The organism is Thioclava sp. L04-15, from assembly GCF_002020275.1.
In the GTDB taxonomy this organism is placed as follows: Bacteria; Pseudomonadota; Alphaproteobacteria; order Rhodobacterales; family Rhodobacteraceae; genus Thioclava; species Thioclava marina.
The window spans coordinates 282,294-339,964 of record NZ_MPZW01000004.1 but is presented as its reverse complement, the minus strand read 5'-3'; the positions used below and the strand labels follow the sequence as shown (position 1 = coordinate 339,964).

Below are 57,671 nucleotides of genomic sequence, written 5' to 3'. Positions count from 1 at the left end.
GCAACTCCAACGCGGGCACCGCAACGCGCGTCGCAGCCCCCATCATATCCATCAGCAACCAGACACGCTGGTCCGGATCGATGCGTTCGATTTTCGCAACAAAATCGACAAATGGGCCAGAAGCGACACGCACCTCCTCGCCTTCAAGAAACTCTCGTTGTGCCTGAAGACAGTGCGCGGCATCGCATCGATCGGCGATTTGAGCGATGACTTCGGAAGGCACAGGTCGCGGCACACCACCGAAGCTCACGAGGCGCGTGATCCCGCGGGTGGCATTTATCTTGCGCCAAAGCCCTTTGCCGGGATCGAAGGAGACAAAGAGATACCCGGGAAACAGAGGGCAAAGCCGAGTATCGAAGCGCCCAGCCCGACGGCTCGTGCGCATTTCGGTGGGAAGGAAACTCGCAATGCTTTGACGCTCGAGATGGGCCTGCGCAATCGCCGCGCTGTTGGGCTTGAGCTGCGCCAGGAACCAAGCTGCTTCGGAATTCAGTGAAACCATATCGCCATCCGTTCAAATATGAACAAGCTCACCACGAATGTGGCAGGGCATTCAACCTCAAACGCGCGGGCTCGGATCAGCATCGATTGCCCTAACTGTTTTCCTGGCCCCGCGATTTGGATCGGATCCCCTCTTGGTCGGTGCGCGCAGACATATTGTGAGGCCTGATCGCGAGATTCGACATCGGCAACCTACAACTCCTGAATCTGAACCTGTCGCTGGTCGGCACCTGGGCGCCAAAGCTGCACGCGCCGTTGCGCTGGCTGAAGCTCCAGAGCCTCTCGGAGCGTGGTTAACGACAAGTCAATTTTTTCGGGCAGAGTGAGCGGCCCCCGCGAGTGACATAGCGGGGGCCGCGAGACCGTTCTGACAGGGATCATGCCTGGGGGGCGGCCAGAACGATCTTTCCCGGTCTAAGGGCCTCTTGCGCCCTGGACTAGGAAATCTTTTGGTAAATTAGCTACATTGGGACGCGCCCACTGCTTCGGCAAAGCCTGTCCGTTAAGCCACATCGCTCGACATAGTCGAGCGGAATTGCTTCCGCCGTGACAGCTTGCGTCAGGTGTCTCAAATCCGTCTCCTCTTCGGCCATGAGGCTGCCTTGCCGGATTGATAATAGAATAAAGATTTAGGGGGCGGTCACAACCGGCGGCAGCATCGGCCCGATGGAACCGACACCGGTTGCATACAGGCGATGCTAAGAGCTTTGGGCCTCGGTGCCGAGTTGGGTGACCCTCCAATGCCCCGTATACCCTTTCTTCAAATGCGCCGCGACGATCTGAAAGCCGCTCTGTGGCCAGCTCTTCGGTGTGTCGACGAAGAGCAATTCCGCAATTCCGAATCCGGCTGCGTCAATATCTCGCAACCGCGCCTTCGTCGTCAGGTTCGTAAGCGGCGCAAGCCAGACGATATTTTCCGAGACGCGCATTGCGTGCTGTGTGAACGCCCTCAGCTCTGACCAGGGCGGATTGGTGACGACCCACTCCACCCGATCGCCCCATGCCAGAAAGTCGCGTCCCTCGCTGATCTCGCACCAATGGCGCTCCACGTGATCCGGATAGTGGTTATAGAACGCCCCCTCCCCGCGCGACGGATCGAGGACACGTCCGGCCATTGCATGCGAAAAATGTTCGATGATCGCCTCGGCGAGGTTAGGCGGCGTCATGACCCGGTCCTGTGCCGCGTCATTCTTAGGCGGCACCAGCCCCCGCCCCTTCGCCAGCTCGCTCTGCTCCAGAGGATTGCGGATGCGGAACAGCCGCAATGCTGCGGAAAGTGTCACTACACGCCCGGAAAACTCCGCCTCCAAGGCAATGACCGTGACGCGGCTGCAGCCGATCTTGCGGGCGAGAGCCTGCTGCGAAAAACCGCGCGCACGCCGTCGCTCCGCGAGCACATGTCCTATATGTTCACCGGCCTTTGCGATACGCCAGCGCAAGCCGAGAATCGGCAAGATGGCCTCGAGCGAAAGGAGCGTGCCCGCCCCGCTCTCCAGGGCGCGCACCGTGGGGATGCTGATACTGGCGCGGGACGCGAGTTCAGCCTGTGTGAGCCCGCGCGCCACCCGTTCGGCTCTCAGGATCTCGGAAAAGGCCATGTGCGAAAATCTTTCCATAGGAAGCTCACAGATAGAAAGAAAAAGCGACAAAGCGCAACCGCTAGCGCTAGCGCTGCGCCATCGGTGCGCGCGAAAATTAACGGCAATCGGCTCCTGCGAAATTTTCTCTGCCTCGCAAAGAATCGAAAACCCGTTTTTTCAACTCCGGCACCTAGACTGAATGCATCGCCAGATCCGCTCCGGATCGCCCGACCCGTCCCCGCCGAGCCTCGCTCGCGCGGTCTCAGGAGATGCATGCCATGGCCCAGCGTCCTTTTGCGCCGAATATGCGAAAATCTCATCGCGCAACTGGGTTCACCAAATCCGATGAAGAGCTTCACGCGCAGCTCGTGAAAGCCCGGCTGCAGGTCGCCAAGCTGATGCTCGAAAAACTAGTCTACGCACCGATTTTCGAGAGACCGGAACAAGAGATCGCGGCCGTCGAGGCGCGCCGGATCGAGGATCCACTGGCCCGCGCAAGGGCGATGCTGCGTGGACAGCCGAGTGACGCGAGCTCCCTGTCAGACGATCAAGACGACATGCCAGAACCTTGGTAAGTCTGACTGGCTCACCTGTCGATGGGGTAAGAATCTCGAATGCATCGGGCAGCTCAGCCGTGATGCGAAAAACGAAAGGAAAAAATCAAAAAAGCTCTCTAGCTTGAGAACACGAAGCCAAAATGCGTGAGACCCCAAGTATCCCGAACAAGCTTCGCCTGATGACGCTGCGGCAGCGGCAAGCATGCAGAAAATCGGGACCTCCCGCGAACGCGTGCGAAAAAGGTTTGCGAAGGCAACTTTGCAATGTTCTCGACGGAATGGGACCGGCGCCCCCAGAAACCATGCGAGCCTTCGATAGCCGCAAGCGATCGCCTCCAAGCGACGAAAGGTGCAGCGAGGCTCGGCCGCTCCGCGGACGCAAATATCGAAGCTGGGCAGCAGCCTATCGACGTCGACAGGCTGTTCAGCCGCTCGAAGTTCACGCCCCCCGGTCCGCGAAAAAGCCTGGCCATGATGCTCATGCGAAAAACGAACGATTAATGGACACTCGCCCCCTTGCGAGCTTTCTTTCTCGCCCTCGCCGCCGCCACAGCTTCCTATCACTCTCCCCGTTGGCACGGTTCAGGCCCCGTGCCGAGCGCCTTGGGACGTCGCAAGGCGTAAGGACGGGCGAGGGCCGGGCAGTCTAAGGGGGATCGATCGGTAGCATCGTAAGCTCAGCCAGGCTTTTCAGCAGCCAGCCAAGCGGACGGGTCCTATCGATGGACCTCGGTGGCAACGCGGCCGCCTGCCGTGATGCGGACCGCCCCGATGCGAAAAACAATCGCAACTACATCGCCGAGACCGATAGCCGCCAGGTGCGCGCCTAAGCACGCCAAAGCATTCCTCCTTGGGTGCGCTTTCCTCTCGCGAGGGATCTCCGTCAGAGCCATGTGCCGCTGCCGTCTCATCCAACCGAGTGGTTTCTACGCGTGGCTGAAGACGCCGCTGAGCAAGCGGGCTCGAGAAGACGAGCGACAGATTGCGCCGCTGAAGGAGGCATGGGTGGAAAGTGGCAAGGTCTACGGTCACCGCAAACTGCATGACGACCTTCTCGGGCAAGGCGAAAGCGTCTGCCTGAACCGTGTTGCCCGCCTGACCAAGCTGGCCGGCATCAAGGTGCAGATCGGCTACAAGCGTCAACCGGGGAAGTATTGCGGCAAGCCCTCGATGCTCGCCGACAACACACTGGACCGGCGGTTTGACCTAGCGAAACGGAATGCTGTCGCCCGTCAACTTCAAGCGGCAGCAGAAACTGAGACAAGAAGGCATCGAAGAAACGCGGGGCTATTCATGTTGCGACGATTCCCCTCTGTACAACTGTCACCCAACCCAGTACTTGGGCCTGTCGACAGCCGAATTAACCGAGCCGCTTGAGCGGCAGTCATTTCCCTTCGGGGATGTGCAAACCTGACACTGAACAAGCCCACCCGATATCCGGGTCGACACTCCGTCGGCCTGCGCCTTTCGTCATGCCCAGCCATAACACTTTCTGGAGGCGGCCCGCCAAGGCCGGATCCTAATTCAGGATGCAACCTAGCTGTAACGGAATCGGTATTCCGGGCGCCAAAGAATGTCAACAACACAAGGACGCCTTGCCCATGAAAGAGGCCAAACGAGCACTTCAGCCCTACTTTGAGATCATTTCTGGACTCCCCGACGTCAACCTTCCCGGGATGCTCGATCTCGGCGGCACCCAGCAGCGCATTCAAGAACATCCGGCGCTTGCTCCGCTCCTGCAGACCTATCTCGCAGATCGCGCCCTCGGCGGACAAGGCGGATCGAGCGCGGACGGAACCTTCGACGCCACGCTCTTCATAAAATGGGTCCTAGTGCTCAGCAACCAGGCTCCCGCAATCGGGGATCGCGTAGCGACCGGGGAGCTATCAGCCGCGCCTCTCCTAGACTCGTGGTGCGCTATAGTCGAAGACGCCGTGCCACTACTCGTCGGGCGAGTCTCCGGCCACCCGCATCTGCGTGAGGGTGCGCGGGTTCGAACTTCGCCTCTCATGAACCTCCGACCGTCTCAGGGCTGGGCGCGGAGCTGCAACCGCTTCTATCGCTTGGGCTCATACGATCCAAGTTTTCTGACAACTCTGCAAGAAGACGGACGCCTTTCTACGTGCGCAAAGCTCCTGCGCGCCGATCGGAGCTCCTGATCATGTCCAACGTGGTTATCTTGGCAGACCTGCATCTCGATCGCCGTATGCAAAAAACCGCAATCCACTCGACGGGCTTGAGCTGGATACCGCCCCCTCTTGGAGCCCCGTTTCCTAGCACGCCTACCTTCGGGTCAATCGTGACCCACTCGGGTGCGGTCTGTCGCGCCCGCTTATACAGCACATTTTCACGGAGGGCTCTTTCATGACCCACACTTCGACGACCACCATGACCATCCGCGGCGAAACTCACCCGATCTGGCCCGGTCCAATCCATCGGCGATGGCACGCCGCCGCTGCTGAAAAGGGCTACCATGTGCTCGCTCGCGTGAAGAACAAGGACAACCTTGCCCTCGAATGCAAGGAGTGTCGGGGATCCTTCGTCTGCCGTCACAGCGTCCTAATGGCGTTCCAACCGCAATGCCCCAACTGCAAAGAAGAACGTTGGCGCGAAACCGGGAGACGAGCAGGGCTTGAAATGCTCCGCCGAGACCCCGACCACCGGAAATACGCTTTCTACCGCTTGACTTGCGGTCACGAAGTTCGCCGCCAGTTCGAATTCGTAGAACGTATGGCGCGCGGAGAAACAAACGTGCGCTGCGGAATCTGCCTCCATGCACGAGAACAAGCGGAAGCCGCGTTGGCGGGCTGGGAGTTAATCGGCCCCGATCCCAATGGCAACGATGACTATCGCCTTTATCGACATGCGGAAGGCTGCGGCGAGACGTGCCGTGTCTCGGTCGGCAACATGAAAACTCAGCGTTTCCAATGTCCGAGCTGCGACACTGGCTGGGCGAATGAACCGAGTTCGATCTATTTCGCGGAAATCGATCTTGGCAAAAAAACCGTCCTCAAGCTCGGCTTCTCCAACAACACTTACTCGCGCTTCGAGTATCAGCTCTTCGTGCGGAAGGTGCTGCCATATCGGATCCTCACCGAAATCCATTTCCCCACCGGGCGCGCAGCACTGCAGGCGGAAAAGAAGGTTCATAAACGCCTCATCGAGAGGTTCCCGGAAGGGGTGGTGCCGCACGCGGTATATCGTAGGCACCTCAAGGTGAAATCGGAAATCTACCGGCCCGAGTTGCGCGATGCCATCTTCGCCGAACTGGCCGAGGTCGAAGAGCGCGTAAGCGCCTAACCGATCCGAGGGCTCGTTCTGGGCATTCGCCCCACGCGCCCTGCCTCCGGAATCTTCCCTTCCTCACATGAACAAAACGGTCCCGCGCCTCGCGGGACCGTCCTCCTGCGAGGCCGATTGGACCATGTGATAATCTTGGGGGCTACAATAGCCACATGGGATTTCCCTCGCAGATCGTTGACGACCCACTCCTGACGCTCGTCTCCTCTGAGGCAGAGCCATTCGAAAATGCCGAGGAGCGCCGCGTGATGTATGTCGCGATTGACACGCACACGCAACACGGTGACCATTCTCGCCTCGGAAGCGCGGCCATCGATCTTCGTCCGCGAATTGATCGACCACCCGCGATACGAAATCGAGCCCCCCTCAGGGGGTCTCGGAGCAACAGCATATCTGTAGCCAATGCGGCGGACGATTGATTTACATGCCCGCTAAAGGCGGTTCGGGCTGGTATCGCTGCGAACACGCAAAGCTGTGCGGCAATCACATGCCCGCCTTCCCGCAATGCGGCGCGGGATTGCTGGTTCCCGATGCGAAAACTGGAGAGATGACCTGTCCTGCTTGCAGCGCGGATCACCAGCCTGTCTCCCAATTGAAGGGAAGGCTGGCTTACCGAACCCAGGGGCCGTTACGGTGTTTTCCTTGGCTGCGTGGGTTTTCCGAACTGTCGAGGCAAGGCGAAAATGCCCCCCTCGCGAGAGTAGACGCGAAGGGTGTCTCGAGCGCGAAAACACGCCGGTCTTCGAAGGAGCGGGACAGGCGCCTTGGTGCTCGATAAACGACACATGACACCCGAAATGCATATTATCGAGCAGGCAAACCACAGCGCGTGCAGGTGCTCGATAATATGCATAGGGGTGCGCGGTTCGCGCTGTGGCATACCATTTATCGAGCACCTTCACCCCGCCGTAAGTCATTGATATGCTTTGAAAGCGGGGTTTATGAATACAGCAAAACGAGCACCCCCTGTTTGAACGACTGTCCTTGGGAGGCTCGCAACCACGGTGGACATCGCGCCACCCTGCGCGCGGAGCTGTTTTTCCTACCCGCACGATATCCAAGCGGCGGCTTTGGCCCTAGGGGCGGCCCGATTACAATGCGCATTTTCGGTGCCTGAACTGAACGCAGACTGCAGGCCTTTTTAGCTGGACTGCTGGTGCCACGCGATGGCATCGTCGAGCCGATCGTGTCCCCAGAAAATCTCTTTCCTACGACGAAGTTGGGGGCGCCGAAGAGACCCAGCGAGAACGCCTCGTCGGTGTCGCGTTCCAAAGCTTCAGCTATCTCTGCGGCATCGGCGCGGGCGAGCGCCTCTTTCGGGGTCTGACCCGCCTCCCGCAGGCTTTCCGAAAAGTTGGGTTCAGCGCCGGCATCCTGGCCCTCGGCGAACCAGCGCCGATAGCTGGCACGAATATAAGCCTTGCCCCAGCCCTCCTTCAGGCCGAGGAGCGCGATGCGGTTAGCGCGCACGAGGTCGTCAATCATGTAAGGAGGAGGCATGGAGACCGTGAGCCCGAAACCCTTGGCGCGGCGTTCGATGTCGCGCCACATGTAGGCGAGTTTCGCGGGCTTGTCAGCATAGGGGACGCTGTTCATCGAGACCAGCACCCGTCGCAAGTTGAATGGACGCCAATTGAAGCGGATACCGGTTTGAGCTTCGACAGTGTCGAGGCGCATAACCGGGAAATAGGTGTAGGTGCTGCCAATCGCGAACCAGAAATCGATGGCCATGCCTTTCTCCCATTTCTCCGCCGGATAGCTTCATCGCAAAATAGTATCACGATCGCGCCGTTCTGCCTAACAGGTGACCTGTCACTGGCCGCCCTCGACGGATCAGAATGAGGCAGTTCGAGGCGCTGCCGCCTAGTCGCAGCGATCGACCCACATGACAATTGGTATCTCAAGCGACCGCGACCCTCTGTCCGGCTTCGGCACCGAAGCCATGCAGGCTCTCCGTCGCGTAGCTCAGCGAAATCGGCGCCAGCCGCCAGACGGAGAAGGGAGACGGCGAGCGCGCCGGTGAAGTGCTCTCGAGCGCCCGCGCCGCGGGCCATGACGCGGTCATGATCCGCGGCATTCGGGACACGTAGAACGGCATAGGGCTTCCCGCTCTCCATATCGTCCCCGTCGATGCTGAGAAAATGGAAATCGTGGCTCGCCATACACTGGATCCGGAGCCGGAACATGTTGTCAACGGCGGAGCAAAAACCGGCCACGGGGCGGAGCAAAAGTCTGCCACCAGAGAGGGCATGGGATTGAAGCGGAGGGAACGCTTCGCGCCCCGGCAGCTGCATGACATCCTGGCCGAACTGAAGCCCGTGAGCGCTGAGGTCGCCGTGAGTCTGGGCGAGCTATTCGGAAACGCGCCGCTGATCTGGAGCAGGATGCAGGGCGCCCATGATGCCGGGCACGCATCCCGCGAGGTGGATGTGTCGGCCATTCCGACGCTCTGTCCGGCGGAATGAACGCCTGTCTCGCGCTTCCGTGACCTTCGATGCTTTCATGCGGTTGCGCTCCTCTCCCAGCCAGGAAAACTTCTTTGAAAACTCCAGTTTCAAACGGTCCAGTTTTCAGGGGATCAGATCACGGTCAAGACGAGCACCAACTATGAGTGACAGACCTGTGGGGCGCGGTGGAATTCGACCGCGTCCCATTGCCACTCGTTGAGCTTCAGCGCAGCGCCGCCTCGATATTGCCTCCGTCGACCGTCAGCACATGGGCGGTCGTGCGCTCGGACGCCGCGAGCATGACGAACCCCTCGGCCACATGACGCGTCTCGACCTCGCGGCGCAGCAGGTTGCCGCCCATATAGCTCGCCTCGTCGATCTGCCGGGCCGAGGCGCGCGCCGCGATCATCTCGGGCGTAAGCAGGCCCGAGCGGATCCGGTCGGCATTGATGCCGTTGACCCGGATTCCTTCCGCTCCGAGTTCCAGCGCAAGCTGGCGTAGCAAGAAGAAGCTCGTGGCCTTCGGCAGCCCATAGGCGCCGAACCCCTTGCCCGGATTGACCGCCTGTTTGGAGACGTTGAAGAGGATCTGCCCGCCGCGTCCCTGCGCACGGAAGACCGCCGTTGCGGCCTGTGCGAAGGCCAGATGCGAGAAGAAATTCAGCTCGAACGAGGCCCGCAGCGTTTCGTCGGGCAGGGTCGCGATATCGCCCACCATCGCAGCACCCGCGTTCGAGACGAGGATATCGAGCCCACCAAAGCGCGCAACGCAGGCCATCACGGCCTCGGCGGGCGCACCCGGTTGCGTGATGTCGCAGGCAAACCCGCCGTGATCGCCACCGACCGTGCCGAGCGCGGTCTTGAGCGCCGCCGCATCGCGATCCACGAGGAAAATCGTCGCGCCCTGCGCCTTGAAGGCCTGCGCAGTGGCAAGGCCGATAGCCCCCGCCCCGCCGGTCACGAGCACGATGCGCCCTTGGAACGCGGGCGCCTTTCCCTTGCCAAGCTTCGCCTGCTCCAGCGACCAGTATTCCATGTCGAAGAGATCCGGCTCGCCGATCGGGTGGAAGCCGCCCGCCGCCTCGCCATCGCGCATCACGCGCTGTGACTGTTCTCCGATATCGGCGGCGATACGCGCGGCCTTGGCATCCGCGCCGATCCCGACGAGCCCGACCCCCACGATCCAGGCGAGGTTCGGCAGCGGCGAGAGCATCCGCTTCGTGCCACCGAAGCGCGGGGCCTGACGCTCGAAATAGGCGATGTAGTCGGCCACGAAACGGTCCACGGCGGCAGCAATCGCCTCTGCGCCGCCGGCGACGCTCGCCGCATCGAGAACCAGCGGGTGGCCCTTGGTGCGGATCACATGATCGGGCGTCGCAACCCCGCGCGTCGCGAGCGTATCGAGATCGTCGCGCGCGAGGAACGCGTCGACCACGTCATTGCTGCGCAGATCGAAGACCGGCATCGCGGCCCCCTCGGGCAGATGCGCCCCGATCGCGCCGCGCAGCGCCGAGAGCGTCCCGGCCCGATCCGCCTGCGACATCGCCGCCACCGGGCGCAGCGGCTCGGGGCGGCGATCGGCCAGCCAGGCCTCGACCATGTTGGTGTGCTCGATGATCTTGTCATAGGAGGATTTCGCATCCGGTCCCCAGGCAAAATGCCCGTGATTGACCAGCAAGAGTCCCTCGCAACCGGGATGCGCCTCGAAGGTCTCGGCGGCGAGCTTGGCCAGCGCGAAACCGGGCATCACATAGGGCACCAACGCCAGCTTGTCGCCGAAGATCTCGCGCGTGGCTTCGGCGACCTCGGGCAGGTTGGCCAGCGCGAGCATCGCCGTCGCATGGGTGTGATCGACATATTTATACGGCAGGTAGGCGTGCAGCAGCGTCTCGACCGAAGGGTTGGGCGCGGTGCTGTCGAGCAGGTTCGAGCGCTGGACGTTCACCATCTCTTCATCCGAGAGCGCCGCCAGATCGCGCAGCCGCATCAGGGGCGCCATCCGCACCGCCGGCAGCCCCTGCGCCTCGATCGTGCCCAGATCCCAACCCGAGCCCTTGATATGGATGACATCGACCTCATCGCCGAACACGTCCCGCGCGCGCAGCTTGACCGAGGTGTTCCCGCCGCCATGCATCACCAGATCCGGGTTTTGACCGATCAGCCGCGAGGTGTAGATACGCAGCGCGAGTTCTCTGGCCATCGGGTCCGATCCGGCAGCCTCCTGCATTGCGCGGGCTTCGGCATCTTGCCAACGGTTGGTGATCATCTCAATAACTCCTGCTAGGCTCGGGGCGTGTCGGGACCGGTCGGGGCCCCGGCTTGATCTTTCGCGGCTTTTATACAAAAGTCAAATATAGTTGTCATAGATAAAATGGTGCGCGGAGTGGCAGGGACGAAACGCAGGACGACGGGGCAGATCAGCGGCGAGAATGTCGTGATCGAAGTCGCGTGGATGTATTATCAGGAAAGCCTGAACCAGAAGGAGATCGCCGACCGGCTGGGGATCTCGCGCGCGACCGTCGTGAACTACCTCCAGGAAGCGCGCGAGCAGGGGCTCGTGCGGATCTCGCTGCGCGCCGAGGCCTTCACCCGCCACCGCGCCGCGGTGGAGCTGTGCGAGCGCTTCGGGCTGAGCACGGCCTATGTCGTGCCCGACGAGGGCGCGGATATGGAGACCACCTTCCACCGGGTCGTGCAGGGCGCGGCCGACTGGCTGCCCGATCTGCTGGAGCCGGGCGACCGGCTGGGCCTTGCCTGGGGCCGCACGATCTATGACCTGGCCGCGGCCACCGAGCGCACCCGGATCGAGGATCTCTCGGTGCTGCAACTCGTGGGCTCCATGTCGACGCCCTATGGCTTCACCGCCGAGGCCTGCTCGACCCGGCTCGCGCAGCGCCTGGGGGCACGGTGCTTCAACCTTCACGCCCCGGCGGTGCTCTCGAGCGGCGAATTAGCGGCAGCCCTGCGCGCCGAGCCGATCATCCACGATCAGCTCGCCCGGCTCGAGACCTGCAACAAGTTCCTGTTCTCGGTCGGCACCTGCCTGCCCGACAGCCACGTCGTGGGCTCGGGCGTCGCGACCCAGGCCGATCTCGGCTGGTATATCGCGCATGGGGCGAAGGGCGTCCTGTGCGGGCGCTTCATCGACGGGGAGGGCAAGGGCATCGACGGGCCGCTCGAGCCGCGCATGATCGGCATCCCGCTCGAGAAGCTGGTGGGGCTGGATATGGGCATCCTCGTGACCCCCGGCCTCGACAAGGTCGTGGCCTCGCGCGCGGCGATCCGGGGCGGCTATGTCTCGCATCTCGTCACCAGTCTGGGCGTGGCCGAGGCCCTGCTCTCCGAAGACTGAGACCCGTTACAGACAGACAAAGGGGGCCGCGCGGGCCCCCTTCTTCGGTTCCGGGCAATGCGCCCCCTCACCCCTTGGCAAGATCGGGGAACATCGCCGCCATCGCCGCCGCATCGGCCTTGCAGACGCCGCGCTCGGTAATGAGACCGGTCACCAGCTCTGCCGGGGTCACGTCGAAGGCCGGGTTGCGCGCGGGCGTCCCGTCGGGCGAGATCTGCACCGAGATGATCTTGCCTTCGGCATCGCGCCCCTGAACATGGGTCACCTCTTCGCCGCCGCGCTCCTCGATCGGGATCTCCCGGACCCCGTCGCGGACGGTCCAGTCGATCGTGGGCGAGGGCAGCGCGACGTAGAAGGGCACCCCGTTCGCCTTCGCCGCCAGCGCCTTCAGATAGGTGCCGATCTTGTTGCAGACATCGCCGCGCGCGGTCGTGCGGTCGGTGCCGACGATGACCAGATCGACCTCGCCATGCTGCATCAGGTGCCCGCCCGCATTGTCCACGATCAGGTCATGGCTGACGCCGTGGCTGTTGAGCTCCCAACTCGTCAGCTGCGCACCCTGATTGCGCGGGCGGGTCTCGTCGACGAAGACGTGCACGTCGATCCCGTCTTCGACCGCGTGATAGATCGGCGAGGTGGCCGTGCCCCAATCGACGGTCGCGGGCCAGCCCGCGTTGCAATGGGTCAGCACGTTGACGCGCCCCCCGCCCTTCTTCTTCGCGATCTCGCGAATGATCTCGAGCCCGTGCAGACCGATCTGGCGGTTGATCTCGACATCCTCGTCGCTGATCTCGGCGGCGCGCCGGAAGGCGGCCTCGGCCCGCGCTTCGGGGGCGAGCGGCGCGAGCACGCGCGTCATCTCGTCGAGCGCCCATTTGAGGTTGATCGCGGTCGGGCGGGTCTCGTGCAGCACGTCCCAGGTTTCGCGCAGCGAGGCGTCCGAGGGATCTTCCGCCATCTGCACCGCCACCCCGTAAGCCGCCGTGGCCCCGATCAGGGGCGCGCCGCGCACCCACATGTCGCGGATCGCATCGGCGAAATCCTGACGGTTGGCGAGCGTCACGATGCGCAGCTCATGCGGCAGCCAGCGCTGGTCGATGATGCGCACCTCGCCCGAGGGCTCGCGCCAGATGGAGCGGTAGGGCTTGCCGTCGATCTTCATAGAATGGTCTCCTGATTGATATGGCGGGCGAGGTCGAGCACCTCATCCATGCTGGTGATCGTGGCGCGGCGCACCGCGAGCGCACGGCCAAGGCGCAGACCGCGCGCCTCGCATTGCGCGCGCAGCGCCTCGTCGGCGATCTGGTCATATTCCGCGATATGGGCGAGCCCGAGCGTGCGGCGATGCATCTCGATGCCGCAGAACCCGAGCGTGTCGCGCCAGATCGCGGCGAGCCGGTCGAGCCGCGCCTGTTCGGCGCCCAGATCGTGCCCCTGATCCTCGAAAAGCGCGCGCTCATAGAGGATGCCGTGGCGCTCTTCGCGCCAGAGTCGGGTGAATTCGGTGGAGAATTCCGACCAGATTTCGTCCACGACCGAAAGTATCCAGTCCTGATAGTCGGCCCGGCTGCCCTCGGTCTCGGCATGGCCGGGCTGGGCGAAATAGGCCATCAGGAAATTCGCGATCAGCATCCCGATATCGAAGCCCATCGGGCCATAGGTCGCGAATTCCGGGTCGATCACCCGCGTCTCGCTGTCCGACACCATCACCGAACCGGTGTGCAGATCGCCATGCAGCATCGCCTCGGCATTGGTGGCGAAGGCCGATTTCATGTGCTGAGCGGCGATCTTGAGGTCGATATCGGCACGCAGCTCGGCCACGATCGGATCGAGCTGCGGGGTGTGGCGGTTCATCTCGGCCTCGAAATAGGGATCGGAGAAGACGAGATTCTCGGTGATGTCGCACAGCTCCACATTGCCCGCGAACAGCGCCAGATCGGCCTTGCGATCGGCGGTCTTCATAGACAGGTCCGAGCCCCGGAACAGCGTGCGCGCACAGAAGCGGCCCAGCACGCCGCCGAGACCCGCGTGGCGTTTGCCCGCCATCAGCGAATGGCGCAGGATCACATGGGGCGACAGAAATTCCATCACCACCAGCGCCTGCTCCTCGTCGAAATGGAACACCTCCGGCACCGAGCCGGGATCGCGCGCCTCCTGCCGGATCAGCGCGTTATACTCGAAGAAGGCGCGCTTGAGTGGCAGCGGCCAGCCCTCCCCCACGAGGCGCACATAAGGCAGCGCCTGCTTGGCGATGACGCTGCCACCCGGCCCGTCGATGATGAAGACGAGGTTGAGATTGCCATCGCCCACCTCGCGCACGGACCATGCGGCGGGATCGCCCGCGCGGGCGCGGATCGCGTCGATCGCCCCCAGCCGTTCGGCGACGGTCTCTGGCGACAAGGGCTCATATTTGCGGGTCGTCACGGGTCTCCTCCCCCTTGTTGATCTTGGCCCCGACGGTCGTCCGGGGCTGCCTGACCAATGCAGGATTTCCAGTTTTCGAGCATTTGTCAAATTGTATTGACATTTGAAAGCTAAACGATCAGCCTCCTGCTGAGTGGAGGAGAATACAGCTTTGAAAGACCCGGCAATCCGTCTGTCCGGCCTGCGCAAGGCGTTTGGCCGGAACCAGGTTCTGCGTGGAATCGACCTGAGCATTCCAGAGGGACAAGTGACCGTCCTGATGGGCGCGAATGGCGCGGGAAAATCCACGCTCGTCAAAGTGTTATGCGGCGTTCATGCGGCCGATGAGGGTCAGGTGACGCTCGACGGGAAGCCCTTCGCGCCCGGCTCGCCCTCCGAGGCTTTGCGCGCGGGCGTCGTGACGGTTCACCAGAACATCAATGACGGAGTCGTGCCCGATCTCGACGTGGCCTCGAATCTACTTCTCGACGCGCTGGCCGATGGCGCGGGCACCTTTCTCAACCGTCGCAAGATGCGGGCACGGGCACGCGAGATCGCCGCGGCGGTGGGGCTCGAGATCGAGGTGACGCGGCAGGTGGCCGATCTGTCGCTGGCCGATCGCCAGCTCGTCGCGATCGCCCGCGCGATGGCGCATGATCCGCGGCTGATGATCCTCGACGAGCCGACCTCATCGCTCTCCGCAGTCGAGGCGGAGCGCCTGTTCGACCTGATCGAGAGCCTGCGCGATCGGGGCGTGGCGATCCTCTACATCTCGCACCGGATGTCCGATATCCGCCGCCTCGCCGACCGGATCGTGTCGATGCGCGACGGCCAGATCTCGGGCCTCTTCGAAGATCAGCCGCTCGATTATTCCGGCTCGGTGCGCGCGATGCTCGGCCATGAGATGACCGAGGCCGACATCACCATCCCCGCCCCCGGCCGCACCGTGCTCGAGGTCACCGACCTCGTGCTGCGCCCCGGCGCCGAGCCCTTCAGCATGATCGCGCGCGAGAATGAGGTGATCGCGATTACCGGCCTCGTGGGCTCGGGCAAATCCGATTTCGCGGGCGCGCTTTTCGGGCTCGAGCCGCCGCTGGCGGGCTCCATGCAGCTTGACGGCCGGCCTCACCGGCCCGCCAGTTCGCGCGCTGCGATCGGCGCGGGCGTCTACATGTGCCCCAAGGACCGGCTGGTGACGGCGGTGGTCGCCGATTTCGACATCACCCGCAACATCACGATCCCCTTCCTGCCGCGCCACAGCCGCGCCAGCTTCCTGTCGCGCCGCTCCGAGAAACGCACCGCCGAGCGGATGATCGGAGAGATGGGCGTCGTCTGCCAGAGCCCGCTCGACGGCATCCTGACGCTCTCGGGCGGCAACCAGCAGAAAGTCATGGTCGCGCGCTGGATGGCCGAGGCCTCGCGCCTCCTGATCCTCGACGAGCCGTTCCAGGGCGTCGACATCCAGGCCCGACGCGACATCGGCCACAAGATCCGCGCCACCGCCGACACCCGCGCCACGATCGTCTTCGTGGCCGAGCTCGACGAGGCGCTCGAGATTGCCGACCGGATTCTCGTGATGAGCGAGCATTCCATCGTCGGCGAACACAGAAACGAAAATATCGACGTGTCCGCGATCATGGCCGAAGTGGTCGAAGCCGTGCCGACACGCGCAGCAGGGAAACAAGATGCATAACCGCACGAGCTTCATCGACCTCGCGATCCGCTATGGTTTTCTGGTCCTGATGGCGGCGCTGATCGCCTTTTTCGGGATCATGGCGCAAGGCTTCCTGACCCCGTTCTCGGCGGTCTTCATCCTGCAATCTGTCGCGATCACCGGGATTCTCGCGCTTGGCGTGACCGCGACGCTGGTGGTGGGCGGGTTCGACCTGTCGATCGGGGCGGTCGCGACCTCGGCGCTGATGCTGTCCTCCTATGTGATGGTGGTCTGGGACATGAGCGCGCTCTCGGCGGTGCTGATCTGCCTTGCGATGGGCGCACTCGTGGGGCTCATCAACGGGCTTCTCGTGGTGAAGATGCGCGTGCCCGACCTGCTCGCGACGCTCGGCATGATGTTCCTTCTGGTCGGCGCGCAGCGCATCCCGACCGAGGGCCGCTCGATCTCGACAGGCATGAGCCTGCCCGACGGTTCGGTCGCGACCGGCAAATTCTCCGAAGCCTTCCTCGCGCTCGGCCGTCACCGCATCGACTTCATCGCGCCGAACCTCGTGCCGCTGTCGGTGATCTTCCTGATCGTGATCGCGATCGGCGTCTGGGTGTTTCTCGAGACGACGCGCCACGGCCGGCTGATGTATGCGATCGGCTCGAACCAGCAGGCCGCGAGCCTCGCGGGCGCGAATGTCAATCGCTACAAGATCGTCGCCTACATGATCTCGGGCGTGCTGGCCTCGGTGGGCGGCATCCTTCTGGCGGCGCGTCTGGGGCGGGGCGACGTGGCCTCGGGCAACAACCTGCTGCTCGATTCGGTCGCGGCCGCGCTGATCGGCTTTGCCGTGCTGGGCGCGTCGAAACCCAACGCCTTCGGCACCGCGATCGGCGCGCTTTTCGTGGGCATCCTGCTGCAGGGCCTGACGATGATGAACGCGCCCTATTACACGCAGGATTTCGTCAAGGGAGCGGTGCTCGTCATCGCGCTCGTCTTCACTTTCGCGCTGTCCGGCAGAGGAGGCCGGGCGCGCGGCTGAGTGCCAACCAAAAATGGGAAAAACCGGGAGGATTACCATGATTACCAGACGCCTTTTCACCGGCCTGATCGGCGCCATCGCGATGGCACCGGGTCTTGCCTTCGCCACCGACATGCCCGCGCCCTTCAACGAGCCTGGCAAGACCAAGATCGCGCTGGTGCGCTATCTTTCGACGGGTGACTTCTTCCAGGCCTATCTGTCGGGCGTGCAGAAACAGGCCGATGCGCTTGGCGTGGACCTGCGCGTGCTCGACAGCCGCCAGGACGCGGCGCTGCAATCGGACATGGTCGATCAGGCGATCGCGCTTGGCGTCGACGGGATCATCATCCAGCACGGGCTGACCGAGTCGATGAAGGATGCAGCCCAGCGTGCGGTCGATGCCGGCATCAAGGTCGTGGCCTTCGACGTGAACGTGGACAATGCCGCGATCCCGCAGATCGAGCAATCCGACCGCGACCTCGCCCGTCTCGCGCTCGAGCAGGCGCTCAAGGATAACGGCACGAGCTTCAAGGCGGGCTATGTCTATGTGCCGGGCATCGCCCCGCTCGATCGCCGCGACGAGACCTGGCAGAAGGTGAAAGCCGACAATCCCGGCATCGAGCAGGTCGCCGAGTTCGGCACGCTCGACAACCCGATCGCGAATTCGGTCGCGAACCAGGCGCGCTCGGTTCTCTCGGCCCATCCCGACATCACCGTGATGTTCGCCCCCTATGACGAATTCGCCAAGGGCGTGAAGATCGCCGTCGACGAGGCGGAGATGTCGGACAAGGTCTCGATCTACTCGGCCGATGTCTCGACCTCCGACATCGCGGCGATGCGCGAGCAGGGATCGGCCTGGAAAGCGACGGCTGCGACCAACCCGGCCGTGGTCGGCGAGGTTTCGGTGCGCGCGCTGGCGATGATGCTCGCGGGCGAGGACCCGGGCCACAATGTCGTGGTGCCGCCGACGCTGATTACCCAGTCGATGCTCAACGATCTCGACATCAAGAACATGGAAGAGCTGAGCGCCAAGGTGCCCGCTTTCGCCCATGCGGATGTCGCGGTTCCCGCCTGGATGCCGCTTCCGGCGCGCTGATCGGACGGAAATCGACAGGTGACTGGCCGGGGCTGCGCGAGCGCGTGCCCCAGTTTTTTTTGATGGAGGTGACAATGCTCAAGGGGATCGACCCGCGCATGTCCGCGGATCTTCTGGACCTGCTGATGCGGATGGGCCATGGCGACGAGCTTGCCGTGGTCGATTGCAACTTTCCCGCCCATGCGACGGCGGCCGAGACGGTGAGCGGCCAGCTGATCGAACTGCCCGGTTTCAGCGCCCCGCAAGCGATCGCGATGATCTGCGCGCTGCTGCCGCTCGATCCCTTCGTGCCTGCGGGCGCGTTCTGGATGGAGGAGGACGGCAAGGGTGCGGCACCCGGCGCGGTCCATTCCGAGGCGCTGGCGATACTCGAGGCCGAGATGCCCGAGGGCGGCGCAGTCGGCTCGCTCGAACGCCAGGCATTCTACGCGCGCGCGAAAGCGGCATTCGGCGTGGTGCGCTGCACCGAGACCCGGGCCTTCGGCTGCTTCATCCTGCGCAAGGGCGTGCTCTTCTGACAAAGGATCGGGCCGCTCCCGGCAAGGAAGCGGCCCGCAATCGCCGGACAGACGGAAGGAAATGGCCCTAGCCTTCCGCCCGGTCCAGCGCATCGCGCATCGCGGCGATCCCCTCGCCGATCCGCTCGCCCAGACGCAGGAGCGAGCCGCCCAGCAGATAGACCACGTCCGAGCCATACATCGCCGCCATGTCGCCCGCACGCTCGACGCTCATGCCGCCGCCGGGGCTGGGCAGCATCGCGCGGCCGGGCCCCTGCGGATTGCGGCAGGCCTCCGCGATCTGGCCGCACTCGGCCGCGGTGAAGCCGAACCGGCCGCCCACATTCGGAAAGACCGAGATATCCGCACCCGCGAGCCGTTGCAGCGTGCCGAACATCACCCCGTGATCGAAGCCCGTATCGGGCGAGAGCACATAGGGCCCGAGGAAGGAGGGATGCGTCATCACCGGCATATCGAGCGCCGCGTCCCGCGCGATCCGGGCCACGACCCCGAAGCCCAGAAGCCCCGGCATGACCAGCAACCCATCCGCGCCCGCCGCCTTGGCGAAACGGATATTCGCCTCGATCTCGTCCGGCGCGCCCGCGAGCGAGGGGAAATAGAGCGACCGCCCCCCGGTCTCGGCATTGGCGCGCGCAACCGCGGCGGCGGTCTTCTCGACGCGCTCGCGGAAAGGCGCCATCGGCTGATCCATGATCCCGTGATCTTCCTTGACCACATCGGCGCCGGCCTTCGCACAGAGATAGCCGACCCGCGCCAGCGCATCCGCGTCAAGGCCTTGCGGCTTGAGCACCGGCGCGATCATCCCGCCGCTGGCGCGTCCACAGAGCGCCCGGATGCCCGCGATCCCGAAGCGCGGACCGGGATGGCGGCGCGCCATCTCCGCGCCCGGGTCGATCCCGATCACCCGCAACCCGCGCTGGATCGAGGAATTGCCGAAGATCACGTTGAAGAACTGCGCAAGCTCCATCCCCGCGCTGTCGGGCGAATAGCTGATCGTGGCGCGGAACCGCCCCTCGCCTTCCGCGCCGATCTCTTCGATCCGGCCGAGGATCTCCTCCTCGATATAGCCCGCAGGCACCACGTCGCGCGGGATCTCGACCGTCTGCTCCAAGGCGATCGCCTCGGCGCGCGCCCGCGCCTCGGCAAGATCCGAGGCGAAGATCCGGTAGGTGACAGCGAAGCGCATCACAGCGCCTCTGCCTTGACCGCCGAATGGACCTCCTCGACGCGCACCGCGCCAAGCGCCGCCTCGTCGATGCCGGTCTGCTGCCCGCTCAGCCGCTCGATCGCGCGCACCAGCGCCAGCGCATCGAGCCCGTAATAGCGCATCAGATAGGGGCGCGAGCCGCCATGCGCATAGGTATCCTGAAGCCCGAGCCGGATCAGCCGCTTGCCCATGCCCGCCTCCGCCATCGCCTCGGCCACCATCGAGCCGATCCCGCCCGCGACGAGGTGGTTCTCGAGCGTGATGACGCCGTGGCGCACCGAGGCCGCATGTTCGAGAATCTGCGCTGCGTCGAACGGCTTGAGCGTGCTCAGATGCAGATGGCGCACCGAGACCCCGGCCGCATCGAGCGCACCGCGCGCCCGGATCGCCTCTTCGGTGGTGATCCCGGCGGTGACGACCAGCACATCGCTGCCCTCCGAGAGCACCCGCATCTCGCCCAGCCTGAAAGGCGTGTCGAACAGCCGCGGGATCGAGCCCCGCAGCACCCGGCAATAGACCGGGCCGTCGATGCTGTCGGCGGCTTCGACGATGCCCTCGACCTCGGTTGCGTCGCCAGTTTCCAGCACCGTCATGTTCGGGATCGTGCGCATGATCGAGATATCCTCGATCGCCTGATGGGTCATGCCGCCGGGCGTGGTGATGCCGGGCAGGAAGCCCATCAGCCGCACCTTGCGCCGCGGATAAGCGATCGAGGCCATCAGCTGGTCATAGGGCCTGCGATAGAGAAACACCCCGAAGGTGTGGATGAACGGGCGATACCCCGCAAGCCCGAGCCCGCCCGCGAAGGACAGCATGTTCTGCTCGGCCATCCCCATCGAGAGAAACTGCTCGGGGTGGCGATCTCGAAACCCGTCGATCTCGCAGCTCGAGGTGAGATCGGCGGAGAGGCAGAGCACGTCGGGATTGCGCGTGGCATAATCCTCGAAGGCGCGCGCATAGGGGCGGTTGACCATTTCGACCATCGTCTGTCTCCTCAATGGCTGTAGGCGATCGGGTCGATGCCCAGTTCGGCGGAAATCTCGCGGTTCATCGCGGCGCGTTCTTCCTCGGTCTTGAAGCGCACATAATGCAGCCGCGGGAAGCGCTGGCGCAGGAAGCTCATGCCCTGCGTCGGCGAGGTATTCGCGAGGATAATCAGCGGGCGACCCTCATGGGGCTCGGCCTTCGCCTGACGCATCGCATTCAGGTCATGGCCATCGATCTCGCAGACCACGGCGCCGAAATTGCGCAGCTTGGTGGCGATGTCGCCCACCTCCATCACGCTGTCCATCGCCCCGTCGCATTGCTGCGCGTTCACATCCATGATCGCCCAGAGATTGTCGATGCCGTGGAACGCCGCCGCCTGAACCGCCTCCCAGGTCTGGCCTTCCTGCACCTCGCCATCGGACATGAACACGCAGACCTCGCCGCTTTCGCCGCGCCGCTTGCGCCCCCAGGCGAGCCCCGCCCCGGTCGAGAGCCCAATCCCGAGCGTGCCGTTATGCACCTCCATGCCGGGCGAATGTTCCGCCCCGATCATCTCGACCGACGAGCCGTCCTTGTTGAACATCTCGAGCCCCTCGGGCGCCATCCGCCCGGTCTCGATGAGCGTCGCATAGGCAACGAGCGCGTAATGCGCCGGCGCGATGAAGAGACGGTCGTAATGCGGCTCGAACGGGCCGTTATAGCCCGCCCCGGTGACGTAATCGGCATTGCCCGCCGAAGGGACGCCCTTGAAGGGCTCGGGGATCATCGGCAGCACCGGCTGCCCGAGATTGAGCGCCTCGTTATAGAGAAAGGCGAGCTGCTCGGCCGCCGAACAGGCCTGGCTCAGATAGCCGCCATTATTGCGCATCGTATGTTCGAAGACGCGGCGGCGAATGCCCAGCGCGACCTCTTCCGTCGTCTTTTCGTTCTGCAACTTCGGACCTCGATTCTGGACCTGTCGGGGTTTCAATTGCCACGAATATACATTTGACAGAAGTATCTGACAATTGTATTTTTTCGCCTGCAACAGGACGTTGTTGCACAAAGCGGTGAGGAGGATTCACTGCGCGAATCCAGTGCGTTAGATCGGCGGCATGCCGAAGCCCTCTCCCACCCGCTATCGCACGACGAACTGGTCCGAATATAACGCGGCGCTGCGCCAGAGGGGCTCGCTCTCGGTCTGGTTTGATCCCGACATGGTCTGGCACGCTGGAAAGACCAGCAAGCGGGGGCGCCCGGAGACGTTCTCGGATGCGGCGGTCCAGGTCTGCCTCACGCTGAAAGTGCTCTTCGGCCTTCCGCTTCGGCAAACGGTCGGGCTGGTCGAGAGCCTGATCCGAATGGCTGGGCTCGACTGGCCGGTGCCGGACTATTCGACGCTGTGCCGACGCCAGGCGCGGATCGGTGTGCAGATCCCCTATCGCCGTTCGGAGAAGCCGTTGAGCCTGCTGATCGACAGCACCGGCATCAAGTTCCGCGGGGATGGCGAATGGTTGGCGCGCAAACACGGGCCGTCGCGGCGCAGGCAATGGCGCAAGGTTCACATTGCCATGGACACGGAGACCGGCGACATACGCGCAGTCGAATTCACCTCGAGCCGCCAGGGGGACAGCCCTCTACTGCCGGAGTTGCTGGCGCAAATTCCCGAGGAAGAAGAGATCACCACCGTCACCGCCGACGGCGCCTATGACACGCGACGATGCCACACCGCCATCATCGAGCACGGCGCCGATGCCGTCATACCGATCCGCCGCAACGGGCGCGCCTGGAAAAATGACTGCCCAGCCGCAGTTGCGCGAAACGAGATCCTGCGCGTAACTCGGCACCTCGGTAGGACTCTCTGGAAGAAGTGGGCGGGCTACCATGTCCGAAGTCGGGTCGAGGCCCAGATGAACCGCCTGAAGCTCTTCGGTGAGCGGATCAGGTCCCGAGACCCCGACCGCCAGACCGCCGAAATCCAGATCCGTATCGCCATCATGAACCGCTTCTCGGCCCTTGGCAGGGCCGAGATCGGGGCCATCGCCTGAAAGGCCACGGGAAAGGGGACCGTCAGCTTGAACGCCGATTTGCGCAACAACGCCGTCAGGCTTGCTCCTGACGCCCATTTCGTTGGGTCGGGCTTCGGGCGGGAAAGTCCCTCTAAGAAGAAATGCGAGGAGCATCCGGCGCGGACCAACTGGATCTGCACTAAGCCCGCCGACGCACGCCATGGCCTGCGCGAGAAGCGGGTATTCGTCTGACAATCAGGCGCGATGAGTGAACTGTCCAATGAGCGCACGACGCAGGCGGCTCAAGAGCGCGACTCGGCGATAGATCAGCAGGTATATCAGAAAGACCACGCCGACCCCGCAGCCAAGCACCACTGGATCGCCGGGCGCGATGACCGTGATCGTGCAGGCGATCAACGAGAGCGGCCAGAGAAGAATACTCGTAATCGGATTGCGCATCCGAGGCATACCGATCGCCTCCGCGATGCGCTTGGCACGGCTGCGATAGACAAGGCTGTGCAAATGAAGACGATCCGCTTCTCCGGGGGTCGTCCCGTCGCGTTTCGCGCGCCGACGGATCGACACCAGCGTCTCGATCCAGGGATAGGACAAGGCCAGAACAGCGATTATCGGCGAATATTCCGGATTGCGCACCGGCAGGATGATCCCGATCACTGCGAGCACGAACCCCGTCGTATAGGCGCCAGCATCACCGAAAAAGAGCTTTCCAGCGGGGAAGTTCAGCACGAAGAAACCCGCGATTGCGCCGATCATCAGAAGGCAAATTGCAAGAAGCGCTACGTCGTCCGATCGCGCCGCAAGGATCGCAAAACAGCTCAGAACAATGATCGCGGAGCCCGAAGCGAGCCCGTTTACCCCATCGATGATGTTCAGCGAATTGGCGATGCCGCCGATCGCCAAAACGCTCAGCGCGATCCCGACGGCCGGATAGCCAAGCAGGAAATCGAGCCCCGGGATATCCGCCCGCTCGATATGATAGCCAGACACCAAACAGAAGATCAGCCCGGCGAGAACCGTGGCCACCAGACGCCATTTCGCGGAGACTCTCTTGGTGACGTCCTCGATCACGCCGGAGAGAAACGCGGGCAGCGCACAGAGACAAATCATCCACCAAAGTCTGCGCGCCTCAGCGGGCAGCATGATCGCAGCGATACAGGCCCCCAACAACACCGCGAGCCCTCCAATCCGCGGCGTTGGAGCGTCATGGATCTTCTGCACGCCATCGCTGCCGTCATGCGTCAGCCTGCCGTGAAATTTCTGAGAGACGACGATGAGGCCGGAAAGAAGGAAGGAGGAGGCAAAGGCAGCATCCAAATAAATATGCACCTGATCAGATCCTTCGATTTCTGCGTCACGACGTGTCGTGCGAGCCAACTTGCGATCGGAAAATTCCACCGTTTAACGTAACGACACCTACCCTTTTCAGGGCCTGCATCCAAGTCAAAACGGCCAATCCGCCAAGGTCGGCGAAATATTTCATCGATGTGTCATGTCGCGCATTTAATCCAGCCAACAATGGCGATTGCAGACCAGCACGGAAGCACCGACAAGAGCCCCATGGATACGCTTGTCTTCGTCGCCTCCAAGCTCATAGCTCTCCTGCTACGCGCAGAAACCTGGGAAGCGCTTTTACTCACAGGCGCGCTGATCGCGCTCGTGAGCGGGCGCCTGCGCGCGGCACGCAGGATGCTTTCCGTAGCGCTGGCGAGCCTCCTCGCTCTGGGGATATTTCCCCTTGGCGATCTCCTCATCGCGCCCCTGGAGCGGACCTATCCAGCCAACCCGCAGCTCTCCCAAGTCGATGGGATCATCATCCTAGGCGGCGCCGAAGACGGGGTCGGCACGGCCCGCCACCATCAGGTTCAGCTCAACGCCGCCGCGGAGCGCGTCACTGCCGGGCTCGCCCTGGCGCATCGCTTTCCAGATGCCAGGATCCTGCTCTCTGGCGGTAGCGGCGCTTTGCGCGACCTTGCCCGAGGAACTATGCCTGGCGCCGAAGTCATGGCCGCGGCGTTTCGTGAAACAGGTATCCCTCAAGCCCGCCTGCTTCTCGAGACCCACTCACGCAACACCACCGAGAACGCACGTTTCAGCTACAACCTCGCCCACCCCACACCGGGTGAGACATGGGTGCTCGTCACCAGCGCCTTCCACATGAGACGCGCGATGGCGAGCTTTGAGCGCGCCGGATGGGAGGAGGTAGTCCCCTACCCTGTCGATTATCGCGCAGAGGGATTTCTCGATGGCATTGGCTGGGATCTCGCAGGCCATCTCGACACGCTGGATCTCGCGCTCAAGGAATGGGTCGGGATTTGGGCTTATGCGGCGAGCGGGAGATAGCGCCGCCACGACCCGCAGCAGGCAGAGCCCAGTTTCATCCCGCGCAGAGAGCGCCTATAGACAGATCAAACTATTTTTCCTTGCCGCCATTTCTCATGAAGATCACCGTCATCACCGCCGTCTACAATTCTCAAGCCACCGTCGGCGAGGCGATCGAGAGCGTCGGGCGGCAGACCCATCCCGAGCTCGAGCATCTCATCATCGAGGGGAAATCGAAGGACGGCTCGCTCGCCGCGATCGAGCGCGCAGCTCATGACCGGATGACCCTCGTGAGCGAGCCCGACAAGGGGATCTACGATGCGCTCAACAAGGGTGTGGCGAAGGCCTCCGGCGATGTCCTGGGCTTCGTTCACAGCGACGACTTCCTCGCCCATGACGAGGTCCTCGCGCGCATCGCCACCGCGTTTGAGGGTCCCCAGGTCGAGGCGGTCTTCTCCAATCTCGATTATGTCTCGCAGGCCGACACGAGGAAGGTCGTCCGGCATTGGGCGACGGGTCCCTTCAGTGCCGCGAAGCTCAGACGCGGCTGGATGCCTGCCCACCCGACCCTCTATCTCCGGCGCTCGGTCTACGAGCGCCTCGGCGGCTTCGACACCGGCTTCCGGATCGCAGCCGATTACGACTTCATCTTGCGCTATTTCTCGCAAGCGACCGGTCGCTCGATCTACATCCCCGAAGTGCTCTACAAGATGCGCCTGGGCGGTGTGAGCAATCGCGACCTTGCGCGCATTCGCGAGAAGATGGGCGAGGATTGGCGCGCGATCCGACGCAACAAGGTCGGCGGTGTGATGACGCTGGCGAGCAAGAACTTCTCGAAGATCGGACAGTTCGTCGAGCGGCAGAAAAGCTGACGCGTCAGCGATGCTTCATACTGACGCCTAGGTGCTATCGCTTACCTTGCGTCAGACGACCAACTCACAACCTAGGGTTATTTTTCTATTTACTTCAAAATATTGCGCGCATAGTATCCGCGAGTGATCCGGTTGGTGTTCTCTCTTCGGAAGGATCTTTGTATCCTTCCGAAAGGAGGATCGGCAACATCGTCTGCAACTCGTTCCCTCGCAAGGGGGGATCGAAAACACTAGCTGCAACGATGGCGCTCCGAGCAGTTTGAAGGTCTCTCGACTGGGAGATTAGCGAGCCGCAAGGTGCAAGACCGGATCGCGCCTTATCCCCCTAAGAACGGCGGCCATTTCAATGTTCGGCAGCCGTTGCGCGAAGACTTCGATCAATTTGCGCAGAAAAGCCTCCCGGCGATCCCGCCCGGAAGGTCGATCTTGATCTCATTCATCGCACCCTCCTTCATTGTCATCGGTCCTTGAAAAAAGCAGCGCTTGGCGTCTGCCGCGATGCGGCTCTGCGATGGACCCGAGCCGCCCCGTTTGCGGGATGCTGACGTGCGACGCTGCATCATCGCATCCGTGACAGCCGCACATTGGAACGTTTCTGCCAAATAGACTCAGAAAGCGAACTCAGCGTCCCCGATCAAACGAGACAAAGCACGCGCTTTCAGGCTATAAGTAGGCTTCACGGAGGACCGCGCATGGAAGATCTTTACAGGAAACGGCAAGAGGAAAAGGCACGAAGCCGCGCGAAGGATGAAGAACGTCTGGCTAGGGGCGAGGTCACTCCCAGCGAGCTGCAACGGCAGAATATGGTCTTCAAGAACGTGCGTGCAGACCGGGTTGGCTTCGTAAAGAGCCGCGAACCGAAATCCGTCAAGTTCCTCAGCCTTTGAGGCTGCGATGTCTATCGATCAGGAACTGGCTCGAGCGAGAACTCAACGCCCGAGACTCCTCGGCGCGTTGGAGACATTGCTTCGAGCGCGCAATCCGGACCTCGATCTCTTCGTGTCGGCCCTCGCCCATTATGGCGAGCCCGGATTGGCACATCTCCATCTCTATGGCGTCGCGGAAGACCACGAACGCAGATCGCGGCTGATGGAATTTGCGACAGCCTGGCTCCTGGAGCGCGGCATCTCGATCGAGCTTCAGGAGGGACGAGACGTCTATGACATTCGTCCATGGCGCGAGGCCGATGGGGGCACGGCTCAAGATATGGGATCTCTGGACGTGCTGGACGAGATCTGAAAGCGCTCGAACCTAGGTCGGCAGAAGAGAAATTACGGGTGACACCAGGAGACTTGTGCGCCCTCTCCCTCTCGAAGCTGAGTGACCTTCCAATGACCCGCGTAGCCTTTTTTCAAATGCGCCGCGACGATCTGAAATCCGCTTTGCGGCAAGCCCTTTGGCGTATCGACGAACAGCAACTCCGCGATTCCGAATCCGGTCTCTTCGAGATCCCGCAACCGCGCCTTCGTCGTCAGGTTCGTGAGTGGCGCAAGCCAGACGATATTTTCGGAGACCTGCATCGCGTGCCGCGTGAACGTCCGCAGCTCTGACCAGGGCGGATTTGTGACGACCCAATCTACCCGATCGGCCCAAGACAGAAAGTCGCGTCCCTCGCTGATCTCGCACCAGTGGCGCTCCAGGTGATCCGGGAAATGATCAAAGAACGCCCCTTCCCCGCGCGACGGGTCGAGAACGCGACCCGCCATCGCATGCGAAAAATGTTCGATGATCGCCTTGGCGAGGTCAGGCGGCGTCATGACACGGTCCTGTTCCATTCCGTTCTTCGGTGGCACCAACCCTTGCCGCTTCGCTAGATCGCTTCGTTCCAGGGGGTTGCGAAGGCGAAGTAGCCGCAACGCCGCGGCAAGCGTCGCAACCCGTCCGGAAAACTCCGCTTCCAAGGCAATGACCGTCACGCGGTTGCAGCCGATCTTGCGGGCGAGAATCTCCTGCGAAAAACCGCACGCACGCCGCCGCTCCGCGAGCACGCGGCCCATATGTTTCCCGGGCGTTGTGACACGCCAGCGCAGGCAAAGGACCGGTAAGACGGCCTCGAGCGAAAGGATCGTGCCTGCCCCGCGCTCCAGAGCGCGCACGGTGGGGATGCTGATCTTGGCGCGGGATGCGAGTTCGGCCTGCGTGAACCCGCGCCCCACGCGTTCGGCTCTGAGGATCTCGAAAAATGACATGTGCGAAAATCTTTCCATCGAATGCTCACAGATAGAAAGAAAATGCGACAGAGCGCAACCGCTAGCGCCAGGCGCTCCCGAAAACGAGCGGCAACCAACTCGAGAGAATTTTCCGTGCCACGAAAAATCGGAAACACGTTTTTTCGCCCCCGGCACCTAGACTGGACGCATCACCGAGATCCGCACCGGATCGTCCCACTTTCCACCGCCGAGCCTCGCTCGCGCGGTCTCAGGAGATGCACGCCATGGCCCAGCGCCCCTTCACGCCGAATATGCGAAAATCGCATCGCGCAACCAACTTCACTCAGGCCGATGCAGCCCTTCTGGAGCGGCTCGTGAACGCGCGGCTGCACGTCGCCGAGCTGATGCTGGAAAAACCAACCTATGCCCCGATTTTCGAAAGACTGGAACGTGAAGTCGCGGCCGTCGAGGCGCGCCGGATCGAGGATCCCCTGGCGCGCGCGAGGGCGATCCTGCGTGGGCAGCCGAGCGATGCGGCCGCCCCGTCAGACGATCGAGACGATACGCCTGAGCCTTGGTAGGCTGATTTGGCAGTCCACCCCCAAGCTTTAGGAGGTCGGCGGCTCGCCTATCTCCTTATGCACACTGCACCGGCTGAAGCCTGCCCCCTTCTGAAGGAAGCCCCATTCCATCGATTCCGATTCGCAAGTCCAGGAGGAAACCCACCCTTCCAGCCAATATGGAGCTAATATGGAGCCAGCTCTTGCCCGTGCGAAAAAACGCGGATTTCCGGCACGTCAGAAAGCAAGATCAAGGCATTAACCCCCCAAAAGCCCGTGCGAAAAATCGTTTATTATCAGATAATTGAGGCGTTTACTCGAGGGCGAAGCCGCCCTACAATGGCTGCGTTCGATAGCCCCGAAGAGGATAGCCCCACGATGGAGACTTAGCTTTTTTGTTTAAGTGAACTGCCCGCACTTGGACGCACACGGCACTGACACTTACTCCACAACACACCCACCCATCACCCGGTTCGACATGCTGTCGGCCTGCGCCTTTCGCCATGGCTGATAACCTGGACGCAGCACAGTCCTGGGCCGGTCGGCTCATGCCGAAAACCTAAATCCGCGCGCGCCCCACCAGTAGCGACATTGCTACTCAGGGCGCCATAAAATGTCAATGAGTGAAGGACGGCCCTGCCCATGACAGAGACCAAACTGCCCCTTCAGCCCTACCTAGAGATCATTGCTGGACTCCCAAACGCCAACCTTCCCGGGATGCTCGATCTCGGCAGCACCCAGCAACGCATTCGAGAACACCCGGCGCTTGCTCCGCTCCTGCAGACCTATCTCGCCGATCGCGCCCTCGGCGGACAGGGAGGATCGATCGGCGATGGAGCATTCGACGCCACACTGGTGCTCTCCTGGATCAGGGATCTAAGCCACCAAAGGCCATCAGTCGGAGAGCTGTCAGCCGCGCCTCTCTTAGAGTCGTGGTGCCCGATAGTCGAAGACGACGTGCCCTTGCTTGTCGGGCGGGTCTCGGGCCACCCGCATCTGCGCGAGGGCGCGCGGGTTCGAACTTCGCCTCTAAGTTGTAACCGCTTCTACCGCTTGGGCTCACACGACCCAAGTTTCCTGACAACCTTGCAAGAAGATGGACGCATTACTGCGAGCGCAAAGCTCCTACGCGCCGATCGGAGCTCCTGATTATGTCCAACGTGCTTATTCTGGCGGACCTGCATCTCGATCTCTGGATGCAGAACAACCGCAACCCATTCGACGGTCTTGAGCTCGAGAACGCTGAGCTTCTCATCATAGCTGGCGACCTCGCCAATAAGCCCAAGATCCGTTGGCGCCCCGCGCTTCAGTTGATCGACCAGCACGTCGATCTCGATCGCGTTCATATCATTCCGGGCAATCATGACTACTACGACTTTCGGCTCGATGGCGACGACCGCCTCGCAGATCTCGCGCGTGAAGCCGGCGCGCATCTCGCGCAAAAACGTATGCTTTTCCATGAGCGCACGCGATTCCTCTGCGCCACGCTCTGGACCGACTTCGCGCTCGGGCCGGGAAGCGTTGCGGAAAAGTCGTCCCGCAGCGACTGGGTGATGAATGACTATCGCTATATTCGCGTCGCAGGAAGCGGCTACCGCAAGGCGCGGCCAGTCGACACTATCGCGAAACACCATGAGCATTTCGATTGGCTGCGAGGGCAATTGGCGACACCCTTCGAGGGCGAAACCGTCGTCGTCACGCATCATGCCCCGCACCCTGCAGCACTTCCGCCGGGCGCGCCGCTTCCCTGGTGCTACGCCTCAGACCTGACTGCGCTCATCGCGGAATACCAGCCCGAGAGATGGCTTTTCGGCCATACCCACCATGCTGCGGAATTTCAGGTCGGGCGCACGCAGCTAAAGAATGTCTCGGTAGGATATCCAAAATGACAGAAATCAGATATAAATTAGTGCATACTGAAAACAGAAGCCACCCCCTAAAGGAAAACTGGGCTGAATTTGAAAACAAAAAAGTTCACTATGTGGAAGGAGTCTTCACTTCATATCGCAGCTTGGCGCCTACGCTCCCAAGCGAGCCGGGAGCATATATTTTATATGAGAATAGAAAAATTTACTGCGGAGAGACAGCGACCCTCAACCGCAGAGTGGTCGAGGGCATCCGCCGCATGGGGCGGGACACTCAATGCGTTTGCTTTAGCACAAGCATGCTAAAAAATGAAAATGATGTGCATAGCAAACGTTTCTTTAAAGAAATACAGGACCAATGCATTCCGATCTTGGCCACCGCCATTCATTTCTTAAGATTACCTATCGATCTTGAAAACAAACAGGGAGTTTGCCTCTTATCGCCTGAGGCGCGGGAGCAAGAAAAAAACTCAGTCCACATCTTAGCAGAAAGAATCGCGATAACAGCCCTTTACCACATGGGCTTCCCAAAATGGGCATACCTACCATACCTCGATATGAACTTTCGCCATCTTTCGAATATCCCCGCCCTCCCTCTTAGCGACTCAAGCTGGGACTCAATACGGCAAGACGAGCTTGTAGCTCGCCGAAAAGAGAGTTGGGCGCCAATTCATGGCGACAAGGCTATGGCGGGCTCAGAATGTAAAATAGAAGGACCACCTTTACCGGTAGTTTGGCGAGTATCTGCTTGAGAGAAGCAGTGTCAGGACAGGCATTCAACTTTGGCTTTGAAGCAAATTTATTGCACCTCCAGCTTCATGATGCAGCGATCAGATGCGCCTTCAGGGGGGTCAACGTGGCCCGGCCATACATCCGTCGTTTGATGGTCGACAGGCAGCTTATCCGCCCCCCTGTCTGGCCGTTGGACCGGGGCTCTCTCAGGACTGAATAGCCCCGTGTATCATGAACGCCTTCTTCGCTAATTTTGCGGCAAGGAGGCAGTGATGACAGCCCCAAGTTCAGCGACGATTTCAAAAGAGATGCCGTCGCGCAGATCACGCAGAGGGGCTACCCGGTCAGAGAGGCGGCCGAGCGCTTGGGCGTGAGCCAATACTCTCTTTACTCTTGGAAGAAGAAGTTCGCGAAGGCGTCATCCGGCGATGCTGAGAAGGATGCCGAGATCCGACGGTTCAAGCGTGAGCTCCTGAGAGTAACGGAGGAGCGGGACATTCTAAAAAAGGCGACCGCGTATTTCGCCAGGGATGCCAAGTGAGATACGCGTTAGTGGCCGAGCATCGCGGGCAGTTCTCTATTCGGGCGATGTGTCGCTGCTTACGTATTCAGCCGAGTGGCTTCTACGCGTGGCTGAAGGCCTCACTGAGCAAGCGAGCTCAAGAAGACGAGCGGCAGATTGCTCTGCTGAAGGAGGCATGGGTGGAAAGTGGCAAGGTCTACGGTCACCGCAAACTGCATGACGACCTTCTCGAGCAAGGCGAAAGCGTCTGCCCGAGCCGTGTTGCCCGCCTGATCAAGCTGGCCGGCATCAAGGGGCAGATAGGCTACAAGCGTCGACCGGGGAAGTATGGCGGCAAGACCTCGGTGGTCGTCGACAACACACTGGACCGGCGGTTTGACGTTGCGACACCTGACAGCATCTGGGTGAACGACATCACCTATATCCGCACGCAGGCAGGCTTCGCCTATCTTGCCGTTGTAATCGATCTCTTCTCGCGTCGTATCGTCGGGTAGGCGATGCAAAGCCGCCAGATGACCGACGTTGTCCTGCAAGCACTGCTCATGGCCACGCGGCGGAGAAAGCCCGGGGACAAGGTTTTGATCCATTGGGACCTAGGCAGCCACTTCACCAGCATGGACTGGGCGGCACTCCTGCGCGCCCACAACCTGGAGCACTCGATGAGCCGCCGCGGGAACCGCCATGACAAAGCGGTCGCGGAGAGCGGTCCCAACTTCATTTTACCCTTTGTCAGCAAGTGGCACCAAGCTGCGCGGAGAGCACGCTTCCGGCTTTTCCCTCGATGATCGTTTTCTCCACCCCGAGAAGACTTTGAGACCCGCGTTCAGGGCAAAAGGTCCGGTCGGATCGCATAGACCCTTGTTCCATCAGGATAGTCGGGGAGACGCACCTTTTTCTTGAGCCGACCATCCACATCGCAAACCAGCGCACCGCAGGCTTTTGCGACATTCGCCACCGCGCGAGGGTCGCGATCGAGACCGCAGATTTCAGAGCGCCATGCTTCAGGGGTCACGTAGAACACTTCCACCACCTGCTCTTCGCCATCTTCGGAACAGACCGTAATGGTCACGCGGTAGCCGCATCGATCGCGGATCATCTGGCGGTCTCGTCCGAGGAGAACTGCATCAGGATTGCCCGCCCCCCTGCCTGTAACCAATGGCTCGAACCGCGAAACACCATGCAGCTCGAAAAACCGCTTCAGCGCGCTGATCGCATCCTGGTCATCAAGTGAGCCACCATGCCCGTAAATGGACCTCCATGCTTCGAAACAGGCCTTTGCGGCCGAGATCGCGGCGCCCTCAGACCAAGGCAAAACGTCGCATTGTCGCGCAATCTCGCCCGCTGCCGCAACGAGCGCAAAGCGGCGCGCCACACGGACGACCTGTGCGTCGTCCCCAGCAGGAATCAATTCCGAGAGATATAGAGATCGCAGGTTTTCCACTTGCTGCAGCATCGTCTCGCGGTGGGAGACGAGATGCTGAAGAAATTCAGGTCCTGCGTGCCCGTAGTGCTTCTGCGCCATGTCGGACAACCTCTCGACGAAAGCGCGTTCGTCAGTGGCATCGGAGGGACTTTCGAAACTGCGACGGCCCTCCGCATCAAGTTGAATCGGAATGTCGATCATTCGGATCGCAACTCCGGCCGGCACCCTTCTGCGGCCGCCTCGTCGACTACCCTGAATCTGAGACGCCGCGCTCACCTCCCCAGAGGACAATGCCATCAGCCGCCACGCCGCGGCTTGCTGGAGACTGCCCGCCTTGGTCGCACGCGATTTTCCGCGACCGTTTGCAAGCATGTAGAAGATATCCTCGATACGCTCAGCGTCAGCCTGCCCAAGCTCGTCAAGCACTAGCAGCGTGTCGTTGTGATCGGCGGCGAGCCCCTCGCCACCGTTATCCGTCATTCGCCAACTACGGCAAAATCCGTCGCGTCCACCGCCGCCCCAGACCGACCCGGCCAGTTGCAGCAATGTCGACTTTCCGCTCGAGGAAGGTCCAAAGAAGTGGAACCCACCCCCCTCTTCTCCCAACGGCGTCATGAGCGGCCCAGCCAAAGCAGCACTCAGAGAAAAAGCTGCCCGAGAATTGCCTTCGGCCATTTCCGCCAGCTGCTTCCAATTCTCGAATTCGCCATTTTCGTTGAAAAGGTGAGGCCTCCCCTCCAACTCAAGCACGACCTCAGATTCACGGTCGGTGGGGGCAAAAACGCGGCCAGGCAGGACAAAACAATCGTCGACCCAGCCGGGATGCTCCGTCACTGAAATCGCATTTCCCGCTTGCATGAGGCTTCGCGAAATAAATTCGCCGAGCCCTTGGCGACCTGCGCGATCTTGCGGCGTCACAACGCCGCGATCCGCAAGCATAGCGCGCAACTGCCTGCCATCGCCAGCCAGTTCGCGAGCTGGGATGACCATGTGATCCCAAGTTCCCTCGGGCGTCCGGAATGCGACGAGATGCCCCCAGCCACCACCCCGTCTATTCCGGGTCCGCCCCATCACCACCAGAGGCGACCCACAGAAGACATGGATGGTCTGCCCATTTCGATTGATGCTCAACTTGAACAGCCCGCAGTCGTTGAGTTCGAACTCCGAGGGAAGATCCGGGATACGCCCGTAATGTTGCATCAGCTCCTCGAGAGGGTCGCTTTCCTTCGCAGGCGCTTCCGGATCAGAGGCCGACAGCATTTCTGAAACCGATGGCTTTTCTTCCGCAGACTCCGCGCAACCCACAAGCAGCTCGGGATGGGCTCGCAGAAGCTCCTCGAACCGCGCGCTGTCTAGTCCGGCATCGGCGAGATCGGCGATATCGCATTTTTCCGGAGCGCTCCCGAGGACGCGCATAGCCAGCCCTGCAATGTCGACTTGGCGGACACGTTTCGCTCCGACATCACGAAGGATCTCTCGGATCTTTTGCATAGCTTCGAGGCCCGGCGTGTCATTGTCGGGAAACAAGATGACATCGCGCCCACGAAGGGGGGAGAAATCAGTTTTTCTGACGGCGTTGCAGCCCCCCGCCCATGTCGAACTCACAGCGTTCGGAAAAGCGAATCTCGCCGCGCTTGCGCACTTCTCGCCTTCGGAGAGCAGAACAACGGCGTCAGGCTGCTTCAAAAGAGTAAGCAGATCAAAAAGCGGGCGCTCACCTTCCATCTGCTTGCAGGCCCAAACCATCTCCCCATTCGGCTGCTGCCAGAGCGTGTAGGGCAGAATTTGCTTCTTCAATGTCCCATCAGCACTCATGCGCTCAAAGCGCGCAACGAGGCAGCAGATATCGCCCTCCACGCTATGATACGGCCAGCAATCCTGGAAGCCGCGTAGCTTCGTGAGGTCGGGCAGGTGAACGTGGTTCTGGAAGGGCTTGATCTGTGTCGAGCCCGGCGCCAAGTCCTTGACGATTTCCGCGGCTTTATATGAGTTCATTTCGTTCATGCCAGCAACCCGATCTGCTTTGCGAGTTCACGCGCCGCATCGATCTGGCGAAGACCGCAGATGAACGCGTACAGGCTTATTGCATCGCCCCCGCTAGGTCCTGTGCTGAAATCGGCCCAACGCCCCGTGCGAAGGTTGATCCGGAAGGAACCGAGCCGATTATCGGTGCGGTTCGGGTTAAACGCGACATACTCACCGCGCTCTACACGCCCAGATGGAAGCCAAGTCGCGCAGAGCTCTGGGAGGCGCGGGAGCAGGATCGCATTCACCGTTGCGAAGATATCGGTCTGAGACCGATGGCACGAAGGTTTAGATGCCATGGCGACATCCTTTCTTGTCAGAATGCGGAAAAAAATATTGTCCGCACGGTTTCTGTATGAGACAAGAATCAGACAGAACTGAGGGAGACGGGGTTGTTGCTTGCCGGCGCGTCCCGTCTCTCATCTGTCGTTCAGGCTCGACGTATTATTATTGTTTGACAGCGACCTGAAAATCTCAACGCTTGATTCTTACAAGGCCACAGAAAAATGTGGACAACTGCCGTAATTATCGGCCTGTTCCCACTGTTCCCACCCAAAAACGATAGAGACCATTCATAATTCGAGGCCTTTTCTCTTCGGCAGCGAAGGAAAATATCGGTTTTTGTGCGAAAAAGAATATGTTGAAGATGAAATAATTACGAGCCGGAACGCTTTATGCCGCCCAACTTCTCGACGATATATATCTCGTTTTTGGTGGGAACAGTGGGAACAGCCTTCTGAAGAAGCATTTGGCTGGCTGGCTTCGATCGCGCTGCCGCGCCTACCAACTCTGCCAGCCCGAAGCCGGAGCTTTCGCCTTTGATCACGTTGTCAGACCGAGCGGGAATTTTGGTTCCGTTGCGAGCGGGAGATAGCTTATCCGGGCAGTGACGAAAGCAGAGCCCAGTTTCATCCTGCGCAGAGAGCGCCTATAGGAGGGTCGAACAGATTTTTTGCGGGTCGCCACCCCGAGAGAGCTTCCCCTTCCCCGCCCGCATCGCGGTCTCAAAAAGCCTCTGGCTCGAATAGCAATGCGCTACCTTGCCAAGTTGGGAGCGCTCGGCACAGCCCGACCTTCCCCTCCTTGCGTCCAGCCGCTAGAACCCAGGCATTGCTTTCAAATATCGGCGCGGAGCGCGACATGCATATCCTCATGACGGTGAACGCGGCTTGGAACCTCTGGAATTTCCGACGTCCTGTCATTGACGCACTCATCGCAGATGGTCACCGGATCACCCTGCTCGCCCCGCGCGACGACAGCGTGCCCGATCTCGAGGCCCTCGGCTGCCGCTTCATTCCGCTCGAGATGAGCGTGAAGGGTTTGAACCCGGCGGAAGATTTCAAGCTGATGCGTCGCTACAGGCGTATCTTTCGCAAAGAGCGGCCCGATATCGTGCTGAGCTACACGATCAAGAACAACATCTTCGGGGCCATGGCCGCAAAAGCCGTGGGCGTGCCCTTCGTGCCGAATGTCACGGGCTTGGGCACGGCCTTCCTTTCCGGCGGATTACTCCAGCGCGTCGCAGAGATGCTCTATCGGCGCGCCTTCGCAAAGCTACCGGTGATCTTTTTTCAAAATGAGGACGACGCAGCGCTTTTCCTCGACCGGCGTTTGATCACAAGCGGCCAAGCGAAGCTCCTGCCGGGCTCGGGGATCGATCTGGAACGCTTCACCGTGCAGGAGATGCCCAGCGAGGACACTCAGCCCACCTTCCTGATGATCGCGCGTCTCTTGCGCGACAAGGGGGTTTGGGAATTCGTCGAAGCTGCCAGAATGACGAAAGCGCGCCATCCTGAGGCGCGCTTTCAATTGTTGGGAGCGGTGGGATCTGAAAACCGCACCGCGATCGATGCACCTACTGTTCAGTCATGGGTCGAGGAAGGTATCGTGGAGTATCTGGGAACGACCCCGGACGTGCGCCCCGCGATCAAGGCGGCCAGTTGCGTCGTGCTGCCTTCCTACCGCGAGGGTGCGCCGCGAACTTTGATCGAGGCAGCCGCTATGGCCCGTCCACTCATCGCAACCGATGTGCCCGGCTGCCGCGCAGTCTTGGATCGCGGCGTCTCGGGGTATCTTTGCGAGGTTCGCAACGCTGCGAGCCTAGCCGACGCGATGCAAGAGTTTCTCGCGCTCGGCCCTGAGCAACGCGCTCAGATGGGGCGTGAAGGTCGCGCCAAGATGGAGCGGGAATACGATCAGCGGATTGTGGTAAAGGCCTATCGCGAGGCAATTAGCAGGCTTAAGCGAGGCTGATCCACCCAAGCCTCGCGCCAGGATATCACGCGGCGCGACGCCCCTGCCCCTTGGACAGCCAAATCTCATTTGCCTCAAGCCATGCGAGCAGCATCAGCACTGTCCAGAGCTTCTGACCATTATTTGCCCGCCCTTTGAGGTGCTGTTGCCAGAGCCGCTCGATCGGATCGAAGGAGAGGCTGGCGAGCGCAAAAAGATGGCGCTGCGACAGAAGCCGCTCGGCCCAACCGCGCAACTCCATCCGGAGCCACTGATCGAGCGGGATCGAGAAGCCCTGCTTTGGTCGATCAATGAGCGATCTCGGAACATGCCGGTCGAGCAATCGTCGCAAAGCGACTTTCCCGACACCGTCTCTTATCTTCATCGACATGGGCAGCGCCCAGGCCGCCTCGACAACACGCGCATCCAGAAAGGGCGCGCGCGTCTCGAGAGAGGCATGCATAGCTGCGCGATCGACTTTCACGAGAATGTCTCCAGGGAGATAACTAACGCTATCCCATGCCATCATCTGCTCGGCCGGGGTGAGCCTTGCGAGGACCTCATCATGCAGGATCACTTGACCATCGGACTGCGCACCATTTGTTAAGACCTCGCTCGGCTGCGCGAAGGTCGTCGAGAAAGTGCGATAGAAATCTTCAAAACTCTCCGCTGCAGCGATGCCGGGAGCCAGTCGCGCCAGCTTATCGACGGCCGTAATCGGCAAACGGAACCGCTTGGCGACCCTGCGCGCGGGGCTCGCCTCGGACACGAGAAACGGCCCGATAGCCGCAGCGAGCCGAGCCCCGGCCTTCCGACCGATCTTAGGCACGCGCTGTGCGCGCGCCCAGAGCCCCGGGCCGACGACATGCCGATTATACCCGCCAAATACTTCGTCCCCACCGTCACCGGATAGCGCGACCGTAACTGCCTTGCGCGCCTCGCGACACAAAAGCGCCGTCGGGATCTGCGAAGAGTCAGCGAAGGGTTCGTCATAGATCTGCGGCAGGCTCGGCACCAGATCGAGCGCGTCCTCTTGGGACAGGATGAATTCCGTATGCGCGGTCCCCAAATGCTTGGCGACAGCGGCAGCATAAGGCGCCTCGTTGAAACGGGACTCGCCGAACCCGATCGAGAAACTGCGCACCTGCGTTTGGCTTTGCGCCTGCATCAGGCTTGTGATGAGGGAGCTATCCACGCCGCCTGAGAGAAAGGCGCCAAGCGGCACGTCGCTCAGGCTCTGCTCGTCCACCACCTCTTCGAGACGCGCCGCCAACTTGTCGAGGAGAACGGTCTCGGATTGTCCGTCGGAATACCCTCTCTGTGAGAGCCCCTTTTCGGCGAGATCAGTGAAGACTTCGAAAGAAAGCCGCGCCGCCTCGGAGCTCTCCCTGGACAGGGTGACGATATGACCGGGCGCGACTTTCTCGACACCCTCGAAGATGCACAAGCCTTCGGGAACGTAACCGAATTCGAGATAGGCACGGATCCCGCTCGCACTGAGCTCGGGCTCCAGTCCGGGAGCTTCCAGCAAGGCTTTCAACTCCGAAGCAAACGCCCATCCCGAGGCAAGCCGACTGAAATAAAGAGGCTTCTCCCCCATCCGGTCGCGGGCAAGCGACAAGATGTTGGTTTGCAGATCCCAAAGCGCCAGAGCGAACATGCCTTTCGCGCGGCGAAGCGTTTCCTCGAGCCCCCAGGCGACGATTCCGGCGAGCAAAGTTTCGGTATCCGAATGCCCACGCCACGCCTGTTCAGACGCCGCTTCAAGCTCCCGTCGTAGCCGCAAATGATTGTAGATCTCGCCATTGAACACGATGACGAAACGTCCGCAGCGCGATTGCATGGGCTGCGCACCGGCCTCGCTCAGATCAAGGATCGAGAGGCGACGGTGGCCGAGACCGACAGACTGGGCCTCATCGAACCAATGGCCCTCTGCATCCGGCCCGCGATAGGTGATCGCGTCGGTCATCGCCTGAAGCGAGACTGCCGCGTGGTCCTCTGAGGGACCGAGAAGACCTGCTATGCCGCACATGACTTAGGACTTTTCTTGCAGGAGTTCGAACCGGTCAGCATCTCAGTTGCCCGCACCGCGCGCGACATCTTCGAGATAGGCGCCGTAACCGTTCTTACCGAAAGTCTTTGCACGCTCACGAAGCGCGTCGACTGAAATCCAGCCTTTCTGAAAGGCGATCTCATCGGGAGAACCCACCTGAAGGCCTTGGCGCGCCTGAAGGGTGCGCACGAAATTCCCGGCATCGAGCAGGCTCGCATGGGTGCCCGTGTCGAGCCACGCATAACCGCGCCCCATGCGGCTGACCGTCAGGGACCCCTCCTCGAGATACTGCCCGAGCAGATCCGTGATCTCCAACTCCCCGCGCGCGGACGGCTCGACCGCGCGCGCGCGCTCAGGGGCTTTCCCGTCGAGGAAATAGAGGCCAGTGACCGCGTAATTCGAAGCGGGCTTCTCAGGTTTTTCAACGATGGATTGGGCGCGGTCGTCGTTGTCGAAAGCAACAACGCCGTAACGCTCGGGATCGCTCACCCGGTAGCCGAATACGGACCCGCCGGTCCTACGCGCATTCGCCTCGGCGAGCAATTCTGGCAAACCATGGCCAAAGAAAACGTTATCGCCCAGAACCATCGCCGAGGGAGCGCCGTCGAGAAATGCTTCGGCGAGGATATAGGCCTGGGCCAACCCGTCTGGAGACGGTTGCTCGATCCAGGTAAACGCGACGCCCCACTGGCTACCGTCACCAAGGACGCGCTGGAACTGCGCCTGATCTTCCGGAGTGGTGATCACCGCGATCTCGCGAATGCCGGCGAGCATCAGCGTCGTCAGCGGGTAGTAGATCATCGGCTTGTCATAAACTGGAAGAAGTTGCTTCGAGACACCCATGGTCACAGGATAGAGCCGCGTGCCCGAGCCGCCCGCCAGAATAATGCCTTTGCGTTTCGTCATACCGCACCCAATTCAATTAACACTTCATTCAATCCCGATCTCCAATCGGGTCTGGTCAGGCCGAATACGGCCAGATCGCTGCAGTCGAGCCGCGAATTCAGCGGCCGTTTCGCGGGCGTCGGATAGTCGGCGGTGGGAATGTCCTCCACCGTCACGCCGCGCCCGGCCCGCGCGAAGATCTCCCGCGCGAAGCCCGCCCAGCTTACATCGGGAGAGCCTGAGAAATGGTAAACGCCACTCTTCTCGGGCGAGCGCTGCAACTGCGCTGCCATCGTCAGGCTGGCCTCGGCAATCGCCTTGGCCGGTGTCGGCCCACCGATCTGGTCGGCGACGATCGTCAGGTGATCGCGGCTTTCCGACAGGCGCAGCATCGTCTTCACGAAATTCCCGCCATGGGCCGAAAAGACCCAACTCGTGCGCAGGATGGCGAAGGTTCCTCCTGTCGCGCGGATCGCCTCTTCGCCGGCGAGCTTGGTGCGGCCATAGGCGCCCAGCGGATCAGTCGGGTCGGTGGGTTTGAACGGCGTCTCGCCCGAGCCGTCGAAGACGTAATCGGTGGAGATGTGAACGAGCGGGATGCCAAGGGCGCTGCAGGCTTCGGCCATCGCAGCGGGCGCATCGCCGTTGACCACTTGGGCGAGCGCCCCCTCTTCTTCGGCCTTGTCCACGGCCGTATAGGCCGCGGCGTTGATCACGGCCTCGGGTTTGGTCTCTCGGATCGCCTGTGCGGCGGCATCAGGGTCGCGCAAATCGACCCTATTCCGGCCTAAAAACGCCGCATCGGGCATAAGGCGCTGTAGCTCCTGCGCGACTTGGCCGGTCTGTCCGAAGACGAGGATCATGCCTTGCCCAACCTTTCGCCGACGCCGTGCCGTTCCAGCAGCGGGCGCCACCAGTCCTCGTTCTCGAGATACCAGCGCACGGTGCGCTCGAGCCCTTCCTCCACCGTCACGCTCGGCCGCCAGCCCAGCTCCTCTCGGATGCGGGTCGGGTCGATCGCGTAGCGCGCATCGTGGCCGGGGCGGTCGGTGACGAAAGTGATCAGATCGGCATAGGGCGCGTCGCCCGGACGCAGCTTGTCGAGAATGGCGCAGATCGTCTGGACCAGTTCGAGGTTCGACCGCTCATTCTCGCCGCCGATATTGTAGCTGCGGCCCAAAGCGCCCTTCTCCAGCACCAGAAGCAGCGCATCGGCGTGATCCTCGACATAGAGCCAGTCGCGCACGTTCGAGCCGTCGCCATAGATCGGCAGCGGTTTGCCCGCGAGCGCGTTCAGGATCACGACCGGGATCAGCTTTTCCGGGAAGTGATAGGGGCCGTAATTGTTCGAGCAATTGGTGAGCACAACCGGCAGCCCATAGGTCTCGTGCCAAGCGCGCACGAGGTGATCCGAGCCCGCTTTCGAGGCGGAATAGGGACTGTTCGGCGCATAGGGCGTCTCTTCGGTGAACTGGCCCGTGGCGCCGAGCGTGCCATAGACCTCGTCGGTGGAGATGTGGTGGAAGCGGAAGCTCTCGGGGCGGCCCTCGGCCTCCCAAAAGCTGCGCGCAGCTTGCAGCATGTTGTAGGTGCCCATCACGTTTGTCTCGATGAAGGCGCCGGGGCCATCGATGGAGCGATCCACATGGCTTTCGGCCGCGAGATGCATCACCGCGTCGGGCTTGTGGCGCGCGAAGATCGCCGTCAGCGCCTCAGGGTCGCGAATATCGGCCTGCTCGAAGGCGTAGAGCGGGCTATCGGCGACGGGGGCAACGTTCTCGAGGCAGGCGGCGTAAGTCAGCGCGTCGAGGTTAACCACCGCATGGCCGCGCGAGACGGCGAGACGGACGACCGCGGAGCCGATGAAACCTGCGCCGCCGGTGACGAGGATCTTCATGCTGCGCCCTCCCATTTGAAGGGGCTATCGACGGAAGCGAACAGAGGTGCCTCGGCGTCCTTGCCGGACAAAACAGGCTCTATTCCTGCGGAAAGCGGCCAATCGATGCCCAGATCCGGGTCGTCCCAGCGGATCGCGCCCTCACTCTCGGGCGCGTAGTAATCCGAGCATTTATAGACGATCTCGGTGCCCGCCTCGAGCGTGACGAACCCATGCGCAAAGCCCGCCGGGATCAGCAGCTGCTTGCCGTTCTCGAAGCTCAGCTCGGTGCCGAACCACTGGCCGTAGGTCGGGCTGCCCTTGCGGATATCGACCGCCACATCCCAGAGCCGCCCACGTCCGCAGCGCACCAGTTTCGCCTGCGCATGGGGTGGGGCCTGAAAATGCAGCCCGCGCACCGTGCCCACGGCCTCCGAGACCGAATGATTATCCTGAACGAAACCAATCTCGATCCCGGCCTCGGCAAATCGCTTCGCCGAATAGCTCTCGGAGAAAAACCCGCGGTGATCGCCGAATCGCTTCGGGGTGATCAGCAACAGCCCATCGAGGCTGGTCTTCTCAATCATCATGAATAGGAAACCTGTGAAGTTTGTTCAGTTCTCTGAATAGATGCCGAATTGATAGGGAACGTAGCATTTCTGGAAATGCCAGGAGAGCTGTGTCCAGACGAGGAAGACAGTCGTGAGCAAGGCATAGGGCGCGACGGTCCAGAACTGCCGATTGCGCAATCCCTGAAGATAGGGAATTCGGGCGAAGATCACGAGTTGCAATGGAATGAGGTAATACCCAAACCGGTCGCCAATCACCGAAGACACGAAGAAGAGGCCAAAGAAGGCGACCATCAGCCACGCCGCGATCGTGACCAGCTTGTAGTCCTCGGGAAACTGACGCTTCCAGAAGGGCCGAATTTTCAGCAGGTAAATGGCCCCGGACAAAACAAGGACGAGGAGACGGAAAGCAGCTCCCGCTGCGTCGACGCCTGTCCCGACATAGCGGCTCGTCGCCTCATCCGCAGCGGACGTATGCGTCATGAGGTAAAGCCCAGGCAAAGCAAGCAGGATCGCAAAGAGGATATTTCGTTTCGTAAAAGGCAACGGGATGAAGGGCGCAAACGCCAGGAAGATCATGGCGCTGCGGTGAAACAGGACCGCGATTCCGACGAGCGCGAGGTAGCGAAGCAGCTTCTTGTCCACGAACGCATTGAACGCGAAACACATGATCCCGATCGCCTCGGCTTGCCGGATCCCGGACATCGGCATGTTGATGACGAGGATCGGAAAGGCGAGCACGAGAACAGCGAGCGGGTTTGGTTGCCGTCGCGCGAGGCTATGGAGCCCCCAGAAGAAAATCCCAGACGCGATGACCAGAAGATATGTGTAACTAAGCCCTGCTTGTTGCAGCAGCGCGATGATCGCCCAATGAGCAGGCTCACTATATTGAAGGGCAGCATTGAGCGAGCGGCCATCCATGATATACCAATTCGCGAGATATCCGCTCCAGTCGCAGCCGACCTCATATCTAAATCCAGCAACAAGAAAGAGACTCAAGAGAGCGAGCCAGTAGAGCCCGCCCCGCTTCGCCGCGCGCCCGAGCAAGATCAGGAAACTGTAGAGCGAGTAATAGACCAGCATCGTGATTGACTTATTCGCCGCGGCGTTTTTTCGAATGCGTGACAGCGACGTCTCGAAGCATCTGGGCAACGCGCGGCCCCCAGACCTGAAGCGAATACTGGTCTTCGACCTTCTTGCGCCCCGCCGCGCCCATTCGGGCGCGCAAATTGGAATCGGTCAGAAGCGCGTCGAGCGCCTCGCGCCATTCCGCCTCATTTGAGGCAAGGAATCCGTTCACCCCGTGCTCGACAATCTCCGCATTCACTCCGACAGGAGAAGCGATTACCGGCAGGCCACACGCCATATATTGGATAAGCTTGTAGCCGCATTTTCCGCGCGCCCAAGGGGTATCGGTCAGAGGCATGATTCCGATGTCCATCTCTTGGATATCCGAGACTTCCGCTTCCTCGCGCCAAGGTCGCAATTCAAAAGCCGGGTCGGCTTGAGCGTCCTTTGCGGCGCCTACAGCGAGAATTCTCGCCCTGCGGCGATGTGCAGCTGCCGCAAGCATGGACTGCATCGGCACCATGTATTCCGACCAAGTGCTCGGTGTTCCGATCCAACCGATAACAGATGCACTATCAGCTGCTGCAGTAGGTGGCGAAATGGGTTTGTAGACCGCCGCATCCAAGACGGTGGGAACGATCTGAACATCTCGGCAATGCGGACGCGCATAAGCGGCGAGGTATTCGTTGCCCGCGAATACGCAATCTGAGGCTCCGATTGCCCCATGAAGTTTGCGGCCCAACATTGCGCGAACCGCAGTCCTGCGATTTAGGTCATAGTTGTGAAAGATCGCATCATCGAAGTCATAAACGACCGGCACGCCCGCTAGCCGCACCGCGCGCTCCATCAAGCCGGGCAAGAACGGAAACAACTCGTACTGCACCCAGAGTAAATCGATTTCTTGATGCCGCACCAACTGTCGAAGCCGGTCCGCATAGCGTCTGGCCAGGTAACCTCGATCGTGTCCCTCACCCGCATAAAGCCGTTTCAGATATGCGTCCTCGAGTAAGGGCCATGCAACAGTCTTGCAATCTAAGTCGGCCAGAACTGTGTCATATTGATCGAACCGCTGCCGCGTCGCTGCAGCAAGTGGCCCATATTTCGTAAGTTTGGCGACTTTAAGGGTCATTCACAGTCCCTACTTTGCTTCTAGCCTACAAACCACGGAGATTGAAGCGCGCAAGAAGGATAATCTCGGATTAAGTCTCATCTAGAAGGGCTTGCAAGCGCAGCGAAAAAGCCTTCGGCGAAAAAAATTTCATCACTCTCTCGCGACCAGCCGCGCCCATCTTCGCGGCACGATCAGGATCGATACACAGGGAATGCATGGCCTCAACGCAGGCTGCGACATTGTCAACAGGAATCATGATTCCGGTCTCGCCATCGCGCACAATTTCAGCTGGGCCGCCACATCGAGTAGCAATGACAGGCACACCGCACGCGCTTGCTTCCAAGACCGTGCGTGAAAATGACTCGGACCGCGATAGATTTAATGCAACAAACGCACCCTCAAGCACCGAACGAGGGTTCTTCAAAAAATCGCCAAATGTAATTGCGTCAGCTACTCCCAGTGAAGTGGCTTGTGCCTCCAACCTCTCTCGATAAATGCGGTTGCGAGAAAGCCCCATATCGCCACCATAAAAATGAAGTCGAGAATTAGGGAAACGGAAAAAAATCTGAGAGAATGCCGCTATTGCGACATCCTGCCCCTTACCCTCGATGTAGTTTCCTACGAAGACAAAAGTGAGTTTATCAGAATATCTTGTCTCGGGACTTGGTAAGAACTCCGCGCTGACCGGATCATAGAGCAAATCCGAAGACACCCTTTCCGGCAACAGGCTTTGGATATGATGCGAAACGGCAATGATCCTATCAGAAAATAGGCTGGAGAAGTGGAGCCAAAATCGTCCAACTCGTCCGAACACGCTAGGGTCGATGCGAACCCAAGTAAATATCGGCGCTCTATAACCAAAAAAACGCAAGAGTGGTGCTTCCACCAAGTAAAAATCATTCACAAAAAGCATTGCATTTGGATATTGCAAAAGTCGACGACGCAAGTGCAAAGCAGTCTTTACCAATCTCGGCAGGTAAAGTGACACATCTTTGAAATTGCGTCGCAATGGTCGGATGGGCAGTCGATGAACAGCTGCAAAGTCGGACAAATCGAAGTCTGCAAAAACCGCGGAGTCGGACGTTAGCAATATTACATCGACGTAATCTTTCAGCGCGCGTGCCATATCTCTTGCCGAGATAAAAGCTCCGGTCACAGCTACCGAGCCATCTAACACAAATATTGTAGAGCGCCTCTTACTCATTTAGAAAGGATCACCAAGAACCAGCTAATCATTTCCGGTTCACTTCACGAGCCATTGCACTGGCGAGGTTCAGCCAGACAAGGCCGGTCTGTTCAATGTCGAAACGTTGAATCGCGGCAAGACGGACGGAACGCTCCGGGCGCACCTTAGCGGGCCCGATGAGCATTTGAGCCATTTCACTCGTCCACTTCTCAATCCCAGCTCTGTTGTTCGGTAGCGGCATGAGAACACCCAACGGCAAAGCCAACGGCAGAGATAGCTCCGAGCCACTGTATTGTAGTGCGCCAGACGAAAGTATTGAACGCGGTCCCCAAGGACAATCCGATGCGAGAACTGGAACACCCGACGCAACGCCCTCTATAAGGGAGTTGCCTAATCCTTCATGCAGTGACGGGAAAAGGAATAGTCGGCAAAATCGAAAGTGTCGAATCGGATCTTCCCTGTATCCAGCCAAGAAAACAGTGGCATCAGGATCTCCCGTGGTGGTAACTGAAAGTCCATGCGTTTCGCACTTTGAAATAATTTCATTTCTGAGAGGGCCATCACCAATCAAAAGCAATCGCGAATTCGGCTGCATCTTATTGACGCGAGCGAAGGCAGGTATCAGAAGGTCAATCCCTTTACCAAAATCCAGACGCCCGCTGTATACCGCTGTGGGGGCCTGACAAAATTCTAAAAGGTCTCTATCTGGAGCATTTTCCGAACTTTCAATAAGACCCTTTGCATCTATACCTCCCTCTATAGGGTATATTTTAGAAGCCTGTGAATTTCCGCCGACTTGCAGGATTTCCTTGCCGTAGCCCACAGAGGCAGGAACAATTTTTTTCGCTCGACGATAAACGATCGGGTCAAGAATTCTTAACCATAGTAACTTTTTCATCCTTGGAATATTCGTGTGATACAGCTTCGAACCTCGTTCAGACACGATTGTCTTTCCCTGCATCCCAGCAAAGGCATTTAAAAGATTAGGCCCAGACAAAAAGCTAATAGTTACGTCGTGCTTCGCCTTGAGCGACCGAAGCCGCTTTAGCATACGCCACCAACGCAGAACCTTATTTGAAAAACCTGCTCCGCTAGCTGCGGCCGCATCAAGAATGACAACACGGTGGCCGGTTTCTGACTGCTTATTAGAATAATCGGCGCCCCCATAACTTTGTGCCATCAAAGCTATCGTTACATCCGCATGCTTCGCCAAGAAATTAGCAAGACGCTGAAAACTACTTTCTGCCCCGCCATACCCTAATGTCGCTGTCACAAGCAGTATCTTAATGCGCTGAGGCGGATTCATAGGCGAAAGTCCTTTATAGTTTCGTCAAGCGCCGCCTCGGATAACATTCGATTGTGCTTCACGTCGGCTTCAATAGAATCGGCCGAAATCGAAAGCACTTCCTCAACGAGGAGTGAAATCGTACTAAGGTTACTTTTCGAAACTGCAAGCCGTGTAGCTCTCGGAAGCATTCGATTCACTGCCGCAAGCTTTGGTTCAATTTCAAGTATAACCGACGGCCTCCCAAGACACGCTCCACAAATCGCACCGTGCGCCCTCGACGTAAGGAATGCATCGAAACCAGAGAGCCTGTGCAGAAAGTCATGCAACTTCATTGAACTGGGCCGCCACAAGAGCTGCGGGAAGCCAATGAAAGTGTTCAGGACACCTCGATCTGCCGCTGGATCCAAAGATATGATTGTTAAATCGTACTCCTTAGCCAGACCGGCAATGATCGGCTGGAATTCCTCAGCAAAACTCGAAGTGATGTCCACCGGCCAATCGCGAAGTATGACACCCAATTTTGGCCGACGATGCTCTGGTCGACGGGATCGCATAGCCAAATTCGATGGGCACCAAGCATCTGAGATGAAGGCTAGGTCCGACCCCACAACTGTGGGCGGACTGACAGACAGACTTCTTAAATTGTCGCAGCTCTTGTGATCACGGACCCAGAGGCGATCGAAAGAAGACAATACCGGCAAAGCTTCGAGCAGCTTTCGCGATCCTGAACTAAAAGTTCCAACTCCAATCCCAAGCCCAATTCGACGTTCCGCAGAAATTCTAGGCTTGCCGATCAGACGTCGCAGTGCAGCTTCTGCCCCTACGTAGGCTCCCGCTCCGCTCGCCAAGAGCGCAGCATTTCGAAATCGCTTGAGAACCGAATAGGATGTGAAGTCGAAGAAAGTCCCACCGCCACCATGAAGGATTAGACGATGATGATCGCGTGTGCCGAATGGAACTGGCAAGAAATCGTTTTTTAGCAACCTTGTCGGATAAGCTGCGCCGTGAGGCAGTCGGATACCCACAGAAGCACCGGGCATCATACTTCGTGCTACCTCATGGGCCACTAACATGAGAATGTCATCCCCAAAGTTACCGCGCCCATAATAGCCGAGCAAAACTATTTCTGGAACAGTCATTCGGCAAGACTCAGGATTTGAGCAATCGCTTCCGATGCATTACCTTGACCATATGGATTACGACTTTGAGCCATTTTGGCGTAGCCCTCCGAGTTCATAAGTAAACGCTCTGTTTCAGAAACTATTCGTACTCTGTCAGTTCCGACGATTCTGCTACAACCCGCCTCGACACCCTCCATTCGCTCAGTTTCATTCCTCAAAACCAAGACCGGAACGTTGAATGCGGGTGCTTCCTCCTGAATCCCACCTGAGTCAGTAAGTATAAGGTGCGATTTAGTAATCACATGCACCATTTGATCGTAATCCAGCGGAGCAACTAGGTGCACATTTTTTTTGGACTCTAGCCGTGGACGCAAAATCGAACCCACAACTGGATTGGGATGAACCGGTACAACAAAGTCGAAGTCAGGATACTTGTCCGCAAGTTCCGCAACAGCATCCGAAATATTTTCCATTGGCGAACCAATGTTTTCCCGTCGGTGAACTGTAATCAAAATGGTCTTACGACCAGAATTTTCCAAGAAAGGCAACTGAGAAATAATTTTTTTCTTCCCAAGGGTCATGATTTTCGACATAGAAATCGCAGCGTCAATAACCGTATTACCGACGACGTGGATATTTGCACTCACATTTTCTCGTGTGAGGTTATCTGCAGCCTCTCTCGTAGGAGCAAAATGCCAGTATGCACCAAGGGTGATTACGCGCCTATTAAATTCTTCAGGAAATGGAGCGGACATATTCCCGGTTCGCAACCCCGCTTCCACGTGAGCCACTCGGCACCCGGCATAAAACCCCATAATAGCGCCGATCATCGCCGAAGTTGTGTCCCCTTGCACGACAATCGAGCTTGGAGCCTCCTCCTCAATGACGCGGGCCAGACCAGCGGAGATGCGGGCCGACAACGTCGTTAGCGTTTGACTGGGCTTCATTACATCAAGGTCAATATCAGCCGCCACCCCAAAGAGTTCTAACACACCTCGCGCCATATCCCTATGCTGGCCAGTCAATACCAGACGAGTGGTAATATCATCGCGCGCCTCGAGAGCGCGGTATACCGGCGCTAATTTAATCGCCTCCGGCCTGGTACCGATTATAAGCAGTACTTTCATATTTGATTTCCTTTAATTCCAGAAGAACCCGAGATAACTTCCAACCTGTTACTTATCTCTCTCGTTACATTTCTGGCGCTGTGGGTTTCGTAAGCCTCTTTTGATCCCTCTAGAGAAAAACTTTCCTCCCCCCGATCTCGCATTAACCCCATCAATTTAACAGCGAGCAAATTCGGATCACTTGGATCAAAGGCCCATCCATGCCCAGCTTGGCAAAGTCGATGAGTCTCGCTGCCTCGAGGCGTAATAGCCAATATAGGCTTTCCGGAAGCAATATAATCTAGGTTCTTTGAGGGCATAAAATGAAGAAGCAGTGGATGCTCTCCATCGGGCTCGATTGTCAAAAGAATATCAGCATTAGCCTGCTTTTCTGCAACTTCCTCAAAGGGGATAGGACCGTGAACGAAACACCCGGGAGCCTCCCTGATGCGCCTCGCCATCTCAAGCGACATATTTCCGTAAAAATCAACGCAAATCTGCTCTTTCATGTCGCCTTCATATTTCCTGTGTAAGATTTCTAGCGCATGTAGGAGAGTGGAAGGATTACGGTCACCATAAAGTGCGCCAGTATACACAATGCGAAGTGGTCCCGTGCGCATCTTAGGCCTAGGGGAAAACTTAACTGACGGCATCATGTTTGGTGACACATTGATTTTTCTGCTGTGCTCAGGGTATCGAGCTTTATAGAAATCAGCTTGACCTTGTGTTGTAAGGGCGATCAAATCTGCTTCTAAAAAACATTTCTCTTCGAAAGCTTTGTCTAATGCAGATCGCCAACGTGAACGTTGCCGATAGGGACTACCCGCCCACGGGTCGCTCAAGTGCATCATCCAAGGAAGCCCCGTGAACGATTTTAACCGATAGGCAAGCAAAGCCGCAGAAAATGATCCAGAGCGTGAATATATAACGTCAGGTAGCTCTGAAAGGTTGCACAAGACCCGTCTCGCAAGCCATGGAAGCCAAAATTCACTATCTGGATTTTGGAGAAACGAAAGTCGATGATTAGACAAAATACGGTGGCTGAGGCTGTGAAAGGGTAATTTAGCGGTGATAATATCTACACCTGGCCGCTCTAATAACAAACTTTGATCTTCCCATTGCCACCCCTTAACGATTGGTGTGGTAACGAGAGTAATTCGAACATTTTTCTCTAAGGCGGCAATAAAGCGCCCAACCTGCATCGCTTCCGGGCTATTCTTGGGCGGTGCGGACGGCGCTATCAGCAGTATATGTATCGTGCGAGCCATCAACTCCACTCCCCCTTCTGTTTAGCAGCCCAAAGGCAACCAGAAATCATCAAGGTACAATATAATCCCCTAAGCCCTGCGAGCATTATCGTTGCAGATCGAAGGTCGAAATCCCGAGGCAAAAGCAACATACCCAATAATATAACAAAGGTCCCCGCACCTTCAAATATCATCCATGCATTAATTCTACGATTCACGCGAAAAATACTTAGGACTCCTGTTAAGCCAAAGTTTAGCACTTGGGGAACAGCCAAGATAGCCGCTGTGGAGCCGGCGGCAATCCAATCCTTACCAAACGCGAATTCAAATAATGTTTGGCCGAATAAAATCAATGGCATCATGCATAAGCCCCCTAGAAGAAGATAACCGAGTATGGCCTTTTGAGCCAATTTCGGGAGACTGTCAGGGGCCTCATCTGCCGCACGAACAAAACGATGAAAAACGACCGGGGCTGACGAAAGCGCAACGACCGTAACAGGTAGCGTAATAATTGATTGCGCCAACGTATAATATCCAACTGCTTCGGCTCCCAGGCGAATAGCGAGCATTAGTTGAACCACCAAAACACTCACCATTGGTAGTGCGGCAGCAAAGTTCGATTGCAGGGCAAATCTTCTGTATTCAGAAACAGTTTTTAAAAGAAATTTTGGGTGCGGGCGCCAATTGATCGATTTGCAATCGGGTCGCAACCGTCCTAACTCTATCGTTAAAACCACGTGGACGAAACGACCAATACAATCACCGGCAAGCATTGATGCAGCTAATGGCTGCACGAGCCAGCCTAACAACAGCGCGCCTCCTCGTCCCGTAAAAGCATTGCCAATCCTAGCCGCTGCCTGTGCCGGAAAACGGCCTTTTGCATTTATAAGTGAATCTGCAACACGCTGTGCGCAATGCAGAAACACAAGAATAGGCAGAATTAATAACACTTGCGCCGTTACTCCGGCGGGCAATTTGTATGGAAAAAATTGGACGGCAAGCGCCGCAATTCCGCAAAGCCCGAATAGTACCACCGCAATTTGGACCGCAGCATGCAGGAGGCGGATCTGCTCGTTACCATGCTGTTCGCGCGCCAGTGCCAAGGGTAGTCCGAGCATGCCAAAACCTGCAACTAAAGTCGCTAGCGTCATCATCATCCCGTTGATCCCATAAGCATCGGCGGGAAACAGGCGTGTCATTATTGGTGTAGTCACGAGCGTCAGACCGAGCCCTACGCTACTGGAGCCCACGCTTTGGAAAAAATCCCGTCGAAAGTTAAATCCGCGACTCACGTTCCCTAGAACCTCAGGCTAAGATTTTAGATTTTGAATTCAAAATTATGAAAAGTTCAAAAATACTAATGTGAGCAAAGATTCTGAAATGACCATCATTGCCCCTCCATCCGCATTAAATCAGAGGCGAATATTATCCGTGCTCGGACTGAGGGCGCTTTTTAGGTCGTAAATTACGAATTCATCAGCGCAGAGTTTTCGGATCTCATCTACTCCCATTACCTTGAAGGTTTCATGAGCGACTGCGAGAACTACCGCAGAATAGACGCCAACCTCTAATTTCTGGACTAAGTCCACTCCGTATTCTTTTCTCGCTTCCGCTGGATCAGCCCATGGGTCGTAAACATCAACATTCAACCCATAATCACTCAATTCAGCCATAACGTCGATTACACGCGTATTCCGCAAATCCGGGCAGTTCTCTTTAAAGGTCAACCCAAGCACCAATACCCGCGAACCCGCAACCGGAATACCGCGCTTCAGCATCGCCTTGGCCAACTGTCCCGCGACATAGGCGCCCATCCCGTCGTTGATCCGGCGTCCAGCGAGGATGACTTCGGGATGATAGCCGATCGCCTCGGCCTTATGTGTTAGGTAATAAGGATCGACGCCGATACAGTGCCCGCCAACCAAGCCAGGACGGAACGGCAGGAAGTTCCACTTCGTCCCGGCCGCGCGCAACACCGCATCGGTATCGATCTCAAGGCGGTTGAAGATCTTCGCGAGCTCATTGACCAACGCGATATTGAGATCGCGTTGAGTGTTCTCGATGACTTTTGCAGCTTCGGCTACACGTATGCTTTCGGCCTTATGGGTGCCAGCAGTGACGACCGAGGCGTAGAGCGCATCGACCACATCCGCAGCCTCTGGTGTCGAGCCCGCAGTAACCTTTTTGATCGTGGTCAGCCGGTGCTCCTTGTCGCCCGGGTTGATCCGCTCAGGGCTATAGCCGCAGAAGAAATCCTCATTGAATTTCAGACCTGAAACTCGTTCGAGCACGGGCACGCAATCCTCTTCGGTCGCCCCAGGATACACTGTGCTCTCATAGATCACGATATCTCCCCGCTTTAGAGCGCGGCCCACCGTTTCCGAGGCCTTGATCAGCGGCGTCAGATCGGGGCGCTTATGCGCATCGATCGGCGTCGGCACGGTGACGATGAATATCTTGGCCTCCGCCAACCGCGCCGAATCGTCGGTAAATTCGAGGCGCTGCGCTTCGGCCAACTCTTCGGGAGATACCTCACGCGTATGATCTCGCCCGGCGCACAGCTCGGCGATGCGGTTGGGCTTGACGTCGAAGCCGATAACCGGCCGGCGCTTGCCGAATTCCACCGCAAGCGGGAGGCCGACATAACCAAGGCCAATCACCGCAATCGGACTATCCGCAGTCAATTTCATCTCAAACTGTCCTTCATTTCCCGTAATAGTCTCGGAACCACTCAACAAACTGCGCAATCCCATCTTTGAAATCAGTTTCTGGACGGTAGCCCGTCAATTCTTGCAGCAGCGTCGCATCAGCCCAAGTCGCTGGCACGTCGCCCATCTGCATTGGCATGTAGTTGCGTTCGGCTTTCTGCCCGAGGCAGTCCTCGATCGCATCGATGAAGTCCAAGAGGCGCACTTTGTCGGAATTGCCAATATTCACCACCCGATATGGCGCGACCGGAGACAAGCTATCCCACTCCGGGATCGCGTCGCGCGACACGGGACGCTCTGGAACCGCATCGATAAGCAAACGAATGCCCCGCACGAGATCATCCACATAGGTGAAGTCGCGATACATATCGCCGTGGTTGTAAATATCGATTGGGCGACCATCGAGAATGGCATCAACGAATTTATAGAGCGCAAGATCGGGTCGCCCCCAAGTGCCATAGACCGTGAAGAAGCGGAACATCGTCACCGGCAGGCTCCACAGATGGGCATAAGAATGCCCCATCGACTCGGTCGCCTTCTTCGTCGCCGCGTAGATCGTCAACTGCGTGTCGGCTTTTTCGGTCTCGGTAAAGGGCATCTCTTCATTCGCGCCGTAGACCGAAGAGGTCGAGGCCATCAGGAGGTGTTGCACTTCCAACCGGCGAGCAGCCTCCATGACATTGAAAGTGCCAATCACATTTGCGTCGATATAGGCCCGCGGGTTCTCCAAGCTATAACGCACGCCCGCCTGCGCGGCGAGGTGGACGATTACATCGGGTGTGAACTCATCCGCGACTTGATCGAACAGAATCTGATCTTCGAGCATCCCTTCCGTTGCCGAGAAGCTCTGGCTCTGCAGCAGCATAGCATGGCGACGTTGCTTGAGGCTGACGTCATAGTAATCGGTCATTCCGTCATAGCCGTGAACGCGGAAGCCTTCTGCAAGGAGTAGCTTCGCGAGATGGAAGCCGATAAATCCAGCGGTCCCGGTGATCAGAACGCGCCTTTGGCCTTGTGCCTCAGTCATTTTTTGAATTTCCGTCCGTGTCTCTATTTGCGCCGTGACTAACTTCGGCTTCGAGCGCTTTGATCTCGGCCTTCAGCGCCTCATATTCCGCAACTTTGAGTTCAAGAAACCGGCGCGTCAGAGAGCTTTTTTCGGCAACCCCTTTCGGCGTCAAAATATATGCGTAACGATGCTTGTGTTTTGACGCCGAGAAATTGCCGAGCTTGACTAACCCCTTGTCGACGAATGCTTTAAGGACGTAGTTAATCGCTCCTACACTGATGCCGACATGTTGAGAAAGCTCGCGCTGACTGATTGAAGGCTTCTCTTCGATAAGACGTAGGATGCGATATCGAGCATCCTCGCGAGCTCGGTCCTGAACCTCACTCACCGCGCTTCACCCCCATCAATTGCTACCGCACGAGAACTGACCGCGGTCCGCCTCGTGACAATGGTTTGATCTGATGAATACATGGCGAGCATGGCGTTCAATTTTGAACGTAGCTCATCGCCCGAGGATGCACAACCGAGGAGAAGGAAGCAGCGTGGACCTTTCGGCCATGTCAGCAGAGGACCGCGCAGCGCTGGCCACCTGATGGCGCGCCGCCTCCCGATAGGCAAGCGAAATACATATCTAAAGCAGCTAAGTGCGAAGTTCCGCCCATCACCGCCAAGGTTTGCGCGTTTAAGGCCCTGAGACCTTCATTGAGGAGGACTGGGCACAGCGGAGCAAGAGGCCCCCAACCGAAAGACCACGCTGTGACTGAGGCAGCTCTGCAATCGCTGAATGTAGCCGGAGGGATCAAGAAGGTCATTGCCTGAGCGCGGCTCTGAATTGCGGGTGGCTTTCCATGTCAGCTTTTCTTTTCATAGAGTTGAAAGGGGTAGGAAGAAAATTTGACAGCCCGAGACAAACCATCTCAGCCACGCATTGACGCCGCTAGGATTAAAACTCAGAAGGCAATCGGCTCAAGGAGCTCCGCAATCGTCGCCAACCGGCCACCCTCCCCATATCGTTCGCGCCCCAGCGCATGCCCCATCACGTCGCGCCGGATCCGCTCGTCGATCCCAGCGGCAAGCATCCGATCCTCAAACGCATGCCGCAAGCTGTAGAGAGAGTGCCGCTCGCTCTCCAGGAGGCCAGCATCCCGCAGATAGGTGTTCACGGTGGCACTCAGCGTGGCCGAACTCTCGCGATAACGCGAAAACCCCTCCGGAAACGCTCGCATCGCATCGAGCGACACCCCGTGCAGCGGCATAACGCGCTCCGCATTCTGCGTCTTCAAAACCCGCCCGATCGGCTGCAACAGCAAATGCGGGATCGGATCGTCGAGCAGGATCTCCTCAGGCCGCAGCGCCGCGATCTCGCTCGGACGCAGCCCGGTATTCGCCATCACCAGCAGGATCGCCCGCCCTTGCGGCTCGAGACCATCGAGCGCCCCAGGTGCAAGCAACTGATCCCGGATCCACGCATCCGAGAAGGGTGGCCGCCGCGCCGCCCTGCCTTGCCGGAAGCTAAGATCCCCGAGCGGCAGCTTGAGCCCAAGCCGCTTGTCACGGTTCACGCGCTTGAGCACAGCCCCGAGATGCGTCAGGTCCTTGTTCGCGGAATTCGCCGTGAGCCCCTCGCGCTCCAGCCGCTCCGCCCACCAATCGCGAAAATCGAGAAAATCGTCGATCGTGAGATCGGCCAGCGGCTTGTCTCCGACTACCGAGATGAAATTCTGCACCGCCTTGATATGCGGATAGCGCCACCGTCGAACCTGATCTGCACTCTTGCCCAGGGTCTTGTCGCGCGCGAGCGCCCAGAACAACTCGAGCGCCCGCGACACGGTGATCAGCGGCAACTCAGCCCCGCCAAGAAGCGAGTCGGCCCCGAGCGGATCGCGCATCTCGTCGCCAGCGGTGAGCTCGATCCGCGCAAGCAGCTCCTGCACCGGCAAACGCGCCACCTTGCTTGAATCGAGAAACCGGTAGCCCTGCACCTTCGCAAGCCGCTTGGCCGCAGCGAACCGTGCCTCCGCATCACCCGTCGCGCCTTCGAGCAGCGTCTCCCAGGTCTCGACCTGCCGATCCCACAGGAGCGGCGCTTTCTGTCGCGCCACCGCTTCGGACCCCGTTCGAAGGCTGATCACCACCTCGCGGCGCGGATCGACCGGGGCATAGGCTTTGGGAACCCGCCGACGCAGATGCCATACTTCGCCGCGCTTGGTGATATTCATCGCACACCTCCGGGAAAGGCCCCCCCTGTGTATCACCATGTGTAGCACGAAAGCCGCCCGGACCGGGTGAAAATCCGCCTAAACTATTGATTACGAAAGACCCCGTTGCAATTTTGACTCGCAATCCGGTGCGGATATGTCGGAGAGGAATACCGAACAGAAAACCCCACCAAGGGCAACGTCAGCCCCCCTTCAGCGCGTAAGCAGCAGAATATTTGAGCGCTTCCGGATCGGTCGTCACGAGGGCGGCATATTGCCTCCAGCCGCCTCCGCCGCCCAGAGACGATAGGCACCCAGAAAAGAGCGCACAGGAATCCCGACAGGTTGACCCAAGGAGACGATAGAAAACGGCGCCCGACGGAACCCCGCGCCACTTACATTCTCTATTTCAGGGATTAAAGTGGTGCCCGGAGGCGGATTCGAACCACCGACACGCGGATTTTCAATCCGCTGCTCTACCAACTGAGCTATCCGGGCACTTCGACCTGACGGTCTTGGTGGAGCGGTTACTAGACGAGGGCGCGGGGGCTGTCCAGAGGGATTTGACAGAAAATTCCGCGATCTCGCGAAACGATCTCAGTGCGGCTTTCCGGAGGGCGGGTCCTCGCCGGTGGGGGCGCTCGGGGCGCGCTCTTCCTCCTCGGCGATATCGCCCGGAATGACGTAGGACCCGTTCAGCCAGCGCGCCAGATCGACATCGGCGCAGCGCTTCGAACAGAAGGGGCGGTATTTCGGATCGGCCTCTTTGCCGCAGATCGGACAGCTCATGCGGCGCCCCCTTTTGCGCCCCGCAAAAGGCGCGCGAGCGGCACGCGGTCGCGCTTGCGCTGCATCTCGAAATTGCCCAAGGGCGTCCAGCCGGCGAGCGCGGCCTCGGGCTCGCCCT

General features: G+C 59.6%; 50 protein-coding genes, 1 tRNA gene and 2 pseudogenes (2 of these 53 cut by a window edge). 20 read left to right on the top strand and 33 right to left on the bottom strand.

The annotated features are described in order from the left end of the window. On the bottom strand, nt 1-502 hold the 5' portion of the coding sequence (locus tag BMI90_RS11725) for a transcription termination/antitermination NusG family protein (protein WP_078529550.1). It extends 17 nt beyond the left edge of the window; 502 of the gene's 519 nt are visible here — the first part of the coding sequence; it begins with the start codon at nt 500-502; the stop codon falls past the left edge of the window. 697 nt (nt 503-1,199) lie between these two features. Beyond that, complete coding sequence (locus BMI90_RS18880; RefSeq protein ID WP_210401946.1) at nt 1,200-2,099, bottom strand: helix-turn-helix transcriptional regulator; 900 nt, start codon at nt 2,097-2,099, stop codon at nt 1,200-1,202. 260 nt (nt 2,100-2,359) lie between these two features. Between BMI90_RS18880 and BMI90_RS11715 the strand changes: the two genes are divergently transcribed. From BMI90_RS11715 to BMI90_RS18565, 3 genes and pseudogenes are all read left to right on the top strand, one after another. Next, nucleotides 2,360-2,656, top strand: coding sequence for a hypothetical protein (locus BMI90_RS11715; RefSeq protein ID WP_078529546.1), 297 nt, complete (start codon nt 2,360-2,362; stop codon nt 2,654-2,656). A gap of 861 nt (nt 2,657-3,517) precedes the next feature. Next, nucleotides 3,518-3,847: pseudogene (locus tag BMI90_RS18570) on the top strand (IS3 family transposase); the annotation flags it as partial. 1,155 nt (nt 3,848-5,002) lie between these two features. Then, entirely contained in the window at nt 5,003-5,938 is a 936-nt protein-coding gene (locus BMI90_RS18565; RefSeq protein WP_146671274.1) for a GIY-YIG nuclease family protein, read from the top strand. A 939-nt stretch (nt 5,939-6,877) separates the two neighbouring features. Here BMI90_RS18565 and BMI90_RS11690 read toward each other — a convergent pair. Then, on the bottom strand, nt 6,878-7,669 hold the full coding sequence (locus BMI90_RS11690; protein ID WP_348638925.1) for a DsbA family protein: 792 nt from the start codon (nt 7,667-7,669) through the stop codon (nt 6,878-6,880). A gap of 169 nt (nt 7,670-7,838) precedes the next feature. Next, nucleotides 7,839-8,036, bottom strand: a complete 198-nt coding sequence (locus BMI90_RS18555) for a hypothetical protein (protein WP_146671273.1) — start codon at nt 8,034-8,036, stop codon at nt 7,839-7,841. A gap of 43 nt (nt 8,037-8,079) precedes the next feature. Here BMI90_RS18555 and BMI90_RS11685 point away from each other — a divergent pair, with 43 nt between their 5' ends. Then, nucleotides 8,080-8,403, top strand: coding sequence for a hypothetical protein (locus BMI90_RS11685; RefSeq protein WP_210401945.1), 324 nt, complete (start codon nt 8,080-8,082; stop codon nt 8,401-8,403). A gap of 205 nt (nt 8,404-8,608) precedes the next feature. Here BMI90_RS11685 and BMI90_RS11680 read toward each other — a convergent pair whose 3' ends face one another. Then, a complete protein-coding gene (locus BMI90_RS11680) occupies nt 8,609-10,651 on the bottom strand; it encodes a bifunctional aldolase/short-chain dehydrogenase (protein WP_078529534.1) in 2,043 nt (680 codons plus the stop codon). Nucleotides 10,652-10,768: 117 nt separating this feature from the next. Here BMI90_RS11680 and BMI90_RS11675 point away from each other — a divergent pair, with 117 nt between their 5' ends. Next, nucleotides 10,769-11,737 (top strand): sugar-binding domain-containing protein, encoded by a 969-nt coding sequence (locus tag BMI90_RS11675; protein ID WP_078529639.1) that lies wholly within the window; start codon nt 10,769-10,771, stop codon nt 11,735-11,737. A 67-nt stretch (nt 11,738-11,804) separates the two neighbouring features. Here BMI90_RS11675 and mtnA read toward each other — a convergent pair whose 3' ends face one another. Further along, nucleotides 11,805-12,899, bottom strand: coding sequence for an S-methyl-5-thioribose-1-phosphate isomerase (mtnA, locus tag BMI90_RS11670; RefSeq protein WP_078529532.1), 1,095 nt, complete (start codon nt 12,897-12,899; stop codon nt 11,805-11,807). Beyond that, nucleotides 12,896-14,161 carry an S-methyl-5-thioribose kinase gene (mtnK, locus tag BMI90_RS11665; RefSeq protein WP_246831539.1) on the bottom strand — a complete coding sequence of 422 codons (1,266 nt, stop codon included), beginning with the start codon at nt 14,159-14,161 and terminating at the stop codon, nt 12,896-12,898. Before mtnK ends, mtnA begins: the two co-directional genes overlap by 4 nt. Before the next feature lie 151 nt (nt 14,162-14,312). Between mtnK and BMI90_RS11660 the strand changes: the two genes are divergently transcribed. From BMI90_RS11660 to BMI90_RS11645, 4 genes are all read left to right on the top strand, one after another. Further along, entirely contained in the window at nt 14,313-15,833 is a 1,521-nt protein-coding gene (locus BMI90_RS11660) for a sugar ABC transporter ATP-binding protein (protein ID WP_078529530.1), read from the top strand. Further along, the gene (locus BMI90_RS11655) at nt 15,826-16,842 is read left to right on the top strand and encodes an ABC transporter permease (protein ID WP_078529528.1); all 1,017 of its coding nucleotides are present in this window, start codon (nt 15,826-15,828) and stop codon (nt 16,840-16,842) included. The genes BMI90_RS11660 and BMI90_RS11655 overlap by 8 nt, the downstream gene beginning before the upstream one ends. 37 nt (nt 16,843-16,879) lie before the next feature. After that, nucleotides 16,880-17,917: a substrate-binding domain-containing protein gene (locus BMI90_RS11650; protein ID WP_078529526.1), complete on the top strand. Its 1,038-nt coding sequence runs from the start codon at nt 16,880-16,882 to the stop codon at nt 17,915-17,917. A 74-nt stretch (nt 17,918-17,991) separates the two neighbouring features. Further along, the gene (locus BMI90_RS11645) at nt 17,992-18,435 is read left to right on the top strand and encodes an RbsD/FucU domain-containing protein (RefSeq protein ID WP_078529524.1); all 444 of its coding nucleotides are present in this window, start codon (nt 17,992-17,994) and stop codon (nt 18,433-18,435) included. A 67-nt stretch (nt 18,436-18,502) separates the two neighbouring features. Here the strand turns inward: BMI90_RS11645 and BMI90_RS11640 are convergent, their stop codons facing one another. From BMI90_RS11640 to BMI90_RS11630, 3 genes are read right to left on the bottom strand one after another with little or no spacing between them, the layout of a single operon-like run. Further along, nucleotides 18,503-19,621, bottom strand: a complete 1,119-nt coding sequence (locus BMI90_RS11640) for a RuBisCO large subunit C-terminal-like domain-containing protein (protein ID WP_078529522.1) — start codon at nt 19,619-19,621, stop codon at nt 18,503-18,505. Continuing rightward, nucleotides 19,621-20,625: a transketolase C-terminal domain-containing protein gene (locus BMI90_RS11635; protein ID WP_078529520.1), complete on the bottom strand. Its 1,005-nt coding sequence runs from the start codon at nt 20,623-20,625 to the stop codon at nt 19,621-19,623. Before BMI90_RS11635 ends, BMI90_RS11640 begins: the two co-directional genes overlap by 1 nt. Nucleotides 20,626-20,636: 11 nt before the next feature. Next, complete coding sequence (locus BMI90_RS11630) at nt 20,637-21,563, bottom strand: transketolase (protein WP_078529518.1); 927 nt, start codon at nt 21,561-21,563, stop codon at nt 20,637-20,639. 160 nt (nt 21,564-21,723) lie between these two features. Here BMI90_RS11630 and BMI90_RS11625 point away from each other — a divergent pair, with 160 nt between their 5' ends. Together BMI90_RS11625 and BMI90_RS18550 are read left to right on the top strand one after the other, a co-directional pair. Continuing rightward, on the top strand, nt 21,724-22,656 hold the full coding sequence (locus tag BMI90_RS11625; protein WP_078529516.1) for an IS5 family transposase: 933 nt from the start codon (nt 21,724-21,726) through the stop codon (nt 22,654-22,656). Between the two features lie 27 nt (nt 22,657-22,683). After that, complete coding sequence (locus BMI90_RS18550; RefSeq protein WP_146671272.1) at nt 22,684-22,869, top strand: hypothetical protein; 186 nt, start codon at nt 22,684-22,686, stop codon at nt 22,867-22,869. Between the two features lie 3 nt (nt 22,870-22,872). On the opposite strand, the gene BMI90_RS11620 is transcribed toward BMI90_RS18550, so the two are convergent. Further along, nucleotides 22,873-23,964, bottom strand: coding sequence for a glycosyltransferase (locus BMI90_RS11620; protein ID WP_246831538.1), 1,092 nt, complete (start codon nt 23,962-23,964; stop codon nt 22,873-22,875). Nucleotides 23,965-24,195: 231 nt separating this feature from the next. Here BMI90_RS11620 and BMI90_RS11615 point away from each other — a divergent pair, with 231 nt between their 5' ends. The 4 genes from BMI90_RS11615 to BMI90_RS18875 all read left to right on the top strand — a co-directional run bounded on the left by BMI90_RS11615 (nt 24,196) and on the right by BMI90_RS18875 (nt 27,068). Further along, the gene (locus tag BMI90_RS11615) at nt 24,196-24,978 is read left to right on the top strand and encodes a YdcF family protein (protein ID WP_168172768.1); all 783 of its coding nucleotides are present in this window, start codon (nt 24,196-24,198) and stop codon (nt 24,976-24,978) included. 95 nt (nt 24,979-25,073) lie between these two features. Then, nucleotides 25,074-25,829 (top strand): glycosyltransferase family 2 protein, encoded by a 756-nt coding sequence (locus BMI90_RS11610; RefSeq protein WP_078529512.1) that lies wholly within the window; start codon nt 25,074-25,076, stop codon nt 25,827-25,829. 692 nt (nt 25,830-26,521) lie between these two features. Further along, nucleotides 26,522-26,716 (top strand): hypothetical protein, encoded by a 195-nt coding sequence (locus tag BMI90_RS11605; RefSeq protein ID WP_038076402.1) that lies wholly within the window; start codon nt 26,522-26,524, stop codon nt 26,714-26,716. A gap of 7 nt (nt 26,717-26,723) precedes the next feature. Then, nucleotides 26,724-27,068 (top strand): hypothetical protein, encoded by a 345-nt coding sequence (locus BMI90_RS18875; protein WP_210401944.1) that lies wholly within the window; start codon nt 26,724-26,726, stop codon nt 27,066-27,068. 32 nt (nt 27,069-27,100) lie between these two features. Here BMI90_RS18875 and BMI90_RS18545 read toward each other — a convergent pair whose 3' ends face one another. Continuing rightward, nucleotides 27,101-28,018, bottom strand: coding sequence for a helix-turn-helix domain-containing protein (locus BMI90_RS18545; RefSeq protein WP_281491816.1), 918 nt, complete (start codon nt 28,016-28,018; stop codon nt 27,101-27,103). 245 nt (nt 28,019-28,263) lie between these two features. Between BMI90_RS18545 and BMI90_RS11590 the strand changes: the two genes are divergently transcribed. The 4 genes and pseudogenes from BMI90_RS11590 to BMI90_RS11575 all read left to right on the top strand — a co-directional run. Continuing rightward, entirely contained in the window at nt 28,264-28,560 is a 297-nt protein-coding gene (locus tag BMI90_RS11590; protein WP_078529508.1) for a hypothetical protein, read from the top strand. A 1,130-nt stretch (nt 28,561-29,690) separates the two neighbouring features. After that, nucleotides 29,691-30,428: a metallophosphoesterase gene (locus BMI90_RS11580; RefSeq protein ID WP_078529504.1), complete on the top strand. Its 738-nt coding sequence runs from the start codon at nt 29,691-29,693 to the stop codon at nt 30,426-30,428. Further along, nucleotides 30,425-31,156: a hypothetical protein gene (locus tag BMI90_RS18540; protein WP_146671269.1), complete on the top strand. Its 732-nt coding sequence runs from the start codon at nt 30,425-30,427 to the stop codon at nt 31,154-31,156. Before BMI90_RS11580 ends, BMI90_RS18540 begins: the two co-directional genes overlap by 4 nt. Before the next feature lie 233 nt (nt 31,157-31,389). Then, nucleotides 31,390-32,363: pseudogene (locus tag BMI90_RS11575) on the top strand (IS3 family transposase); the annotation flags it as partial. A gap of 119 nt (nt 32,364-32,482) precedes the next feature. Here BMI90_RS11575 and BMI90_RS11570 read toward each other — a convergent pair. Both BMI90_RS11570 and BMI90_RS11565 read right to left on the bottom strand, forming a co-directional pair. Then, nucleotides 32,483-35,086, bottom strand: coding sequence for a DUF927 domain-containing protein (locus BMI90_RS11570; RefSeq protein ID WP_078529502.1), 2,604 nt, complete (start codon nt 35,084-35,086; stop codon nt 32,483-32,485). Beyond that, entirely contained in the window at nt 35,083-35,406 is a 324-nt protein-coding gene (locus BMI90_RS11565) for a hypothetical protein (protein WP_078529500.1), read from the bottom strand. The genes BMI90_RS11570 and BMI90_RS11565 overlap by 4 nt, the downstream gene beginning before the upstream one ends. A gap of 853 nt (nt 35,407-36,259) precedes the next feature. On the opposite strand from BMI90_RS11565, the gene BMI90_RS11560 reads away from it, so the two are divergent. After that, nucleotides 36,260-37,360 (top strand): glycosyltransferase family 4 protein, encoded by a 1,101-nt coding sequence (locus tag BMI90_RS11560; protein WP_078529621.1) that lies wholly within the window; start codon nt 36,260-36,262, stop codon nt 37,358-37,360. Nucleotides 37,361-37,385: 25 nt separating this feature from the next. Here the strand turns inward: BMI90_RS11560 and asnB are convergent, their stop codons facing one another. From asnB to BMI90_RS11460, 19 genes are all read right to left on the bottom strand, one after another. Beyond that, nucleotides 37,386-39,371, bottom strand: coding sequence for an asparagine synthase (glutamine-hydrolyzing) (gene asnB, locus BMI90_RS11555; protein WP_078529498.1), 1,986 nt, complete (start codon nt 39,369-39,371; stop codon nt 37,386-37,388). Between the two features lie 42 nt (nt 39,372-39,413). Next, nucleotides 39,414-40,298, bottom strand: a complete 885-nt coding sequence (gene rfbA, locus BMI90_RS11550; RefSeq protein ID WP_078529496.1) for a glucose-1-phosphate thymidylyltransferase RfbA — start codon at nt 40,296-40,298, stop codon at nt 39,414-39,416. Then, nucleotides 40,295-41,140, bottom strand: coding sequence for a dTDP-4-dehydrorhamnose reductase (gene rfbD, locus BMI90_RS11545; protein ID WP_078529494.1), 846 nt, complete (start codon nt 41,138-41,140; stop codon nt 40,295-40,297). The genes rfbA and rfbD overlap by 4 nt, the downstream gene beginning before the upstream one ends. After that, on the bottom strand, nt 41,137-42,174 hold the full coding sequence (rfbB, locus tag BMI90_RS11540) for a dTDP-glucose 4,6-dehydratase (protein ID WP_078529492.1): 1,038 nt from the start codon (nt 42,172-42,174) through the stop codon (nt 41,137-41,139). Before rfbB ends, rfbD begins: the two co-directional genes overlap by 4 nt. Beyond that, nucleotides 42,171-42,743: a dTDP-4-dehydrorhamnose 3,5-epimerase gene (gene rfbC / locus BMI90_RS11535; RefSeq protein WP_078529490.1), complete on the bottom strand. Its 573-nt coding sequence runs from the start codon at nt 42,741-42,743 to the stop codon at nt 42,171-42,173. Before rfbC ends, rfbB begins: the two co-directional genes overlap by 4 nt. A 24-nt stretch (nt 42,744-42,767) precedes the next feature. After that, nucleotides 42,768-43,805 carry an EpsG family protein gene (locus tag BMI90_RS11530; RefSeq protein WP_078529488.1) on the bottom strand — a complete coding sequence of 346 codons (1,038 nt, stop codon included), beginning with the start codon at nt 43,803-43,805 and terminating at the stop codon, nt 42,768-42,770. A 10-nt stretch (nt 43,806-43,815) separates the two neighbouring features. Continuing rightward, nucleotides 43,816-44,919: a glycosyltransferase family 4 protein gene (locus tag BMI90_RS11525; protein ID WP_078529486.1), complete on the bottom strand. Its 1,104-nt coding sequence runs from the start codon at nt 44,917-44,919 to the stop codon at nt 43,816-43,818. Between the two features lie 70 nt (nt 44,920-44,989). Then, nucleotides 44,990-46,027 carry a glycosyltransferase family 4 protein gene (locus BMI90_RS11520; protein ID WP_210401943.1) on the bottom strand — a complete coding sequence of 346 codons (1,038 nt, stop codon included), beginning with the start codon at nt 46,025-46,027 and terminating at the stop codon, nt 44,990-44,992. A 106-nt stretch (nt 46,028-46,133) separates the two neighbouring features. Further along, nucleotides 46,134-47,393 carry a glycosyltransferase gene (locus BMI90_RS11515; protein WP_078529482.1) on the bottom strand — a complete coding sequence of 420 codons (1,260 nt, stop codon included), beginning with the start codon at nt 47,391-47,393 and terminating at the stop codon, nt 46,134-46,136. Nucleotides 47,394-48,510: 1,117 nt separating this feature from the next. Continuing rightward, nucleotides 48,511-49,623: a UDP-N-acetylglucosamine 2-epimerase (non-hydrolyzing) gene (gene wecB / locus BMI90_RS11505; RefSeq protein ID WP_078529478.1), complete on the bottom strand. Its 1,113-nt coding sequence runs from the start codon at nt 49,621-49,623 to the stop codon at nt 48,511-48,513. Further along, a complete protein-coding gene (locus BMI90_RS11500) occupies nt 49,620-50,870 on the bottom strand; it encodes a glycosyltransferase (protein ID WP_210401942.1) in 1,251 nt (416 codons plus the stop codon). Before BMI90_RS11500 ends, wecB begins: the two co-directional genes overlap by 4 nt. Further along, nucleotides 50,870-52,099, bottom strand: a complete 1,230-nt coding sequence (locus BMI90_RS11495) for an oligosaccharide flippase family protein (RefSeq protein WP_281491813.1) — start codon at nt 52,097-52,099, stop codon at nt 50,870-50,872. Before BMI90_RS11495 ends, BMI90_RS11500 begins: the two co-directional genes overlap by 1 nt. A gap of 162 nt (nt 52,100-52,261) precedes the next feature. After that, a complete protein-coding gene (gene tviB, locus BMI90_RS11490; protein WP_078529474.1) occupies nt 52,262-53,539 on the bottom strand; it encodes a Vi polysaccharide biosynthesis UDP-N-acetylglucosamine C-6 dehydrogenase TviB in 1,278 nt (425 codons plus the stop codon). A 13-nt stretch (nt 53,540-53,552) separates the two neighbouring features. Continuing rightward, nucleotides 53,553-54,584: a GDP-mannose 4,6-dehydratase gene (locus BMI90_RS11485; protein ID WP_078529472.1), complete on the bottom strand. Its 1,032-nt coding sequence runs from the start codon at nt 54,582-54,584 to the stop codon at nt 53,553-53,555. Beyond that, a complete protein-coding gene (locus BMI90_RS11480; RefSeq protein ID WP_078529471.1) occupies nt 54,577-54,954 on the bottom strand; it encodes a MarR family EPS-associated transcriptional regulator in 378 nt (125 codons plus the stop codon). The genes BMI90_RS11485 and BMI90_RS11480 overlap by 8 nt, the downstream gene beginning before the upstream one ends. Before the next feature lie 562 nt (nt 54,955-55,516). Further along, nucleotides 55,517-56,785 carry a DUF6538 domain-containing protein gene (locus BMI90_RS11475; protein ID WP_078529470.1) on the bottom strand — a complete coding sequence of 423 codons (1,269 nt, stop codon included), beginning with the start codon at nt 56,783-56,785 and terminating at the stop codon, nt 55,517-55,519. Between the two features lie 401 nt (nt 56,786-57,186). Beyond that, a tRNA-Phe gene (locus BMI90_RS11470) sits at nt 57,187-57,262 on the bottom strand. A 99-nt stretch (nt 57,263-57,361) separates the two neighbouring features. Beyond that, nucleotides 57,362-57,553: a DNA gyrase inhibitor YacG gene (yacG, locus tag BMI90_RS11465; RefSeq protein ID WP_078529469.1), complete on the bottom strand. Its 192-nt coding sequence runs from the start codon at nt 57,551-57,553 to the stop codon at nt 57,362-57,364. After that, on the bottom strand, nt 57,550-57,671 hold the end of the coding sequence (locus BMI90_RS11460; RefSeq protein ID WP_078529468.1) for a ribonuclease E/G. The gene runs 931 nt beyond the window's last position; only the last 122 of its 1,053 coding nucleotides appear in the window; its start codon lies off the right edge, out of view — the gene reads right to left on this strand; it ends in the stop codon at nt 57,550-57,552. Before BMI90_RS11460 ends, yacG begins: the two co-directional genes overlap by 4 nt.

Excerpts from the sequence above, each read along its gene's own strand:
- BMI90_RS18880 (WP_210401946.1), bottom strand. The coding sequence starts at position 2,099 with ATGGCCTTTTCCGAGATCCTGAGAGCCGAACGGGTGGCGCGCGGGCTC.
- BMI90_RS11715 (WP_078529546.1), top strand. The coding sequence starts at position 2,360 with ATGGCCCAGCGTCCTTTTGCGCCGAATATGCGAAAATCTCATCGCGCA.
- BMI90_RS18565 (WP_146671274.1), top strand. The coding sequence starts at position 5,003 with ATGACCCACACTTCGACGACCACCATGACCATCCGCGGCGAAACTCAC.
- BMI90_RS11690 (WP_348638925.1), bottom strand. The coding sequence starts at position 7,669 with ATGGCCATCGATTTCTGGTTCGCGATTGGCAGCACCTACACCTATTTC.
- BMI90_RS18555 (WP_146671273.1), bottom strand. The coding sequence starts at position 8,036 with ATGCCGTTCTACGTGTCCCGAATGCCGCGGATCATGACCGCGTCATGG.
- BMI90_RS11685 (WP_210401945.1), top strand. The coding sequence starts at position 8,080 with ATGGAAATCGTGGCTCGCCATACACTGGATCCGGAGCCGGAACATGTT.
- BMI90_RS11680 (WP_078529534.1), bottom strand. The coding sequence starts at position 10,651 with ATGATCACCAACCGTTGGCAAGATGCCGAAGCCCGCGCAATGCAGGAG.
- mtnA (WP_078529532.1), bottom strand. The coding sequence starts at position 12,899 with ATGAAGATCGACGGCAAGCCCTACCGCTCCATCTGGCGCGAGCCCTCG.
- BMI90_RS11655 (WP_078529528.1), top strand. The coding sequence starts at position 15,826 with ATGCATAACCGCACGAGCTTCATCGACCTCGCGATCCGCTATGGTTTT.
- BMI90_RS11650 (WP_078529526.1), top strand. The coding sequence starts at position 16,880 with ATGATTACCAGACGCCTTTTCACCGGCCTGATCGGCGCCATCGCGATG.
- BMI90_RS11645 (WP_078529524.1), top strand. The coding sequence starts at position 17,992 with ATGCTCAAGGGGATCGACCCGCGCATGTCCGCGGATCTTCTGGACCTG.
- BMI90_RS11640 (WP_078529522.1), bottom strand. The coding sequence starts at position 19,621 with ATGCGCTTCGCTGTCACCTACCGGATCTTCGCCTCGGATCTTGCCGAG.
- BMI90_RS11635 (WP_078529520.1), bottom strand. The coding sequence starts at position 20,625 with ATGGTCGAAATGGTCAACCGCCCCTATGCGCGCGCCTTCGAGGATTAT.
- BMI90_RS11625 (WP_078529516.1), top strand. The coding sequence starts at position 21,724 with ATGCCGAAGCCCTCTCCCACCCGCTATCGCACGACGAACTGGTCCGAA.
- BMI90_RS11615 (WP_168172768.1), top strand. The coding sequence starts at position 24,196 with ATGGATACGCTTGTCTTCGTCGCCTCCAAGCTCATAGCTCTCCTGCTA.
- BMI90_RS11610 (WP_078529512.1), top strand. The coding sequence starts at position 25,074 with ATGAAGATCACCGTCATCACCGCCGTCTACAATTCTCAAGCCACCGTC.
- BMI90_RS11605 (WP_038076402.1), top strand. The coding sequence starts at position 26,522 with ATGGAAGATCTTTACAGGAAACGGCAAGAGGAAAAGGCACGAAGCCGC.
- BMI90_RS18875 (WP_210401944.1), top strand. The coding sequence starts at position 26,724 with ATGTCTATCGATCAGGAACTGGCTCGAGCGAGAACTCAACGCCCGAGA.
- BMI90_RS18545 (WP_281491816.1), bottom strand. The coding sequence starts at position 28,018 with ATGTCATTTTTCGAGATCCTCAGAGCCGAACGCGTGGGGCGCGGGTTC.
- BMI90_RS11590 (WP_078529508.1), top strand. The coding sequence starts at position 28,264 with ATGGCCCAGCGCCCCTTCACGCCGAATATGCGAAAATCGCATCGCGCA.
- BMI90_RS11580 (WP_078529504.1), top strand. The coding sequence starts at position 29,691 with ATGTCCAACGTGCTTATTCTGGCGGACCTGCATCTCGATCTCTGGATG.
- BMI90_RS18540 (WP_146671269.1), top strand. The coding sequence starts at position 30,425 with ATGACAGAAATCAGATATAAATTAGTGCATACTGAAAACAGAAGCCAC.
- BMI90_RS11570 (WP_078529502.1), bottom strand. The coding sequence starts at position 35,086 with ATGAACGAAATGAACTCATATAAAGCCGCGGAAATCGTCAAGGACTTG.
- BMI90_RS11565 (WP_078529500.1), bottom strand. The coding sequence starts at position 35,406 with ATGGCATCTAAACCTTCGTGCCATCGGTCTCAGACCGATATCTTCGCA.
- BMI90_RS11560 (WP_078529621.1), top strand. The coding sequence starts at position 36,260 with ATGACGGTGAACGCGGCTTGGAACCTCTGGAATTTCCGACGTCCTGTC.
- asnB (WP_078529498.1), bottom strand. The coding sequence starts at position 39,371 with ATGTGCGGCATAGCAGGTCTTCTCGGTCCCTCAGAGGACCACGCGGCA.
- rfbA (WP_078529496.1), bottom strand. The coding sequence starts at position 40,298 with ATGACGAAACGCAAAGGCATTATTCTGGCGGGCGGCTCGGGCACGCGG.
- rfbD (WP_078529494.1), bottom strand. The coding sequence starts at position 41,140 with ATGATCCTCGTCTTCGGACAGACCGGCCAAGTCGCGCAGGAGCTACAG.
- rfbB (WP_078529492.1), bottom strand. The coding sequence starts at position 42,174 with ATGAAGATCCTCGTCACCGGCGGCGCAGGTTTCATCGGCTCCGCGGTC.
- rfbC (WP_078529490.1), bottom strand. The coding sequence starts at position 42,743 with ATGATGATTGAGAAGACCAGCCTCGATGGGCTGTTGCTGATCACCCCG.
- BMI90_RS11530 (WP_078529488.1), bottom strand. The coding sequence starts at position 43,805 with ATGCTGGTCTATTACTCGCTCTACAGTTTCCTGATCTTGCTCGGGCGC.
- BMI90_RS11525 (WP_078529486.1), bottom strand. The coding sequence starts at position 44,919 with ATGACCCTTAAAGTCGCCAAACTTACGAAATATGGGCCACTTGCTGCA.
- BMI90_RS11520 (WP_210401943.1), bottom strand. The coding sequence starts at position 46,027 with ATGGCACGCGCGCTGAAAGATTACGTCGATGTAATATTGCTAACGTCC.
- BMI90_RS11515 (WP_078529482.1), bottom strand. The coding sequence starts at position 47,393 with ATGAATCCGCCTCAGCGCATTAAGATACTGCTTGTGACAGCGACATTA.
- wecB (WP_078529478.1), bottom strand. The coding sequence starts at position 49,623 with ATGAAAGTACTGCTTATAATCGGTACCAGGCCGGAGGCGATTAAATTA.
- BMI90_RS11500 (WP_210401942.1), bottom strand. The coding sequence starts at position 50,870 with ATGGCTCGCACGATACATATACTGCTGATAGCGCCGTCCGCACCGCCC.
- tviB (WP_078529474.1), bottom strand. The coding sequence starts at position 53,539 with ATGAAATTGACTGCGGATAGTCCGATTGCGGTGATTGGCCTTGGTTAT.
- BMI90_RS11485 (WP_078529472.1), bottom strand. The coding sequence starts at position 54,584 with ATGACTGAGGCACAAGGCCAAAGGCGCGTTCTGATCACCGGGACCGCT.
- BMI90_RS11475 (WP_078529470.1), bottom strand. The coding sequence starts at position 56,785 with ATGAATATCACCAAGCGCGGCGAAGTATGGCATCTGCGTCGGCGGGTT.
- yacG (WP_078529469.1), bottom strand. The coding sequence starts at position 57,553 with ATGAGCTGTCCGATCTGCGGCAAAGAGGCCGATCCGAAATACCGCCCC.